This window comes from Gammaproteobacteria bacterium (assembly GCA_016705365.1).
In the GTDB taxonomy this organism is placed as follows: Bacteria; Pseudomonadota; Gammaproteobacteria; order Pseudomonadales; family UBA5518; genus UBA5518.
The window spans coordinates 2,237,353-2,294,354 of the sequence record JADIYI010000008.1 but is presented as its reverse complement, the minus strand read 5'-3'; the positions used below and the strand labels follow the sequence as shown (position 1 = coordinate 2,294,354).

The following is a 57,002-nucleotide window of genomic DNA, read 5'->3' as shown; positions in this document are numbered from 1 at the left end:
CACGCCGGTACCGTGCAACAGCTGCGCAGGCTCGGTACCGTAGACGCGCATGAAATCGGCAAGCCAGGCCACATAGCTCATCGAGACCATGATCACTCCTCCTTGATTTCCCCGCCTGCGCGAGTCTCCGGGCGCGCGATTACTTGTCGATCGCGGGGCTCATGTTTTCCAGCCACAGCACATTGTCGGAATAGGATTGCAGATCCGATGACAGGTTCTGCTCCGAACCGCAGAGCCAGACTTCCTTGTGGAGTTCGGACTTCACGTAGCGGATCGCGTCCTCGAAATCCCCGTCGCCGGCCGCCAGGATCAGGCGGTCGTAGACATTGGCGACCGCCAGCTTGATGACCAGGGTGGCAATCGCCACATCGACACCCTGCTGCACCTGGCGGTCAAAGACGTGATTGCAGTTCGGGCAGTTCACGTGCAACTCCTTCATCCGGTACAGCTGCACCCTGAACTTCGGTCCTTTGGGTGCGGCCGATTTGAGCCAGGTGTAGAACGGCCCGTTCGCTTCGAGCAGGGGATCGGCGCTGGCATTGAGAAAGTAGCTCTCGTGGATGGGGCCACCGTTGAGGCGCACGATCTCGTTTTTCAGCTTCAGGTAATCGAAGGCATGACTGCGGCCGAAGTTGAACAGGTAGGCGCCATCGATGATCCAGACGGTCTTCACGGTTACTCCACCTACTCGAGACAACAGGAAAACATGACTACCCGGTCTATTAGAGCAAGAATCACGGGGATTGTGGAATGAACGGGTTTCACTCGAAAACTCTGACAAACGCATCGAGGCGATCGATCGAAGGATCAGCCGATGTCGGAGCCGGGCGGGATCCAGGGAAAATATTGACATATTAGCTGCCTTGGCAGAGACTGCTTCCGCAGTTTTATGGAAGTCAATGATGGCCAGATTCCGTTACCGAACGAGCACATTCAATGCTCGCAAATCGGTCGGCTATTTGATTCGCCGGCTGAACAACCTGACGATACCGCACGCGCAGGCCCGTTTTGCGGATCAGGAAATCACCTTCACGCATTGGATTGCGCTGATATCCCTGCGCGACGGCATTTCGCATACCTGTTCGGATATCGCGCGCCATCTGGGCCATGACACCGGTGCCACCACCCGCCTGATCGACCAGCTCGAGGTGCGCGGCCTGATCATGCGGCGCCGCGACGAAGTCGACCGCCGCATTGTCAATCTGAGCTTGACCGATGCCGGTCACGCCGTCGCCACCGAACTCATGCCCCGTACCGTGCAGTTCTGGAACGACATGCTCGCGGAATTCACGACCGATGAAGCGAGCACTCTGATTGAACTGCTCTCACGTCTGCTGACGCGCATGGAAGCCGAACCGATGGCGACCATGAAAAACGCAGCAAAGCAAAGAGTACCCAAAACAAAATGAAACTGATCCCTGGCATGCTGCTGGTGGGCGCTGTGCTCACGGCATGCGTGTCGGCACCGACCATCACACCAGCCGAATCCCGCCTGGCATCCGGGAATCTCGGTCTGGGGGGCACAAAGACGCCCGCGATAAGTGACACGTGGTGGCACGCCTTCGGTGATGTGCAGCTCGATTCATTGATCGATCAGGCACTGCACGGCAGTCCCACGCTGGCCGCCGCGCTGGCCCGGATGCGTCAGGCCCAGGCCGAGCTGTCCATGAGCCGCGCAGTGAGCTACCCGCAGGTCTCTGTCGATGGACAGGAAACGCGCCAGCGATTCAGCGAAAACTACATCATCCCCCCGCCGTTCGGCGGCAGTACGGACTGGATCGGCACGGCTCAGGCGAAGCTCGACTGGTCGCTCGATTTCTGGGGCAAGCAATCCGCGATGGTTGCCATGGCGCAGCGGTCTGCCGAAGCGGCCGAACTCGATATGGCCGCAGCCCGGCTCGCGCTCGCCGGGGTCCTCACGCAGACGTATATCGACCTGGCGCGCAGCTGCGCGTTGCGCGATCTCGCCGCAGCGACCGTGAAGCAGCGTGCAAGCATCCTGGAGCTCACGAATACGCGTGTTCGCAATGGCCTCGAGAGCACCACGGCTCAGAAAAATGCGGAAGTGTTGCTCGCGCTGGCGCGCGCGGATCGTATCCGCGCCGACAGCAATCTCGAACTGACAAGGCATCAGATTGCGGCATTGATTGGCCGTGGCGCGGATGTGTACGCAACGATCCGTGAACCCGGACTGAATCTGGACGTGATCCCGTTGCCACCGGTCCTCCCGGCCGATCTGCTGGCGCGGCGCGCCGACATACAGGCGGCGCGGGCGCGAATCGATGCCGCGCTTTCCGGTCGCGACGTGGCCCGCAAGGCCTTCTATCCCGACATGAACATCGCGGCATTTGCGGGGTGGTCTTCAATCGGCCTTGATCAGATGTTCAGCGCCTCCGCGCGGACCTACGGCGCGGGGCCGGCGATCCATCTTCCGGTTTTCGATGCAGGTGAACTGCGCGCGCAATACGCGGGCGCAACAGCGGCTCTCGACGCAGCGGTCGCCGACTACAACGGTGCGGTCATCGATGCCGTGAAACAGACGGCGGATACGCTTACCCAATTGCGCACACTGCAGGAGCAGGCGGCCGAACAGGGTATCGCGCTGGATGCGGCCCGGGAGAGTTTCCGCCTGGCCGAGATCCGCTACCGCAACGGGATCGATGCGCAACTCAACGTACTCGACGCTGAAACCACGCTGCTGGAGGCCGAAAGACGTTCGACCTCGTTGCACGCCGACATCAAATCCCAGCGGGTAGCACTACTGATGGCATTCGGCGGGGGATTCGAATTGGCCGATCCTCTTCAGGAAAACACGCAATGAGCAAAACCGGTTCGGCACATCCAGATAGTCCCCCCGGCAACCCCGGCAATAATGGACGGGCTTCGTCGCGCCGACGCGGGTTGATCCTGCTGGCTCTCGTCGTTGTTGCAGGTGTGGTTGCCTGGAGCTTCTATTGGTTCCTGAGCGGCCGATTCCACGAGAGCACCGATGACGCCTACGTGTCTGGCGACGTGATCGCGATAACCAGTCGCGAAGCGGCATCGGTGCTCGCCGTTCACGCAGACAACACCCAGTCGGTGCAGCGCGGGCAACTGCTGGTGGAACTCGATCCGGCGCGGGCACAGGTTGCGATGCAGGCTGCGCAAGCCGATCTGGCGCGAACCGTGCGCGGCGTGCGGGCACAGTTTGCCAGGGTTGACCAATTCGATGCGGAGATCGCCGCAGCGCGCGTGCAGCTGGCGCAGGCACAGGAAGACTACCGACGCAGACAGGCGTCGGCCGAAGGCGGCGCGGTTGCCGCAGAAGAGATCCATCACGCGCGCGACGCCGTGACGACTGCACAGGCATCGTCGCGCGCCAGCGCCAGCGAGTTGCAGCAGGCGCGGGCGGCTGTCGCAGGCACGTCGGTGAATGACAACCCCGAAGTGCTGGCGGCGATCGCAAGAGTGCACGACGCCGCGATCACACTCTCGCATATGCAGCTCGTCGCTCCGGTTGACGGTGTGGTGGCGCAACGAAACGTCCAGATCGGTCAGCACGTTGCCCCGGGCACACCGCTGATGGCCGTGGTACCGCTGGCGGATGTGTGGGTCGATGCGAACTTCAAGGAAGGACAGCTCGAAGACGTGCGTGTCGGCCAACCCGCCACGATCACCGCGGATATCTACGGCGCCAAGGTGAGCTATCACGGGCGTGTCCAGGGATTGGGCGCCGGAACAGGCGCGGCGTTCGCGCTGCTGCCACCACAGAACGCATCCGGAAACTGGATCAAGATCGTGCAGCGTGTACCGGTGCGCGTGGCCCTCGATGCTGCGCAATTGCGCGAGCATCCGTTGCGCGTCGGCCTTTCGGTCAGCGTGATGATCGACATCAGCGACACCACCGGACCGCTGATGTCAGAGGAGCCGCTTGCGCCAGATACGCGCGCCGAAACCGGTGATGCGAAGCTTCAGGCCGATCGCATCGTGGCACGCATCCTGGCGCAGAACAACGCGGATGCGCCCGTTCCATGACTGCTCCCTTCGATGCGCCTTTTTTGACGAGCCCGCCGCCATGAGCGAAAGGGACGTGGCACAAGCCGCCGCGCCATTGCAGGGTGCGCCGCTTGCCATCATCGCCATCGCGCTCGCGCTGGGCACATTCATGCAGGTACTGGACACCACCATCGCCAACGTTTCGTTGCCAACCATCGCCGGCAATCTCGGTGCCAGCACGGACCAGGGCACCTGGATCATCACCTCGTTTGCGGTTTCCAATGGGGTGGCGGTGCCGCTGACCGGGTGGCTGATGCAGCGCTACGGCGCGGTGCGCACCTTCGTCACGTCGATGCTCCTGTTCACGCTCGCGTCGTTTTTATGCGGCATCGCGTGGAGTCTTCCGGTTCTGGTTCTGTTCCGGGTCCTCCAGGGTGCGGTATCGGGACCCCTGATTCCGGGATCGCAGGCACTGCTGATATCGATCTTCCCGTCCGATAAACGCACGACCGCACTCGGCATATGGTCGATCACCACACTGGTGGCGCCGATCGCCGGTCCGATTCTCGGTGGCTACATATCCGACAACCATCACTGGAGCTGGATCTTTCTGATCAATGTGCCGGTCGGCATATTGGCAGCAACGATTTGCTGGCGCGGACTTGCGAAACGTGAAACGCCGACGCGCAAACTGCCGATCGATCGCATGGGCTTGTGTCTTCTGGTGGTATGGGTGGCTGCGCTGCAGATCGTGCTGGACACCGGCAAGAACGTTGACTGGTTCGCATCGCCGCACATCGTCGTGTTTGCGGTGACCGCCGCGGTGATCTTCATCGCATGGATCATCTGGGAACTGACCGATGACCATCCGGTGGTGGATCTGTCGCTGTTTCGCGATCGCAACTTTGCGCTCGGAACGCTGGCATTTTGCCTGGGATACGCGGTTTTCTTCGCCAACGTGCTGATCCTGCCGCTGTGGTTGCAGACCCGACTCGGCTATACGGCAACCTGGGCGGGACTTGTCGCCGCACCAAGTGGCGTGATCGCGGTACTGCTGACGCCGCTTGCGACCCGGTACATGGCGCGCGCTGACGCGCGCTGGTTTGCGACTCTCGCATTGGTGGCATTCGCCGCGTCCTATTTCATGCGCGCGAATCTCACGGCCACCGCGTCGTTCCGGGATTTTGTGCTGCCGATGCTGGTGCAGGGAATTGCGTTGACCTCATTCTTCGTTTCACTGGTAACGATCTCGCTCGACAGCATCGCCCCGCAACGCATTCCATCCGCGTCGGGTATTTCCAATTTCTCACGCATCACGGCCGGCGGCTTTGCCGCGTCCATCACGACCACCTTGTGGGACCGCCGCGCCGCCCTGCACCAGAGCAGGATGGCGGAGACATCCAGCGCCTATGACCCGACGCTGCAACATGCGACGCAGACGCTGCATCAATTCGGCTTCACCGATCCGCAAAGCTACGCAATGATCGTACGGACACTCGAGAACCAGGCGTACCTGATGTCTTCGATCGATCTGTTCTGGATTTCGGCGTGGCTGAGCATCGCGATGGTCGTTGTTGTCTGGTTGGCACGGCGCTCGGCTGGTGGCGGCGCGCCCGCTGTGGCCGATTGAGGCGGATTCGCTGGCGCCATGTGTACCAGGCGCGGTAGTTGCCGCCGGATATCAGCCCGGACTCGCGCGGACCGAAAGAGCGGTTTATGCTTTCCATGCCCGCCGCTGCCCGCTCCGCGCACGGGGCAGATCGCACGGAGGCGGCCAAATGCCGTATCCTGTCGGCCGTGATCAAACACTGAGCTTCCGAGGCGTCGAATGGCCAAAGCGAATTGCAGCTTTCAAAAACGACAGCGCGATCTCGCAAAAAATGAAGAGAAAGGAAGATCTTTCATATCGCGCGCAAACTCTCGTTCACGATGATATTCGTTCTGGCATCGCTGTCCCTCGGAGCCTGCGGGTATCACAGGCTTGCAGGTCTCGGCTGGCTCGAGGCCTACCTCGATCTCAATGGCGATGAATTGTCCGCGGGCGATCCTTCCCGGTGATAACCGCATCCATGGCGCGCCTGCGCGAAGTCCACGCCTACCTGGTGCATGCCCGGCGCGCGGAACTGCTGCCGTATGCCGCTGCCGGCACGCTGCTGCTCGTGTCCATCTTCCTGCTCGGCGAGGAAGCGCATCGGCACATCGGTGCCCTGGAGGCATGGGTCACGGGCATGGGATCGTGGGGCACGCTCGTGTTCGTAATGTCTTATTCCGTGCTGTGCTCGCTGTTCGTGCCGGATGTACTGCTGGGGCTGGTCGCCGGCGCGGTATTTGGCTTGCTCCCGGGCCTGTGTGCCGTATTTGTCGGAACGCTTGCAGGATCGGCACTCCAGTATGCGCTATCGAGGCATCTGCTCAAGCCACGAATTGACCGGTTCCTGGCATCCAGGCCGGCACTCGAGTCCATTCAGCACGCGGTGCTCGGCCAGGAGTTTCGGCTACAGATCCTCATCCGTCTGACCCCTATCAACCGCGCCATGACGAGCTATGTACTCGGCGCCGCCGGCGTGGGTTTTGTGCGCTTCATGATGGCTTGCGTGGCCGCCCTGCCCTATCTGTGCATCGAGGTCTATGCGGGCTATGCAGGCAAGCACCTGGCACTGGCAAGCGGCACAACCGGGGGTGCATGGCTTCATCATGACCTGCTGACGCTTGGCGGCCTGGGTGTGGCGATCGTGCTGATGTTCTTCATTGCCAGAACCGCGCGCAGGGCAATCGAGGCGGCATCAGCAGAGGCCACCGCCGCGCTCGCCCCGACCGACGGCGAGACCACAAAGCACTGAAATGCCCGCAAACCCGCACCTGGTTTCGACCGCGGTACTGCTATCACACTGGCTGATCGTGATCGCCCTGTCCGCAAGGGTGATTGCGCGCAGACTGCCCGTGGGTGTTTCGCTGGCCTGGCTGGTGTTGTTGTGTTCGGTACCGTTTGCGGGTGCTGCCGCATACATGCTCTTTGGCGGCAAACATCTCGACCGGCTGTGGTTCGCCCGCCAAGCCAAGGCGCGGCGCGATGCCCAACCCGGTCTGGCGGCACTGATCCAGGCGAGTTCCCCGCCCAGTGGCACGCCCGGACTTGGCGTTTACCCGCAAGCGCTGCGTGTTCTCGGAGCACCCGCGCTTCACGGTAACCGCTTGCAGTTGCTCGAAGACCACCTCTCGGTGTTCGACGCACTGGTCAGGGAAATCGACAGCGCCACACGACACTGCAGGCTTGCGTTCTATATCTGGCATGACGCAGGCGAGGTCGAGCGCGTGCATCAGGCGCTGTTGCAGGCCCGCAGCCGCGGTGTGCAGTGCAAGGTGTTGCTCGACGCCATTGGCAGCAAACCGTTTCTCGGAAGCCGGCGCTGTGCGGACCTCGTGCGCGCAGGCATAGAAGTGGCTGCCGCACTGACACCGTCTCTCGGCCGCCGTGCGGATCTTCGCTATCATCGCAAGATCGCGCTGATCGACGACCGGGTCGCCTATGTGGGTAGCCAGAACCTGGTCGATCCCCGGTTTTTCAAGCTGGATTCAGGCGTCGGACAATGGGTTGACGCCGTTGCGCGGATCGAGGGGCCGGCGGTCCTGTGGCTGAGCCAGATTTTTGAAATGGACTGGTCCGCCGAATCAGGCGATGCCTTTGCCGCGCCTTCAGCGATGCCGGCACCGCTGCACGGCGATGTCCTGGTCCAGGCGGTTCCTTCGGGGCCCGCGCCCCGGCCGGAGGCAATCCACCGCCTGCTGCTCACCGCAATCTACTCGGCGCGGCATACCCTGACGCTCACGACTCCCTACTTTGTCCCCGACGAATCCGTTCTGAGCGCGCTGATTTCGGCAGCCCAGGGCGGCGTGCGGGTCACTTTGATCGTACCCGCACGCAATGACTCGTTTCTGGTGCGCCATGCCAGCGAGGCAAATTATGATGAACTGCTCGCGGCGGGCGTTCGCATCGCATTGTTCGAAGGTGGCTTGCTGCACACCAAGAGCATGCTGATCGATGACACCATGAGCATATTCGGATCGGTCAATTTCGACATGCGCAGCTTCTGGCTGAACTTCGAGATTTCCCTGCTGGTGTACAGTACGGAGTTCACATCGAGGATCAACGAACTGCAACAGGGCTATCTGGGCAAGTCGGTGCTGATCGATGCCGATCGGTGGAGCAAACGGCCGATCATCCGCCGAGCGCTCGGAAATACGCTGCGACTGCTGGGCCCGCTACTCTGAATCCACACACACATTGGCAAACCGAAACCCGATGAATCAGCTGCTCGTTACGCTGCGACATGACATGTTCGATCCCGACACCCTGACCGGTGCGGTTCTGCTCGGCATCATCTTCCTGCTCGCTGCGACGATGATTGTCCGCACGCTCAGACGTGCCACGCGGCATGTGGAATCACATCTGTCGGATGTGACCGGCGTGCATTTCGCCAGCGCGCTCGGGCAGGTTTTCGCGTATCTGATCGCCTTCGTGCTGTATGCCCATCTCGTTCCCGGTCTGAGGGCACTGGGTACCGCGCTGCTCGCGGGTGTGAGCGTTGTTTCCGTGGTACTCGGGCTCGCCGCGCAGAATACGCTGGGCAATCTGGTCTCCGGCCTCTCGCTGGTGCTCTACCGGCCGGTCAAGGTCGGCGACCGTGTCAAGATGAATACGCCAAAAGGCCTGGTGACGGCTACCGTACACCAGATATCTCTCGGCTACACAACACTGCGCGATTCCGAGATGGAAGAGATCCTGGTCCCCAACAGCGTGATGATGAGCAGTGTGTTGATCCGACCCGTTGATGGCGCACGCAAGGGTGGTCGGCAGCCATGAATTCCGTGCTTCGTCTTGTGGCGGTCCTTGCGCTCCTGTCGCCGCTGGTCCCGGCCCGGACCGCGACGATCGACGCCCGGCAAGAACGCCAATCTCGAGATCAGGCAGCGCGGAGAATCCGTTGCGGGCGCATCAGGCAATACCGGCCGCGAATTCACGCGTCAGTGCCGCTGCCGGGACTTCCCTGCAACCGCTGACGTTCTGCCCCGCCCACAGCGGCGAGAAGTCACCGCAGCCGCGCGCCTCGGCCTTCGCGCGCAGCGCTGCGATGGCGCCAACGGCCAGCGGAAACGGCGGCATTGCGGCTCCGATCGGTCCGAGCTCGCGCAACACCCGGTTCACGATTGCGCGCGCCGGGCGGCCGGTGAACCGGTTGGTGAGCGCGGTGGTGCACGCCGCATCGCTCTCGAGCGCGGCGCGATGCACCGTGCTGGTCGTCGCCTCCGGACACAGGAGATAGGCGGTGCCGATCTGCACCGCGCAGGCACCGAGCGCCATCGCGGCCGCCACGCCACGCGCATCCGCGATGCCACCGGCCGCGATCACCGGGCAGCTCACGGCCGCGACGATCTGCGGCAGCAGCGCGAAACTTCCCATTTGCGTGTTGAGGTCCGGGGACAGAAAGTTGCCGCGATGCCCACCCGCCTCCAGCCCCTGGGCGATGATGGCATCCGCGCCATGCGCCTCCAGCCAGCGTGCTTCTGCCACCGTGGTGGCCGTAGCCAGTATTTTCGCGCCCATAGCCCTGGCGCGCGCCACCAGGTCGGGCGCCGGCAGGCCGAAATGAAAGCTCAGCACCGGCGGTTTGAATTCCTCCAGCACATCGGCGGTGTCATGGCTGAACGGTGCCCGGCCCGGCCCCTCGACAATGCTCGCCGGATCGATTCCGAACTCCCCGTAATACGGTGCCAGCTCGGCGCGCCACGCGGCCTCGCGCAGGGCATCGGGGCGCGGCGCGGCATGACAAAAGAAATTCACATTGAAGGGCTTGTCGGTGTGCGCCCTGATGGCGCGCAGCTCCGCACGCAAGGCCTCGTGCGAGAGCATCGCGCAGGGCAGCGAACCCAGGCCGCCGGCATTGGACACGGCCACCGCCAGCGCGCTGCCCTGGACACCCGCCATCGGCGCCTGGATGATCAGCAGCTCGATCTGCATCCGATTCACGAATCCGTCCTCACGCCGTCATGCCCAGCCCCGCGAAGAAATCCTTCAAACCCTGCCCGCGATTCGCTTCCCAGGCACGCAGGGCCGCCGTTCCGATGATCGCGATATCCGCATGCGCGGCGATGAAGTCCATGTCCTCGCGGGTACTGACGCCAAAACCGACCGCCAGCGGCAGACGGGTGTTCGCGCGACAGCGCTCGAGGAACACGCCCACCTCGTCGTTCATGCGGGTGGCGGTGCCGGTCACCCCCTTGCGTGCGACGGCATAGACAAATCCCCGGGCCGCGGCGGCGAGCGTGCGCAGACGCGCCGCGGAACTGGTCGGCGTCATCAGGATGATCGGCGCGAGGTCTTTTGCCGTGGCCAGTGCAAAGAGTTCCGTGGCTTCCTCGAGCGGCAGATCGGGCAGGATGAATCCAACGCCGCCGGCACCGGCGAGCTTGTCGACAAACGCGGCGTGGCCGAGTTTGAAGGCGGTGTTGTAGTAACCCATCATCAGCACGCGGAACGGAAAGTGCGCCGCAACCCGTGCCATGAAGGCAAAGCACTGCTCCACCGAGGTGCCGTGTGCCAGCGATTCCTGGTTGGCCTTCACGAACAGCGGCCCGTCGGCCGAGGGCTCGGAAAACGGAAACTGCAGTTCGACGAGGTCCACGCCGTAGCTGGCCATGATCTCGAGTTCACGCCAGTTGTCCTCGAAACTCGGGTAGCCGCACACCACGTGGGTCATGACCAGCAGCTTTTTTTGCCGGCGCCGTTCGGCGATGTAGTCATTCAGCTGCATATTGCGCCGCCTTGCTTTCGATGAAGTGCTTCCATTTCGCGTCGGCGAGCGCATCCGCCACCGTGAAAATATCCTTGTCACCACGTCCCGACTGGTTGATCAGGATCACCTCGTCGCGGCGCATCGATGGCGCTTCGGCCACCGCGCGCACGAAAGCATGGGTGCTTTCCAGCGCCGGGATCAAACCCTCGGTGCGCATCACCAGGCGCAGCGTGTCCGCCACCTCGGCATCGGTGGCCGCCTCGAAGCGCACCTTGCCGCGCTCCCACAGCCACACCAGGATCGGGTTCACGCCGATGTAGTCGAGGCCGGCCGCCACCGAGTGCGTCTCGAGCATGTTGCCCTGCTCGTTCTGCAGGAAATAGGTCTTGAAACCCTGCGCCACCCCGACCGAGGCATCGTGGTAGGCGAGTCGCGCCGCATGCGTTCCCTGGCCCGGGCCGTAGCCTCCGGCTTCGCAACCCACCAGTTCCACGCCCTCGTCGTCGAGAAAACCCTGGAACACCCCGATCGCGTTCGAACCGCCGCCCACGCAGGCATACACCCGATCGGGCAGCTTGCCCGCCACCGCCAGCATCTGCTCGCGCGCCTCGAGCCCGATGATCGACTGGAAATAGCTCACCATCTCCGGAAACGGATGCGGGCCGCACGCGGTGCCCAGCACGTAGTGGGTATCGCCCATATTGGTGGCCCAGTCGCGCATCGCCTCATTGATCGCATCCTTCAGGGTGCGCTGGCCATCTTCGACAGACACCACCTCGGCGCCAAGATTTTCCATCCAGAAAACGTTCGGACGCTGGCGCGCGATATCGACCGCGCCCATATAGATACGGCATCTGAAGCCGAATTTGGCCGCCATCGTGGCGGTCGCGAAGCCATGCTGGCCGGCGCCGGTTTCGGCAATCACGCGGGTCTTGCCGAGCCGCTTGCACAGCAAGCCCTGGCCGAGCACATTGTTGATCTTGTGCGAACCGGTATGGTTGAGGTCCTCGCGCTTCACATAGATGCGCGCGCCACCGAGCTGTTGCGAGAGATTGGCCAGGAAGGTGACCGGGGTCGGGCGTCCCGAGTAATCCGCGAGCAGCGCGCGATATTCCTGCCAGAACGCGGGATCGTTCTTGCAGGCACGAAAGCCCTCGCGCAATTCCTCGATCGTCGAATGCAGGATCTCGGGCACAAACGCACCGCCGTAATCGCCATAATAGCCCTCGCGCCCGGGCGCGAAATCGAACAGGTCCATCCTCTGCAGTTCCTCCTGATAATTCATGACTTCACGCGTTGGCACGCAGCACGAACGGGTCGAGCAGTTCGCCGCGATCGTGCTGCGCCAGATACGGGCCGAAGCGACTCATGCCCCGTGCCCGTCCCCGAGCGGTGTCAGCACGATCAGCGGTATGTGCCGCCGGGCGCGCTGCTGATAACCTTTCCAGTGTGGATTGTAGCCATGGGCGAGCGGCATCAGCCGCGCTTCCTCGTCACCGATGGCGATATGCGCCTTCACATTCAGACGCCGACGCCCCACCTCGACCTGTGCCCGCGGATTGGCCTGCAGATTCAGCAACCAGGCAGGCGGGCTCTCCTGCCCGCCATTGGAACCATAGATCACGAAACGCTCGCCGTCGGCCATGTACACCAGCGGACTGGTGCGCACCTCGCCACTCTTGCGACCGGTGGCACTCAACAGCAGTATCTTGCGCCCGAGACCGACACTGCCAAGGATGATTCCGCCGCTGAGGCGATAGATCCAGGTATGGAATTTTCCGAAGGATTTGTAATTCGACATTGGCGGTCCCGGGACCGTCCCCGGTAACGGACGGTGCATGAGTGAATCCAGAGCCCGGCACGATATCGGATATCGCGTCGGGATTCATCCCGCCCGTCCGCCTCCTGCCATCTCCCGCTGCCCGGTCCGGGCGATGGGCCTTGCTTCCAGGTAGAGCCTGTGTTGCCCCAGGTAGGCGTAGAACATGAACGTCAGCGCGAACGCACCATGCCAGAAAGCGCTGCACTGAAGTCCTTGGCAGCTACTATCCGACCGTCTTGCCCTGGTCCACCATGTACACCGCCCCATGAACCCCCTTCGCATCATCGGATGCCATGAACGCAATCACCGAAGCGATATCCTCAGCCTGCGAAAACCCACGCAACCCCGCCGTACGCATGATCAGATCGATATTCGCGCCATCCGGCATACCGACTTTCTGTATCTGGGGTGTATCCGTGCCACCGGGGCAGATCGCATTGATGCGTATGCCCCTGTTCATGTACTCCAGCGCAAGCGCCCTCGTGAGACCAATCAACCCGTGCTTGGCACTGCAATAGGTGGCGGAATACGGTTGTCCCTGCACGCTCGCCAGCGACCCGATACTGACGATATTGCCCCCGCTCGCCAGCAGATGCGGCATTGCTGCCTGGGACAGAAAAAACGCTCCGCCGAGGTTGGTCGCGAGATCCTCGAACCACAACTCGTCGCTGATCTCGTGCAGCGCCCTGAACACATGGCAACCTGCGCAGTTCACCAGCACATCCAGCCGTTCAAAGTGCTCGACGCAGGCCGCGATCGCGTCCCTGCAGGCCTGGGGCCCCGTGATATCGCTGGCGAACGGCTGGAAAATTCCGCCTGCATCGACGATCGCCTTCTCGGTTTGCGCCAGCCCCTGTTCGCTGCGCCCCGTTCCAAAGACCGCTGCACCTTCACCCGCAAGGCGTTTCGCCGTGGCCGCGCCGATGCCGGAGGATGCGCCGGTCAGAAAGATCACCTTGTTGTCGAATCTGCTCATGATTTGTTCCTGTTGAATCGCCGTCGAAAGCCCGCTACGTCAGGATAGTTGGCGCGTCTCCTGATATTGTCAATCTGAAAGGGGTTTCCCCGGTGCGTCCGTGAACGTATTGCATACCCCCGAGTCGCGTTTCGCGAAATGCCGAATCGGTCCTCGACGCCTGCCGATAAGCCTGTGCTAGGATTCGCGGCGCAATGACTGCGGGTACCTGTCTGTGAGCGAACAACGAGTGGCATTGGTCACCGGCGCCAGTCGCGGCGCGGGAAAGGGAGTGGCGCTGGGGCTGGCGAGCCGCGGATACACCGTGTATGTGAGCGGGCGTTCGCAGGCGGAGGGCGATGCGGCGCTGCCCGGCAGCATCCATCAGACCGCGCGCGAGATCGACGCAGCCGGGGGCCGTGGCATCGCGGTGCGTTGCGACCATGCGCGTGATGCAGACGTCGCCGCGTTGCTGGCGCAGATCCGCCACGAGCAGGGCCGGCTCGATATCCTGTTCAACAATGCCGCGTTCATTCATGACGAACTGATCCGCCCCGGCGGATTCTGGGAAAAGAGCGCGGAGATCGCGCAGATACTGGATGTCGGTCTGCGCTCGGCTTTCGTGGCCAGCTGGCATGCCGCACCGCTGATGATCGAGGCCGGTCGCGGCCTGATCGCGATGGGCTCCTCCTTTGGCGCGAGCTGTTATATGCACAGCCCCGCCTACGGCGCGCAGAAGGCCGGCCTCGACAAGATGGCGTGGGATATGGCGGTCGATCTTCGCGAGCGCGGTGTGGCATGTGTTTCGATCTGGATGGGGCCGCTGCTGACCGAACGTACCCGCAAGGTGTTCAGCGAACATCCGCAGCAATATGCGGGTTTCATCGAACAGGTCGAGACACCGCAATTCACGGGGCTGCTGCTCGATGCCCTGTACACGGACCCGGCCCTGATGGAGCGCAGCGGACAGACCCTGATCGGCGCCGAACTCGGTGCGCACTATGCGATTCGCGACGTCAACGGAAAGCCGCCGCCATCTTACCGCGCAAGTCTCGGTAACCCGTTGACCTTCAGCAGCGCCATCGTGCAATAGACGAATTTTTCAACCCAGGAAGCGGAGCTCCATGGAACGTATTATCGAAAACCTGATGTATCGGGCGCGCTGGCTGCTGGCGCCGATCTACCTGGGGCTCAGCCTGGCACTGGTCGCGCTCGGCGTGAAATTCTTCCAGGAAGTCTGGCACCTGCTGTGGCATATCCTGAGTCTCAGCGAGGCGGACCTGGTGCTGGTGATCCTGGCGCTGGTCGACCTTGCGATGGTCGGTGGCCTGCTGGTGATGGTGATGGTGAGTGGCTACGAAAATTTCGTATCCACGCTGGATGTGGCAGAGGGTCAGGAAAAACTGAGCTGGCTCGGCACCATGGACGCCTCCTCGCTGAAGTTGAAAATCGCGGTGAGCATCGTCGCGATTTCCTCGATCCACCTGCTGAGGATCTTCATGAACGCCGAGAAAACCGCCAATGACAAGCTGATGTGGTTCACCCTGATCCACCTGACCTTCGTGGCCTCGGCCTTTGCCATGGGCTACCTGGACAAGCTGACCAAGAAATGAGCGCCTGGGATTTTCCCGATCCGTTCACGCAGACCGTGCGCGTGCTGGGCACGCATATCGATGTACTGGCACATGCCAACAACGCGGTCTACGTGAACTGGTGCCAGGACGTGGCGTGGGCTCATTCCGAACACCTCGGCGTCGCGCCTTCCGCCTACCGCGAACTCGACCGCGCTATGGCGGTGCGCACGGCGACTTACGAATATCTTGACGCCGCCCTCGAGGGCGAGGAACTCGAGATCGGCACCTGGATCACCGCCAGCGATGCGCGCCTGCAGATGAGGCGTCACTTCCAGATGCGCCGGGTGCGCGATGCGGCCACCGTGTTTCGCGGCGACTGGGAACTGGTCTGCATCCGTATCTCGAGCGGAAAGCCAGTGCGCATGCCACGGCTGTTTCTCGACAGGTACGAGCCCGCGGTGCGGCGCTGAACCAAGCGGAGGATCATTGCATGCCCCTGTCACTGTTCGATATGTCCGCCAGACACGTCATGATCACGGGTGGCGGCACTGGTCTCGGGCGCCAGTTCGCACTCACGCTGAGCGCGGCCGGCGCCCACCTGACACTCGCGGCGCGGCGCATCGACAACCTCGAGGCAACCGCTGCCGAGATACGCGCCACCGGCGGTAGCGCGGATTGCGTGGCGCTGGATGTCAGCGATGCCGCCAGCGTAACCAGGACCTTTGCCACTCTGCGCGCGCCGCTCGATGTGCTGATCAACAACGCGGGCGCGGCCGCCGACCGGATGTTGCTCGAGATCACTGAAGACGAATGGGACCGTGTCATGGACGCTAACCTGAAAGGCGCGTGGCTGGTGGCGCGCGCCGCGGCGCAGCAGATGATTGCCGGCGGCAGGGGCGGCTCGATCATCAATATCGCCTCGATTCTCGGCAGCGCGGTGCAGAAGGCAACGGCGCCCTATTCCGCCGCCAAGGCCGGCCTGATCCAGCTCACGCGCTCGATGGCGCTCGAATGGGCGCGCCACGGCATCCGCGTGAATGCGCTCGCGCCCGGCTATTACCACACCGACATGGCCAGCGACTATCTCGAATCGGAAACCGGCGCGCGCATGATCAAACGCATTCCGCAGCGTCGGCTCGGCGAGCCAGGCGAACTGGCCGGTGCGATACTGCTGCTGGCCTCTGCTGCCTCTTCCTACATGACCGGCTCGGTGCTGACGGTCGACGGCGGACTGTCACTGGCCGTGATCTGAGAAGCTGCGTACTATCCTGAACCAATAACAGTGGTCACACCCGCGCAACACAGGAGAAATCCGATGAGCATCGAAAATCCCGACTCCTCTTCCGCCCCGGCGCGCAGCTTGTCTGCGGGGCGAGGCCTCGAGTGGATAACCGAAAGCTGGGCGCTGTTCATGAAAATGCCCGGCTTGTGGATCGTGCTGACGCTGATCGTGTTCGGCATCTCGATGGTCTGCGGCGTGGTGCCGTTTCTCGGTTCCCTGCTCTCGCCATTCGTCACCACCTTGCTGATGTCGGGCATGATGCTCGCGGCGCGCAAACTCCAGACAACGGGTTCGATGGAAGTCGCGGACCTGTTCGAGATCCTCTCGCACCCGGCATTGAAGCCCCTGCTGATCCTGACCCTGATCTATGTCGCCATGCTTGCGGCGGCGGCGGTCGTGGTGTTCGGCGTGTTCGGAATCGGTGGCGGTGCGCTCGCGCTGCTCGGCGGCGCGATAAACGGCGAGAATACGGCGCTGGCGGCAGGCATCGGCAGCATGCTGCTGGCGCTGCTGATTTTTCTCGCGGTGCTGGCCCCGATCCTCGCCATGTACTGGTACGCGGTGCCACTGGTGCTGTTTCGCAACCTGGAACCCTGGAATGCAATGAAAGCCAGCCTGGCGGCGGTGCTCGTGAACATGATGCCGCTGCTGGTCTATGGCGTCGTCGCGACGCTGCTGGTCTTCGTGGCGATGATCCCGCTGATGCTCGGGCTGCTGATCGCGATGCCGGTACTCGGCATTTCGTGGCTGATCAGTTACCAGGACCTGTTCGAAGGCGCGTAGCAGGCAACCCCTCAGCCTCCGCCAAAGCCCTTGCCGGCGATAGCCAGCGAACGCAGCAACGGCGCCGGCTCCCAGTACTGCGCCCCGTGCTGCTCGCGGAATTCGCAGATGCGCTCATGCACGGCTTTCAAGCCCAGGGTCTCGGCGTAGAACATCGGGCCGCCACGCGCGACAGGGAAGCCATAGCCGTTGGTGTAGATCAGGTCGATATCCGAGGCCCGCTGCGCGATGCCTTCCTCCAGCACGCGCGCACCTTCGTTGACCAGCGCATAGACCAGCCTCTCGACGATCTCGACATCCCCGATCGTACGTGGCTCGACGCCGAGCGCAGCTGCTTCCATACGGATCAGCGCCTCCACATCCGGGTCGACCACGCGCTTGCGCCCGTCCGGATAGGCGTAAAAACCCTTGCCGCTCTTCTGACCCAGCCGGCCGCGCTCGACCAGCAGGTTGCCGATACGGAAATAACGGGGATCGTCGGGGAGATCGCTGCGCGCCTTGCGCGCCTTGTAGCCGATATCGAGCCCTGCCAGATCGCTCACCGCGCAGGGCCCCATGGCCATGCCAAACGACTCCATCGCGGAATCGACCTGCGCCGGCGTGGCGCCTTCGAGCAGCAGCATCTGCACCTCGCGCCCGTAGGGGGTCAGCATGCGGTTGCCGACAAAGCCGTAGCACACCCCCACCAGTGCCGGCACCTTGCCAAGGCCTCTGGCCAGCTCCATCACGGTCGCGACCACATCGGGGGCGGTTTCCCTGCCACGCACGACCTCGAGCAGCTTCATCACGTTGGCCGGACTGAAATAATGCATGCCAATCACATCGCCCGGGCGGCTGGTCACGGCGGCGATCGCATCGAGGTCCTGGTACGAGGTGTTGCTCGCCAGAATCGCGCCGGCACGACACACCGCATCGAGCTTGCGAAACACGTCCTGCTTGACGCCGAGATCCTCGAATACCGCCTCGACAACCAGGTCCGCAGCGGCGATATCGGCAAAATCCGTGGTGACGCGTACCCGTGCCAGGCGCTCGTTCAGCTGCGCCTCGGTGAGGCGTCCGCGCGCGCGGCTCGCTTCCCAGGAATCACGCATGCGCGCGAGTCCGCGCCCGGCCGCAGCCGCGTCCATTTCGAGCATCGTCACCGGCAAGCCGTAGTCGGCAAAATTGATCGCGATGCCCGCACCCATGGTGCCGCCACCGATCACTGCCACCGCAATGACCGGGCGCCGCGCCACCGCCCTGCAATCCGCCGGCAGCCTGGCCGCCGCACGCTCGGCAAAAAACAGGTGCCGCAGCGCGCGCGACTCGGTGGAGTTCATCAGTTGCACAAAGATTTCGCGGGTGCGCGTTGCGGCTTCCGCGGCCGCGCAGCTGACACCCAGTTCAATCGCGTCGACGATACGCTGCGGCGCCGTGGCACCGCGCGAGCTCTTCGCCGCCACCTCCCGCTGCGCCGCGAACCACGCGGCGTCGATGCCCGCGAGATCCGGCACGATCGCCCTGGTCGGGCGCGGCTTCGCAGCTGCCGCTACCAGTTCGCGCGCATAGTCCAGCGCGGCGGCACGCAGATCACCATCGACGATGCGATCGAGCAGACCCATCTCCAGCGCCACGGAGGCCGCTACCGGCTGGCCCTTGATCATGAAGTCCAGCGCGGCCTTCACTCCCATCAGCCGCGGTGCGCGCTGGGTGCCGCCGGCACCGGGCAGCAGCCCCAGTTTCACCTCCGGCAGGCCGACGCGCGCCTCGCGCAATGCAATCCGATAGTGCGCCGCCATCGCGGTTTCGAGCCCGCCGCCGAGCGCATTGCCGTGTATCGCCACGACGACCGGCTTGCCGAGCGCCTCGAGCTGATCGAGCACCTCGGGTAGCGACGGCGGCTGCGCCGGCTTGCCGAACTCGGTGATATCCGCACCGGCAATGAAGGTGCGTCCCGCGCACATCAGCACCAGCGCCCGCGAATCATCTCCCGCCGCGCGCTCGATCGCCCGCGCCAGGGCAGCGCGCACCGCGTGCGACAGCGCATTCACCGGTGGATTGTCGATCGTGATCAGGGCGATGTTGCCCTCGCGGGTATATCCGAGCACCTCGGTCATGCGTGCAACTCCGTGTGTATGCGTGGGTCAGTTGCCGAATCGCAATCCGAACGCATCGCCGGACGCGGGCATGGGTCGCTCTACCGCCTGCAGGGTCTCGATGATATAGCGCTCCGAGCCGGGCGCAAGCCGGCGATAGAGTTCAACGGCCAGTTGCCGTGCCTCGCTACCGGGCCACTTTTTTGGCAACAACTCGGCCGGCAGATCGGTATCGTGCAGCAGGATCCGGCGATACTCGTGGATCAGCAGCAGGCGCACCTTGAAACACTGCTCCGGTGCCAGCGTGCGGGCGCGCGCAATGGCGCGCGCCACCCCCCTGAAGCGGTGCAGAAACTGCTGGTAATTCGCCGCCAGATCCTCGAGATCCCAGTTTTCCCACAGCAGTTCGCGGATCAGCCGATCGGACTGCAAGGCATCGCTGCCTGCCTGCATCACCACGACCTTGTCAATCAGACCCAGCTCGGACAGCATGCCGGTGAGCGCGCTGTTGTCCGAACCCGGATGGGCGAACACGTTGGGAGCGAAGCTGCCAAAGCCCGCCCAGCGCACGCTGCGCCGGAAACGCTCGCGCGCCTCCTCCGGAACCGCGACCGGCAGCAGCAGCGTCCAGCTCCCGTCCCAGCGAGGATGCTCGAGCGCATAGATGCGACGCGCCGCACGCTCGTATTCGTGACGCCCGTAGTCGGTGAAACGATAAAAACTGCGGCGTCCACTGCGTGCCGACTGCAGCCAGCCCTCCTGCACCAGGCGAAAGGTCGAGGTACGCACCAGCCGCTCATCGACGCCGAGCAATGACAGCGCCTCGACCATGCTGCCGAGCCAGATCACGCCACCGTGTTGCGAAACCACGTCACCGAACAGGGTGACGATCAGCGAAGTGCAGCGAATGAGCCGTTGGGCGATGAATTGCGCAACGAGATTCTCGATGGCCGCGATGCGTGGCATGGACATGGTGCTGGCTGGCCTGGACTAGCTCTGGTCAAAATCCACCACGACCTGCGGCGAAATCGGATGCGCCTGACAGGTGAGAATGTAGCCGCCCGCAACCTCCTCCGCGCTCAACGCATGGTTGAGGTCCATGTCGACTTCACCGGAGAGCAATTTCGCCTTGCAGGTGGCGCACACACCGCCCTTGCACGAGAACGGCACATCGAGACCCGCCTGCATCGCCGCATCGAGTATGTTCTCGCCATCCGCGCTGAGCTCGAAGCTGCTCGAGCGCCCGTCGATGCTGACCGATACCGCGCTCACCTTGCCGCCGAACCGGGTCGCGCGCTGCTGATGCTTTTCGATGACCTGCGCGGCGTCCTCGGCATTGGCAAAAAAAAGTTCGTAGTGGATATGGCTCTCGAGTATGCCCTCGGAGCGCAATCCGCGTGATACCTCGGAGATCATCGATTCCGGCCCGCACAGGAAAAATTCGTCGAACTCGCGGATCGTGATCAGCCGCTTGCGGTTCAGCTCGCCGCCCTTGCGGTTATTGATGCGCCCGTGCAGCACGCTCGCGTCCTGCTCTTCGCGGCTCAGGATATTGATCCAGTTGAAGCGCCCGAGATAGCGGTTCTTGATGAAGCCGAGTTCCTCGCGGAACATGATGGTGCTGGCACGCTGGTTGCCGTAGAGCAGCGTTACCGTGCTCCGCGGCTCGCGTGCCAGCACGCTCTTGACGATCGACAGCACAGGGGTAATGCCACTCCCCGCGGCGATGCACAGGTAGCGTCTTGCGGCCGTTTCATCCAGCTCGGTGAAAAACCTGCCCTGTGGCGGCATCACCGCCACGGTATCGCCCTTCTTCAGGGTGGCATGCGCATGATTCGAAAACGCCCCGCCCCCGATCTTCTTGATCGCCACGCGCAGATTGCCGTCATCGACGCCCGAGCAGATCGAATAGCAGCGACGCAGCTCCTTGCCGTCAATCTCCGCCTTGAGCGTGAGGTACTGACCCTGGCGAAAGCTGAATGCCGGGCGCAGCTTTTCGGGCACCTCGAACTCGACACAGATCGCGTTCTCGGTTTCGGGGTTTATCGCGCGGATGCGCAAATCATGGAATTCACTCATCGTCCGGTTCCTCGACAGGGCGATCCGATGACTGCGGACAACGCGGAATCATCAGATACATTTGAAGTAATCAAACGGCTCCTGGCAGTCGCGGCACTGGTACAAGGCCTTGCAGGCGGTCGAGCCAAACTCGCTGATGCGCCGGGTGTGCTCCGCCCCGCAATGCGGGCAGGCCGGCGCCGGCGCATCATCCGCCGCCAGTGCCGGACAATGGCGCACCGGTGGTGCGATGCCGTAGGCACGCAAGGCTTCCCGCCCCGCTTGCGTCATCCAGTCCGTGGTCCAGGCGGGTGCCAGTTGCGTCTGCACCACCACATCGCCATGACCCGCCGCCAGCAGCACCGCCCGCACATCCTGTTCGATCACGCGCATTGCAGGGCAGCCGGAATAGGTCGGGGTGATCACCACCCGCACGCGTTCGCCGTCGCGCTCGACCGCGCGCAGGATTCCCAGGTCGCGGATCGAAAGCACCGGGATTTCGGGATCCTTGACGCTTTCCAGCAACTCGAGAATGGGGTCAGAAAAATTGGGGTCAGAGTCAATTTTCCTGAAGAAAATTGACTCTGACCCCAATTTTTCTGACCCCAATTCTCCCCTGCTCACCACTCGAGCCCCGGATACGCGCGCTGCAGGAATTGCAGCTCCGAGAGCATATGGCCGAGATGCTCGGTGTGCACGCCTTCGCGCCCGCCCACCACCGACCATTCCTGTGCCGGACGCCCGAGCGTCGCCTCCTCGAGCGTGGCATCGATCAGCGCGTTCCAGGGCGCCTGCAATGCCGCGCGATCGACCGCCACTGCGTTGGCCGCGAGGCGGGTTTCCAGCTCGCTCATCGTGAACAGCTCAGGGGTGTAGCCCCACAAATCCTTCAGCGCCCGCTGCACGCGCCGGTGACTTTCGGCAGTGCCGTCACCGAGTCGCAGCATCCAGTCACGGCTGCGGCGCCAGTGATAGCGGGTCTCCTTGAGGGATTTTGCCGCGATCGCGGCGAGGCGCTCGTCAGCGGACTTGGCCAGCGCATCGAGAAACACCAGGTTGAACGCATCGACCAGGAACTGGCGCGCAAGGCTGAATGCGAAATCTCCACGCGGCAATTCGAGGATCAGCAGGTTGCGATAGTCGCGGCAATCGCGCAGAAACGCGATCGCGTCCTCGTCGCGATCGCTTGCCTCGAGCTCGGCGGCATAACCGTAGAACATGCGCGCGCGCCCGATGAAATCCAGCGCCACGTTGGCGAGCGCGAGGTCCTCTTCCAGGAACGGTGCATTGCTGCACCACTCGGAAAGGCGCTGCCCGAGCATCAGCGCGTCATCGCCCAGGGCAATCGAATAGTCGATCAGGTCCCGATCAGCGTTCATGGTCCGTTTCTCCGCGGCGCATGGCGCCGCTCACATATTGTTGACTTCATCGGGAAGCTGGTAGTGGGTCGCGTGCCGATAGGGCTTGTCGTCCATCGGGTCATGGAAGGACGCCGCGTCCTCTTCCTGCGAAGCCACGATATCGCTTGATTTCACCACCCAGATACTCACGCCTTCGCTGCGCCGGGTATAACAGTCGCGCGCATACTCCAGCGCCTGGGTGTGATCCTCGGCATGCAGGCTGCCGACGTGCTTGTGATCCAGACCCCGCCTGGAGCGGATGAACACTTCGAACAGGGGCATGTGTGCTGCAGAACTCATTGCGGATACCTCGTTTGCTCAGGCTGCATCGCGTGCCTGGCGCGCGCGTTTCTTTTGTTCGTGGGCGTGCATCGCCTCGCGCACCCACTCTCCCTCCTCGTGCGCCTCGAGGTGATGGGCCAAACGCTGACGGTTGCACATGCCGTTGCCGGCGACCACGCGGTCGAACTCGTCCCAGTCGATCTCGCCAAAATCGTAATGTCCGCGTGCCTCGTTCCAGGCCAGCGCCGGATCGGGGATCCTCAGGCCCGCGAATTCGGCCTGCGGTACGGTCTGGTCGACGAATTTCTGCCGCAGATCATCGTTCGACTGGCGCTTGATCTTCCATTTCATCGACTGCGCGGTATGCGCGGAATCGGCATCGTGGGGCCCGAACATCATCAGCGAGGGCCACCAGAAGCGGTTCAGCGCATCCTGCGCCATCGCTTTCTGCTCGGCGCTGCCATTGGCCAGCGCAAGCATGATCTCGTAGCCCTGGCGCTGGTGAAAACTCTCTTCCTTGCAGATGCGCACCATGCCCCGGGCGTAGGGTCCGTAGGAGGTGCGCTGCAGGGAAATCTGGTTGACGATCGCGGCACCATCGACCAGCCAGCCGATCGCGCCGATATCGGCCCAGGTCAGCGTCGGGTAGTTGAATATCGAGGCGTACTTCGCGCGCCCCTCGTGCAGCGCCTCGTTGAGTTCCTCGCGGGTGATGCCGAGGGTCTCGGTCGCGCTGTAGAGATACAGTCCGTGGCCACCCTCGTCCTGCACTTTCGCGAGCAGTATCGCCTTGCGGCGCAGCGTCGGTGCGCGGGTGATCCAGTTCCCCTCCGGCTGCATGCCGATCACCTCGGAATGCGCGTGCTGGGAGATCTGCCGGATCAGGTTCTGGCGATACTTCTCGGGCATCCAGTCCTTTGGCTCGATGCGCTGCTCGGCATCGATGCGCTCCTCGAAACGGCGCAACAGTTCCTCCTCACCAATGGCTCCAAAGCTGCTCATATCCGGCTCATCTTCCTGCTATTCCTCACAAACCTTGCCGCGGTCCGCTCGCGCAAGCACTCTCAAACCCGTTCGATGATCATCGCTATGCCCTGCCCGACGCCGATACACATCGTGCAAAGTGCATAGCGCCCGCCACGATGCTCGAGTTCGTGCAGCGCCGTGGTCAGCAGTCGCGCGCCACTCATGCCGAGCGGATGACCGAGCGCAATCGCCCCGCCGTTCGGATTGACATGTGCCGCGTCATCGGGCAATCCCAGTTCGCGCAGTACCGCAAGACCCTGCGCGGCAAATGCCTCGTTCAGTTCGATCACATCCATCTGCGCCAGGCTCAGACCCGTCAGTGCCAGCACCTTGCGGCTCGCCGGCGCGGGGCCGATACCCATGATCCGCGGCTCCACACCGGCCACGCTCATGCCGACGATGCGCGCGCGCAGGCGCAGCCCAAAGCGGCTCGCCGCGTCCGCGGAGGCCAGCAGCAGCGCACAGGCGCCGTCATTGACGCCCGAGGCATTGCCTGCGGTGATGGTTCCGCCCTCGCGAAACGGCGTGCCTAGCTTGGCCAGCATCTCCATCGTGGTATCGGGACGCGGATGCTCATCGGTATCGATCAGCAACGGCTCGAGCTTGCGGCGCGTGATCGCAACCGGCACGATCTCCGCGCGCAACCTCCCGGAGGAAATTGCCGCGCCCGCGCGCTGCTGGCTGCGCAGCGCGAATGCATCCTGGTCGGCACGGCTGATGCCGTAGTCCGCCGCCACGTTTTCACCGGTCTCGGGCATCGAGTCGACACCGTATTGCGCTTTCATCAGGCGATTCACGAAGCGCCAGCCGATCGTGGTATCGAAAATCCGTGCCTCGCGGCTGAACGCGCTGTCCGCCTTCGGCATCACGAACGGGGCGCGCGACATCGACTCCACGCCGCCCGCGATCAGCAACTCGGCTTCCGCGCAGCGAATCGCGCGCGCAGCCGAGCCGACCGCATCCATGCCCGAACCGCACAGGCGGTTCACGGTCACGCCACCCACGGTGACCGGCAAACCTGCCAGCAGCGCGCTCATGCGCGCCACGTTGCGGTTGTCCTCGCCGGCCTGGTTGGCGCAGCCGTAGTACACATCATCGAGCGCGCCCCAATCGACACCCGCATTGCGCTCGATCAGCGCGCGCATCGGCAGCGCGCCGAGATCGTCGGTCCTGATGCCCGCCAATACACCGCCATAACGGCCGATCGGGGTCCGTACCGCATCGCAAATAAAGGCGTCTCGGCTCATGAATCCCGGTCTCCCGTCATGCTCTCGTCGGTAGTGAACGAATTGCCGCGAAAACACGCGATCAGTTTGCCGTCGCCGCGATGCACCTCGACGTCATACACGCCGGTTCTCCCGCCGCGACTCAGTTCGCGCGCTTCGGCGCGCAACACATCGCCGAGCCTGGCCGGGCGCACGAAATCGATGCCCGCGCCCTGCGCCACGGTCACCCGTCCGTAGGTATTGCAGGCAAACGCAAAAGCCGAATCGGCCAGGGTGAAAATATAACCGCCGTGGCACCTATCGTGACCGTTCAACATATCCTCGCGAACCGTCATCGTGATCACCGAGTGTCCGCTGCCAACGCTCTCGATACGCATCCCCAGCGCCTGCGAGGCTCGATCGCCGGCCCACCTGCGCTCGGCACAGAACTCGGCAAGACGCTGTGGATCGACTCCGTCCATGGTCTCATTCACCCTTGAATACCGGCTTGCGCTTGTCCCTGAACGCCGCGACCCCTTCCTGGTAATCGTGGCTGTAGCCCAGCTCGCGCATGAAGCCCTTCTCGAGTTCGAGTTGCTCGTGCAGGCTGTTCGAGGTCGACTGGTTGAGGGCCTGCTTGATGCGCGCAAGCCCCCGGGTCGGCTGGGTAGCCAGATGCCTCGCCATCGCCAGCGCCTCATCCCCCAGCATGTCGTCATCGACGCATTTCCAGATCAATCCCCACTGTTCGGCTTTTTCCGCCGAAAGCTTTTCACCGAGCAGCGCGAGCCCCTTGGCGCGCGGCAGCCCGATTGCGCGCGGCAGGTTCCAGGTGCCACCCGAATCCGGCACCACGCCAATCTTCGCGAATGCCTGCACGAAGTTTGCCGAACGCGCCGCGAGCACGATGTCGCAGGCCAGCGCTATGCTCGAACCCGCACCCGCCGCAACACCGTTCACGGCACAGATCACCGGCATTTCGAGCGCCACAATGGCGCGAATCAACGGATTGTAGTTCTGCTCCACCGAGTCACCGAGGTCGACCGCACCCGCGCCCGGCGCCACCGCGCGATCATTGAGATCCTGCCCGGCACAAAAGCCCCGCCCGTTACCGGTGATCAGCAGACAGCGCACCGCAGGATCCCGCCGCGCGCTTGCCAGCGCCTCACGGACCTCCCGGTGCATCTGCGCATTGAAACTGTTCAACGTCTCGGGGCGGTTGAAACGCAACACCCCGACACCCTCTTCCACGCAGTACTCGATAGCCTCAAAAGTCATCGATTGGCTTCCGCTGCAATGACAACGAACCCGACCACGCGGCGCGCAGCCGGCTCATGCATCTCTCCGTTCCACCAGCGTCAGGATGTCATACACCGCCACCGCCTTGCCGTCCTGGTTGCTGACTTCCACCTCCCACACCACCACTCCGGTCGCTTTCTCGTCCTCGCTGCGCTTGTCCTTGGCGATTTTCTGCTTCGCGGTCAGACGCGCCTGGATCGTGTCACCGATACCCACCGGCTCGACGAAGCGCAGGTTCTCCATCCCGTAGTTCGCCAGCACCGGTCCGGGCGCCGGCGACACGAACATTCCGGCAGCTGCCGAGATCACGAAATAGCCGTGCGCGACGCGTTTGCCGAACAGCGAATCCTTCGCCGCCAGCTCGTCGAAATGCGCATAGAAATGATCACCCGACAGACACCCGAAATTCACGATATCAGCCTCGGTGACGGTGCGCCGGTGAGTGATCAGGGTCTCGCCGATCTGCAGGTCCTCGAAATAGCGCCGGAAAGGATGCACATCGCCGGTGATCCGGCTGGAACCGGGATTGAACTCGCGGGTGATCGCGGTCAGCGTATCCGGCGAACCCTGGATAGCGGTGCGCTGCATATAGTGCTTGATCGCGCGCGAGCCACCGAGTTCCTCGCCGCCGCCCGCACGGCCCGGACCACCGTGTACCAGTGCCGCCAGCGGCGAGCCATGCCCGGTCGATTCCTTCGCGCAGTCGCGGTTGATCACCAGCATGCGCCCATGCCATGCCGCGCAGCCGAGAACAACCCGTGCGGCTTCCCGGTTGTCGGCGGTAAACAGCGAGCCGACCAGGCTGCCCTTGCCAAGCCGCGCGATCGCTATCGCCTGCTCCGTGTCGCGGTAAGGCATCAGCGTTGCAACCGGACCAAAAGCCTCGATTTCGTGTGCTTCGCTGCGCGTCAGCGGAGCGGCGCACAACAGCAGGGTGGCCGGAAAAAACGCGCCTTTTTCCGGGTCTGCGCCGAGCACCTCGAAATCGCGGCTGCCGCCATAAACCACTTCCGCGCCCGCCCGCAGGCGCTCCACTGTCTCCCACACATCGCTGCGCTGCGCAGTCCCGACCAGGGGCCCCATCCGCACCCCTTCCACGCCCGGATCGCCCACACGCACACTTTCGAGTCGCTTTACGAGTGCCGCCTGCACCGCTCCAAGCAGATTCTCGGGCACGATCACGCGGCGGATCGCGGTGCATTTCTGTCCCGCCTTGGTCGTCATCTCCTTGACGACTTCTTTCACGAACAGCTCGAACTCGGGCTGATCGGGCGTTACATCGGCCCCGAGGATGCTGCAGTTCAGCGAATCGGCTTCCATGTTGAACGGGATGCTGTTGGCAACGATATTGGGATGGGTCTTCAACTTGCGTCCGGTCGATGCCGAACCGGTAAAGGTCACGCAATCCTGCTCGTCCAGGTGCTCGAGCAAATCGCCCACGCCTCCGCAGATCAGTTGCAGGGCGCCCGGCGGAAGAATTTCCGCCGCAACGATCTCGCGCACCATCGCCTCGGCGAGGTAACAGGAAACGGTTGCCGGCTTCACGATCACCGGCACGCCGGCCAGCAGGCTCGGAGCGATCTTCTCCAGCATGCCCCAGCAGGGAAAATTGAACGCGTTGATATGTACCGACACACCCTCGCGCGGAACCAGTATGTGGCGGCCGATGAAACTGCCCTTCGCCGACAGCCGCTCGGCGGCGCCTTCCACCAGGAATGTCTCGTTGGCGAATTCGCGGCGCGCGATGCTCGCGTAACTGAAGACGGTACCGATGCCGCCTTCTATGTCCACCCAGCCGTCGGCGCGGGTCGCACCGGTCCAGGCCGACACGGCATAGAACTTCTCCTTCATCGCCATCAGGTGCTGGGCGAGACGCTTCAGCAGCGCCGCGCGCTCGTGAAACCTGAGCTTGCGCAACGCCGGAGCGCCATGCTCGCGCCCGAACTTCAAAACACGGGTGAAATCGATTCCACTGCTGCCGGCATGGCCGATCGGTTCGCCGGTCACAGCATTGTGCAACGCCACGCCGCGATCACTGCCCGTGACCCATTGGCCGCACACATAGCTCTGAATAGTTGCCGTTCCCAACTTTTTCTCCCCGATGGTGAATTATTATCTGTGGCAAGGCGCGCAGAGCATGATACATCGACGTTACTTCAAGTCAATTTCCTGTATTACATTTCTCAAGCCCTGGATATTCACGCGGACACAGCGAGTTCTTCGTGCGCGCGACAACGGGAAAAATAGTTCATGCGAAGCTGCGCTACCCGAGTCATTTCGCCGATGCTGGCGGACATGGAGCAGGACGCGGATGGCTCACTGACGCACTACATTCAGAAGGATTTACCGGGCAAGAACAAGGAAGCCAACCGGCGACCCGCGGTGTTGGTGGTCGCACACGTCTTGCATGACTCCGCTGGCCGCGGAGGTCGAATCACACCGATCACGCATCCGAATACCGTCTTGCGGCCTCGCGCCATTGCGTGGGGGTGATCCCGGACCAGCGGCGGAATGCGTGTGTGAACGCACTGGGATCGGCGTAGTGGAGGCTTTGTGCGATCGCAATGACCGGCATCCCGGTATCGAGCAGAAGTTGGCGCGACACTTCAAAGCGGATTTCATCGCCCAGGACCTTGAACGCGACGCCGTAGGGGCGCAGGCGGCGGTCCAGGGTGCGGCGGTGCATGCCCAGCTCGGCGGCAACGGATTGCATCGAACAGCTGCCCGCCAATAGCTGCCGGCGCACGACACGGCGCACCTGTGCGACCAGATCGCCGGTTTCGCTGGCCTCCATTGCGCGGGCTTTCGCTTCAAGGACGCGCAATCGGGCGGGGTCGGCGGTGGCCATAGGGGCTTCGAGCCACACGCGTTCGAACACCACCGCGGATTGTTCGACATCGAAGCGCAAGGGCGCCTTGAGGATCTTGATGTACGGCTGGATGTCGGTCGGACGGCTGCGCGAAAGCCAGATTTCATGCGGCCGCCACTTGCGGCCACAAAGTGCCCGAAGGACATTGCACGATGCAGCCAGGATATTGTCGCCGAGAATCTCGGCACGCTCGACGCCTGGCTCGTAGACGCTATAGCTGAAACTCGCGAATTGCGCAGTTTCCGACAACGTCAGCAGGCCGCCACCATCGGTCAGGGTCATGAAACGGCTCATCAGTTGAAGCGCGGCACGCACGTCCGCGGCGGCTTTGGCCAGTTCGGCCACGATGCCCAGCGCCTCAAACGGCGTTGCTTCGCCGATCAGCAGGCCAATGTGCGCGCATCTGGTGCGATCGGCGCAGAAGCCAAGCAGCCGGGTGCCTTCCCTGAACGGAATCAGGTTGTCCGGATGATCGAACAGGCTGATCGGCAATCCGGATTCAGCCAGCAAGCTGTCCAGGTCCACTTCAAATTGCTCCAGCAACGGGCGCAACGCCATCGTCGAGGCGACTCGGTCATAGCCACCCGGCACCACACCGGTCGCGCGAACGGTAGTGGGCCCTGGTTCGCTCCGAACCCTTACTGACATCTCAAGTACCTGTTGCTGCACGGAGAGGAGTCCCATCAGGCAAGCCCGCCTACCTCAATGTGTCACAAAAAAACAAGTGAACGCAATTGTCTTGCGTGTATACATGAACGAAGGGGATGGCTGCGCGGCTGCTTTGTCAAATCGCGCAATGCCGGTTATCGGTCGCAGTGGATGGAACCGACCGGCTTGGACTGCCCGTGCGCAATGACACTTTCAATCCCCTATGTGGACCACCGAGCCAAGGAGCAAGTCATGAAACAGATATCCAGCCTACTGACTGCTGCCGTCGCCATCGCTGTATCGACATTGGCCGCCATGCAGCCGGCGCAGGCACAGGTGTCACCCGCAACCCTGAAGGCGATCTCGATGCCGGACAAGGTCGAGACATCGATCGGCAGGCTGGAATTCTTCGATGGTGTGCCCACTGACGCCACCATAGACAAGATTTACGACAATCTCGACCGCATGCGCGGTGTCCAGGCGTATCTCGACAACCAGGGCGCGGCATCGCTGTATGCCATGCGCATGGGTAATGCAGGCATCGGTGGGACTTCGAACACCGTCACTATCACCGAGCAACTGCTCAAGCCGGAATCGCTCTATCTGACCGGCAATACCTCGACCCTGTATGCGCTGACCTATCTCGACCTGAAGGTCGACGGTCCGCTGGTGGTCGAACTGCCGCCGGGCATGCTCGGTTTCCTTGATGACGCCTGGTTCCGCTACATCGAAAACATGGGCCTGCCCGGCCCGGACCAAGGCAAGGGTGGCAAGTACCTGCTGCTGCCTCCGGGTTACGCCGGTGCCGTCCCCGATGGTTATTTCGTCGTCAAGATGCCGACGTATCACAACCTGATGTTTCTGCGCGGATCGATCGCCAAGGGTCTGGAACCAGCCGTCAAGAACATCAAGAACGGGCTCAAGATCTATTCATTGTCCACGGCTGCCAATCCTCCGGCGACCGAGTTTGTCAATATGTCCGGCAAAAGCTACAACACGATTGTGACCAGGGACTTGAGCTTCTACGAGGGCCTTGATCAGATAGTTCAGGAAGAGCCGATCGATGCGATCGGGCCGGAGTTGCGTGGCAACCTGGCCGCCATCGGCATCGTCAAGGGCAAACCGTTCAAGCCTGATACACGCATGCAGAAACTGCTTATTGAGGCCGCAACCATCGGCGCCGCTACCGCGCGAGCCATTACCTACCAACCGCGCATCGATGGCGTGGAAATCTATCCCGACACCCACAGCGCCTGGACCATGGGTTATGCCAACAAGAACCCTTCGTTCACTGACGATGGCGCGATGAATCTGGACGCGAGGGTGCTGTTCTACTACAACGCGACCGGCGTCACTCCGGCCATGGCGATGACGCGAGCGGGCGCCGGATCCGATTACGGCATTGCCTATCTGGACTCCGACAAGAAGGCGTTCGACGGCTCGAAAACCTACAAGCTGCACCTGCCACCGAATGTGCCGGTGAACAATTTCTGGGCAGTCACGATCTACGACACCCAGACGCGTTCATTGTTGCAGACGGGACAACCGTTTCCGACCCTGGGCAGCCAAAGCAAGGGCTTTGAAAAGAACGCCGACGGTTCCCACGACATCTATTTCGCGCCGAAACCACCGGCCGGCAAAGAGGGCAACTGGCTACAGACCAATCCCGGCAAGAGCTGGTTCGCCATCTTGCGCATGTACGGCCCGTTGCAACCGTGGATTGACAAGACCTGGCGGCCGAGCGAGATCGAACTGGTCAAGTAGTCGCCATTTGCATCAACACCAGTCTTTGGGGGTGAATTCGAAATGAAGAATCTGTTCTTGCGTACCGCACTGGCATCAATGTGCATGCTTCCGCTTGCTGCTCTGGCCGAGGACGCCATCGTCGTCAATGTCGACAATTTCAACAAGGCACAAACCGATCATGAGTTCGCGGGTACTCTGAAAATGACCGGCGGCATCAACAAGTTTGTTCACAACCGCGCACCGACACCGGTCGACAAGCAGAACGTCATCCGCATGAATCGCGACACGCTTTACAGCATGGCTGTCGTCGACATTTCCAACGGCGCGACGATCACCCTTCCGGATGCCGGCAAGCGCTATATGTCATTGATGCTCGTCAACAATGACGGCTACGTCAACAAGGTTTTCTACGGCGCTGGCGCGCACAAGCTGACAATGGAACAGTTCGATACGCCGTTCGTCTTCGCGGCCGTTCGCACACTCGCCAACCCCGAAGACAAGGCGGATCTGGCAGAAGCGCACAAGCTCCAGGACCAGATCAAGATCGAAGCCGGTTCCGCGCAAGCTTATGTCCTGCCCGATTACGACGAGGCCAGCTACAAGGCGACGCTCGGGGCGGTTCTCGAACTGGCGAAGGGCCTGAAACGATATACCCGCACGTTCGGCTCCAGGGACGAGGTCGACCCAGTCCATTTCATGATTGGTAGTGCTTCTGCCTGGGGCGGCCTGCCAGACAAGGACGCTCAGTACGACAACATTGAACCCAAGCTGCCAGTCGGCAATTACGAGCTGACGGTCAAGGATGTTCCGGTCAAGGGATTCTGGTCGATCAGCCTCTACAACGAGCAAGGCTATTTCCAGAAGAACGACCTGCATGCTTACAGTCTGAACAATCTGATCGCAAAGCCGAACAGCGATGGCTCCTACACGGTGCGCTTTGGCGGCTGCACGGCCAGCACCGAGAACTGCCTGCCGATCATGGCGGGCTGGAACTACAGTGTGCGCATGTATGAGCCGAGCCAGCAGATCATCGATGGCAAGTGGACGTTTCCCGGGCCGCCGACAAAACGAGACCCCTAAGCTTGCAAGCGAGCTAATCCAACTCTTGAGCACCTGAGGAGAAAATCGTGAAGCAGAATTCCAGTCCACTCAAGGCACTTGCCGTGGCAATCGTGCTGGCCCTGCCCGGCATCCAGGTCGCGCAGGCCCAGGTTTCGCCCGACACCCTGAAGTCGATTTCCATCCCCGACAAGGTCGCGACATCGATCGGCAAGCTCGAGTTCTTCGACGGCGTGCCGGCCAACGCGGCGACCGTCGAGAAGGTCTACGACAATCTCGACCGGATGCGCGGGACCGAGGTATTTCTGGACAATGTCGGCGCCGTGTCCATGTACAGCGTGCGCAAGGGCCTGGACGGTGCCGGCGCCCAGGGGGCCAACAAGATCGCTGTATTCGAAGGGCTGATGGATTCGCAGACCCTGGTGGTCACCGCCAACACCTCGACGCTCTACGCCTATACCTACACGGACCTGGCCAAAGACGGCCCGACGGTGATCGAAATTCCTCCCGGCATGCTCGGCTTCCTCAACGACGCCTGGCAGCGCTTCGCCGGCAACATGGGCGTGACCGGCCCTGACAAGGGCCAGGGCGGCAAGTACCTGGTGCTGCCGCCGGGCTATTCCGGCGCCGTGCCCGACGGATACTTCCCGCTCACGCCGGCAACGAACCGGAACTTCCTGTTCCTGCGTGGTTCGATCAAGAATGGGCTGGCACCGGCGGTCAAGAACATCACCACCGGCCTCAAGGTCTACCCGCTGAAGGACGCCGCACATCCGGCGCCGACAGAGTACGTCAACGTCTCGGGCAAGGCGTTCAACACCATCTTCCCCAGCGACTTCAGCTATTTCGAAGACCTCAACGAGGTCGTCCAGCAGGAACCGATCGACGCCATCAGCCCCGAGGTACGCGGTGAAATGGCCGCCATCGGCATCGTCAAGGGCCAGCCGTTCACGCCCGACGCGCGGCTGAAGAAACTGCTGACCGAGGCCGCCACGCTCGGCGCCGCCACCGCGCGGGTCATCACCTACCATCCGCGCATCGCCGGCGTGAATATCTATCCGGACGACTCGAACAGCATCTGGTCCACGGCGTTTGCCAACAAGAACACCAGCTTCGAGGCCGACGGCACCATGGACCTGGATGCCCGCGTGCTGTACTACTTCAATGCCGGCGGCGTAACCCCGGCCATGGCCACCACCCATGCGGGCGCGGGTTCCGACTACGCTCTGGCGGTCGTGGATGCCGGCAAGCAGCCATTCGACGGCGCCAAGACCTACAAGTTGCACTTGCCACCGAATGTGCCGGTCAATGACTTCTGGGCCGTCACCATCTACGACACCCAGACCCGCTCGCAACTGCAGACCAGTCAGAAGTTCCCGACAGTCGGCAGCCAGTCCGATGGCATCAAGAAAAATGCCGACGGCTCCTACGACCTCTATTTCGGGCCGAAGGCACCAGCAGGTGAGGAGGGCAACTGGCTGGCGACGGTGCCGGGCAAGAGCTGGTTCGTGATCCTGCGCATGTACGGACCGCTGGAGCCATGGATCAACAAGACCTGGCGGCCAGGCGAGATCGCGCTGGTCAAATGATCCTTACGTCGTGCCCCGCTCGAATGTGCGCCTCGCGTACCTTTGGGTGGGGGGCCAAGCCACTATTCAGTGGCTGTCCCGGATTAGGATCTATTCGGGCCAGCGTCAACCAAAACATGAATCAAGAGGAATCATCATGAGCAAGCTTCCCCACATCCCCCTCAGGTTGGCCGCAGCCAGTCTTCTGGCAGTCGCCCTCTTGTCCGCCGGCAACAAGCCGGCCGACGCGGCTCCCACGACGACGGTGCCGGCCGACACGACAGCGACAAAAGCCACGGCGCCAGCATCCATACTGAGCATCGACGAGTTGAAGGCCATCGCCGAGGAAGGCTTCATCTACGGCCTGCCGCTGGTCATGAACTACGCGATCATGAACGAATACGCAGTCGACCCGAGCTCAAGCCAGTTCAAGGCGCCGTTCAACCAGATCAAAAACCTAGCGCGGGTGTTCACCTACAAGGACACCGCAGTTGTTACCGCCAACAGTGATACACCCTATTCCTTCCTGTGGCTGGATCTGCGTGCCGAGCCCATGGTGATCTCGGTGCCGGCAGTGCCCAAGGATCGTTACTACTCGGTGATGCTGGCCGACGGCCACACCTACAACTACGGCTACATTGGCAGTCGTGCCACCGGTAACAAAGCCGGCAGTTACATGATCGTCGGGCCCGGCTGGACGGGTGAAAGGCCAGCGGGTATCGACAAGGTCTTCCACTCACTCACCCCGTTCAGCCTCGCGGCATTCCGTACCCAGTTGATCGATCCCGCGGACATGCCCAACGTGGAGAAGATCCAGGCCCAGTACAAGGCTGAACCACTGTCGGCATTTTTGGGCCAAGCGGCACCTGCTGCTGCGGCGGATCCCGATTTCCTGCCGGCCACCACGGCTGGAATCAAGGCGAATTTCTGGACCTATCTCGGCGCTGCGCTTGAATACATTCCCGAAGCGGATGAGGACAAGGGCATCCGCACAAAGTTGGCCACGATCGGTATCGCTCCCGGCAAGAAATTCGACTTCAAGAGCCTGTCTCCCGAGCTCCAGCAAGCGATGGTCGAGGCGATGAAAGCCGGTGACGAGAAGGTCGACACCTATCTGGCCTCCGGCATGACCGACGCCAATGGCTGGCAGCTCGGCTCGTTGCCGGGTGATCGAGACCACTACCACGGCGACTGGGTCATGCGTGCCGCCACCGCCAAGGCGGGTATCTACGGCAACGATGCCGCCGAGGCCGTTTATCCACTGGGCCGTCTGGATGTCAACGGTAAAACCATCGATACCAGCAAGCACAATTACACGCTCACCTTCGCCGCTGGCCAGATGCCACCGGTGAACGCGTTCTGGTCGGTGACGATGTACTACGGCAAGTCCCAATTGATGGTCGAGAACCCGATCAACCGCTACCTGGTCAATACGGCGATGGTGTCCGACATGAAGAAGAATGCGGACGGATCGGTGACCATCTACGTCCAGAAGGATTCGCCGGGCAAGGACAAGGAACCGAACTGGCTGCCGGCGCCGAACGAAACGGCCTACATGGTCATGCGCCTGTACTGGCCGAAGCCGGCCACCGAGGCGGTGTCGATCCTTCCGGTTGGCAAGGGCACCTGGAAGCCACCGGCTGTTGTCGTGGCGAAGTAAGCCACCGGATCAACTCAAGACACGCGGGCCGCCTGGTTACCGGAGCGGCCCGCGCATCCTTCCCACACGACCCGCGCGACGATCCAGCAAGCGACGGGAGCCAAACGTGCCGATATCACGCGCACTTTGGCCCGCGGGAGTTGTGGATGCAGATCCGGTCCACCGCCTGGGTGCTCGCGCAATTGCTCACTCTGGTCGTCGACAAAGCGTTTCCGATGCAAGCAGTTGCGCCATGGTGCAGCGCTCATGCGCTTGGCGCCGGATTGGTCGCGCTGTGGAAGCGTATCGAATCTGCCGGAATTCCGTTGTGCGACCGATTCATCGCCATGCGCTCGGTTCCGCGCCACTCAACAGATTGGCGCGGAACCGGCGCGGGTAGCCAAACTTGAGTTACATTTAACAGTTGTCGTGATCATCCATACACCGGGGAGCAACAAGGTGAAAAACAAGGCCCGGCCTGGCGCCCTTCATTCCATCGAAACCGCCAGCGTCGACGAATTGCGGGCACTCCAGTTGCAGCGCATGCGCGCGTCACTGGCGCACGCGTACCGGAACTCCCCGGTCTACCGTGCAAAATTCGAGGCCCATGGCGTGCATCCGGAGGATCTGAAGTGTCTTGCCGACCTGGCGCGCTTCCCGTTCACCACCAAATCCGATCTTCGCGACAACTATCCGTTCGGGATATTCGCGGTGCCCATGGAGCAGGTGGTGCGCATTCACGCCTCCAGTGGCACCACCGGCAAACCGACCGTGGTCGGATACAGTGCACGCGATATCGATACCTGGGCGGAAGTGGCGGCGCGCTCGATCAAGGCTGCCGGAGGGCACGCCGGCGACAAAGTCCATATCTCCTATGGTTACGGCCTGTTTACCGGCGGGCTCGGCGCGCATTACGGTGCCGAGCGGCTGGGCTGCACGGTCATACCGATGTCCGGCGGCCAGACCGAGAAGCAGGTGCAGCTGATCTGCGATTTCAACCCCGACATCATCATGGCGACGCCTTCGTACATGCTCAATATCGCCGACGAGATGGATCGCCAGAAGGTGGACACCCGCCGGCTCGCATTGCGGGTCGGGATGTTCGGCGCCGAGCCCTGGACCGAGGCAATGCGCCAGGAACTGCAATCACGCCTGGGAATCGACGCGGTCGACATCTACGGCCTGTCGGAAGTGATGGGACCGGGCGTGGCGCAGGAGTGCATCGAAACCAAGGACGGGCCGACCGTGTGGGAGGACCATTTCTACCCCGAGATAATCGATCCCGAGACTGGCGCGGTGCTGCCCGACGGAGTCGAGGGCGAACTGGTGTTCACCACGCTGAGCAAGGAGGCGATGCCGATGGTCCGCTACCGCACGCGTGACCTCTCCCGTCTGCTGCCGGGCACCGCACGCACCATGCGGCGCATGGGCAAGATCACCGGACGCTGTGACGACATGCTGATCATCCGGGGCGTGAACGTGTTCCCCTCGCAGATCGAGGAACAGTTGCTGTCGATCGATGCCCTGGCACCGCACTACTACATCGAGGTACGCAAGGAGGGGCACCTCGACGAGATCGCGATCAACGCCGAGCTCAAGCCCGAGGTGGATCCCAGCCAGCGCGAGGCAGCCGCCGCGCTGCTGCGCCACAAGATCAAATCCTACATCGGCATCTCGGCGCAGATCGCGGTGCACAAGACCGGCACCATTCCCCGCTCGGAGGGCAAGGCAAAACGCGTCATCGACCATCGCAAGTCTTGAGTCGCAACCCTGCACCCTTCACAAAACGTGCGGGCCACCGCACGACGGTCTACTATGCAATTCCGAATGAAGGCAGGGATGACAGGAGGCGCATTGCTGCAGCACGGCAAGCTGTCGGGCACAAACGATCTGACCGAGGGCTGGATCCGCAGGACTCCGCCACTGGTCGGCGGAGTGTCGCTCGGCTTGCTGTTCCTTTCCCTGATGTGGCTGCTGCTCGGGATGATCTATCACTTCGGCATTCTGCAGCATACCGAGATCGCCGAAGACCGCCTGAAACGACTCACGGTTGCCGCCGCGGCCATCGTTGATGGCGATGCTCACGAGCGCCTGGTTGCCGCGGAACAAACCGGATCGAAAGAATATCTCCGCCTGATCGACCCGCTGGTGAATTTCCACAACCAGGTCGATGACATCTACTGGCTGTACACCATGCGCGTGGTCGACGGCAAACTGCGCTACGTGCTGGACACCGCCCAGTCGCCGCGTTCGCGCTATACCCGCGATCCCGCGCTGATTTCCTCGATCATGGACCCGGTGACCGACTACTCCCTGGAAGCGGAACCCGGGATGCTGCCGCACATCATGAGCGGCGCGGCGCATCTGAACGCACGCGCCTACGGCTATGGAACGCTGATGCTGCGTACCGCCGAAGCACCGATACACGACAGCCAGGGCCGGGTGGTGGCGATGCTCGGCGCCGATCTCGAGGTTGGCACCTTTCTGGCCGAGCAGCGCCGGTTCAAGATCCTGATCCTGGTTGCCGCCTTTGCCAGCCTGCTCATCGCCATCGCGATCGCCCTGCTCACGATGCTGTTGCACGCGCGCCTGCGCGCCGCCATGGTGCGCCTCGAACAGGAAAGCATCACCGACACGCTCACCGGCTTGTACAACCGCGCCTATTTCAACCGCAGCCTCGCAACCCAGGTCGCACTCGCGCGACGCAACCGCCAGCAGCTGACGCTGCTGACCTTCGATATCGACAATTTCAAGCGAATCAACGACACCTTCGGTCACGGGGGCGGCGACGAGGTTCTGCGCAGTATCGGCAAGCGCCTGACGGCGGTCCTGCGCAGCAGCGATACCTGTTGCCGTATCGGCGGGGAGGAATTCGCGTTGCTGATGCCGGGAGTCGACAGCGAGGTCGGCACCCGGGTGTTCGGGCGTCTGAACAACGCGATCCGTGAACCGCTGCCGCTCGATGGCGTCGCCCACGTCACCACCATCAGCGGCGGAATCGCCGAACTCGACGACGATCCCGATGCGGAAAACAGCCTGCTGTTGCGCGCCGACAAGGCGCTCTACGAAGCCAAGCGCACCGGACGCGACCGGGTGATCGTTGACCACAACGAGGCGGGCTAGATCGCGATCCTTCAGCGCGACATCGCGGCAATGAACTCATCGCGCAACTGGCGCTTGAACAGCTTGCCGCTGGCATTCTGCGGCAGCGGCTCCGCTACCAGCTCGATATGGCGCGGAACCTTGTAATGCGCCAGGCGGTCCTCGAGATAGCCCCGCAGCCGTTCAGGTGTCAGCGCGGTCCCGGCCGGCACGTATGCCACCATTGCCAGTTCCTCGCCCATGTGGGTGTCGGGAACGCCGAACACCACGACCTCCCGCACCTCCTCGAGTTCGTAGGCAGCCTGCTCGATCTCGCCCGGATAGATGTTCTCCCCGCCGCGAATCACGATCTCCTTGATGCGACCGACGATGTGCAGGAAGCCCGCTTCATCGATGCGCGCGAGGTCACCGGTGCGCATCCATTCGCCGTCGCGAATCGCGGCGCTGGCTTGCGGATGGTTCCAGTAGCCGGCACAGACCGTGATTCCACGCACCTGCAATTCACCGGTCTCGCCTTCGGGCAACACCTGCCCTGCGGAATCCACGAAGCGCATCTCGACCAGCGGCGAGCACAACCCCGCCGAACCGGGATCGAGATCGTAGATGCCGCCGCTCATGGTCGCGCCAACCGAGAGCGTTTCCGTCATGCCCCAGCCGGTGGAGCGACTGGGGCCCTGGATCCGCGTTTCGATGAGTTCGGGCAGCCCGGTGGGTGTCGCAGCGCCGGCCAGCGATACCCGAAACAGCGAACGGGTATCGAATTCCCCGAACCGCGGATGCGCCAGCAGGGATTGCACGATGGTCGGCACGCTGGTCAGCCCGGTGACTTTCTCGTCCTGGATCAGGCGCAGGGCCTCGACGGCATCCCAGCGCGGCATCATCACCACCTTGTGCCCGAGTTGCAGCGGCATCAGCAGGCCCGCCACCAGGCCGGTGGCATGGAACAGCGGCACCGTGAGCAGCGCGGCCTCGCGCTCGGCCCCGGCGCGCAATTCGCGTGGCCCCTCGACCGACACCGTGAGGAAACCGAGATAGAACATGTTCATCAGCGCCTGGGCTGCACCGACGTGGCGATGCGCCGTGCCCTTGGGAAAGCCGGTGCTGCCGGAGGTATAGAGGATCATCGCGATATCCTGGGGGTCCACGGCGGCCGCCTCGAAGACGCTTGCTGCGCCTTGCTCCACCAGTGAGGAGAGAGTCGTGACACCCGCCAGCGCAACCTCGGCGGGGCCGCTGGCCAGGATCAGATCGCAGGGCGCGGCGCCATCGAGCAGCGCATGGCGCGCACTGTCGCAGACCAGCACGCGCGCGCCGCTGTCGTGCAGCCCGTGCAGGAGTTCCTGGCTCTTTCCCCAGCTGTTGAGCGGCACCAGGATCGCGCCGCACAATGCGCCGGCAACAAAGGCGATCATCCACTCGGGCGAATTGCGCATGGCGATCGCAATGCGATCGCCACGCCCGATCCCGTAACGGCTGCCTAGCTCGCAGGCGAGCGCGTCGGCCTGCGCGAAGAACTCGCGGTAGCTCAGGCGTCGTCCGGCGTAAACCAGGAACGTCGCCTCACCGTGCGCCCGCCCCGCCTGCAGCAACTGCACAAGGTTCGCGGGTGCATTGGCGAATCCCCTGAAGCGATCCCCATCGACGCTGAATTCGCGCAGCGCGAACGGCGCGCCCTCCGCGGTCAGCTCGGCAGCCTTGCGGTGCACATCCTGCGTCGTGATAGTCATTGCTCAAACCTCCATTCTCATTCGAGCGCGCGGGCAAGGCCCGACCGTTTGCAGCCATCGCGGCGCTTCCTCCAGATAACCGGGCATGCTCCGGCACGGGAGCGGGCGGCGCTGGTGTCCGCGCCGAACAAAGCCGTCTGCCACGGCTTCACGCGGCACGCCGCCGCCATCACGCCTCACAGGTATTCGACCAGGAAATCGCGCATCGCGGTCGAAGACCGGACAAAACCCAACCCATCGTAGGGGACGAAATGATCGCCCTCGATCAGTTCCAGGCGCTTGGGTTCGCCGGCGCGTTCGAAGCTCAGCAGCGCGCCATCGGTCGGTGCCAACTGGTCCTCGCTCGCCACCACCATCAGCAACGGCACCGGCGCGATATGACTCGCACAAACACCCGGGTCGAACGGTGGCGGGCCGCTCGGGAGATTGCGCAGCGTCACGCGATTCTGCCAGGTCCTGCTGGCGCGTGCACCGTGCTCGAGAAACCATTGCGTCGCTTCCGGGAACGACAGGAACACCGGCAGATCGAGCCCTTCCTGCGCCACCACGGCCAGCGGCCCGATCGGATCGCCGCCGGCATCGGCCGGACCACCGCCGCTTTCATCGAGCAACGCCGCGCGAATCGTTTCGAATACACCCGGAGTGGCAAGACGGTCTTCCGTGTCCGGCAGGCTCGCGAACGGAACATTCGCGATGACCGCGGCGACGCGCCTGTCACACGCCGCGACCACCATCACCTCGCCACCGCTGAAGCTCGATCCCCAGATTCCTACCCGCTGCGCATCGACCTCGGGGCGCGCCGACAGCCAGTCGATCGCACGAAAGTAATCACGCGCCTGCGCCCAGATATTGATTTCCTGGCGTGGTTCACCGTCGCTCACGCCGAAATTGCGCTGATCGTAGGCCAGCACCGTGATTCCGGCGTCACAGAAGACCCGCGCGAAGGCATCGAGCCCCATGTCGATCGTCGCCGAGAATCCGTGCGCCATGATCAGCGCGGGGCCGTTGCTCGACCCTGCCGGCGTGTAGAGCCAGCCGCGCAGCGTGACACCACCATGACCGGGAAAGGAAATATCGCTTCGCATGTTCACCCCTCATCTCTGGTACCGATGCCGATCATCGGACCGCAGGCAATTATCACCGCCGTTGACGCCTCGCGTCACGTCGATGCTTGCGGATGGACTCAGGCGGGTAGCGTCCGCAGCCTCATGCGTGCTTGCGCCCGGGGCCGTTACGGCATACCTCGAGCCGATGCGCGAGCGCCCTTGCGTTCGCGCCGCTCGCGGTTTCGCTGTTGATCACCATCAGTCGTTCCAAACGGCCCGCGTGTCAAGCTGAGCGGATCCACCGGCACTGCTGTTCCCGGTACTGCCATCGGCGCGGCTTCAGCCGGTGGTTTGGTCCGGTCCGGTACCCTCCGACAGGAATACTGGCCAGCGCCAGTCGCGAATCTCGGGTTTGTCCACACCGTACTCGTGCGCGTAGTTGACACATTCGCTCTGCAAATTACGCAGCCGCTGTTTGACGTGGGCGCCGGCAACCAGCAACCCCGGAACCCGGTTGATGACATCGATCGCCAAGCTGAAACGATCGGCCTCGTTCTGGATCGCCAGATCCAGCGGCGTGTTTATACTGCCCTTCTCCTTGTAACCACGTACATGCAGGTTCTCGTGATTCGCACGCCGGTAGGCAAGCCGGTGAATCAGCCATGGATAGCCGTGAAAGTTGAAGATGATGGGCCGGTCCCGGGTAAACAGACTGTCGAAGTCACGGTAGGAAAGACCGTGAGGATGCTCCGAGTCCGAAGTCATGGTGTACAGATCAACCACGTTGATGAATCGAATTTTCAACGCCGGAAAATATTCTCGCAGCAATGCCACTGCAGCCAGTGCCTCCTGCGTTGCGATATCGCCGCAACCGACCATGACCACATCGGGTTCGCCGCCCTGATCGTTGCTCGCCCAGCTCCAGATCCCCACGCCGCTGGTGCAGTGCTGGATGGCGGAGTCCATATCCAGATACTGCAGGTGCATCTGTTTGTCGCAGACGATGACGTTCACATCGTTGGTGCTGCGCAGACAGTGGTTGGCAACCGACAACAGCGTGTTGACGTCCGGCGGCAAGTAGATGCGCGTCACGGACGGGCTCTTGTTGACGACCAGATCGAGGAAGCCCGGATCCTGGTGTGTGAACCCGTTGTGATCCTGCCGCCAGACCGTCGACGTGATCAACAGATTGAGGGACGCGACCGGAGCACGCCACGGGATATCGTCGGCGATATCGAGCCATTTGGCATGCTGGTTGAACATTGAATCGATAATGTGGACAAATGCTTCGTAGGTCGAGAAGAAACCATGCCGCCCGGTGAGCAGATAGCCCTCCAGCCAGCCTTCCAGGGTATGCTCCGACAGCAGTTCCATCACCCGGCCGTCCACCGCCAGTTCCCCACCGTCGGCATCCTCCGGCAGGTAGTCGGCCAACCACATCTTCCGGCTGACCTCATACACTGCATTCAGTTTGTTCGACGTCGTCTCGTCCGGACCGAAAACGCGGAAGTTGTGCATATTCCGCTGCATGATATCGCGCAGAAATTCCCCCAGCGGCCGCGTGTTCTCGACCTCCAGCTGTCCGGGCTCATCCAGCTTGACACGGTAATTGCGGAAATCCGGCAGTCGCAGCGCCTTGCGCAGCAGCCCGCCATTGGCGTGCGGGTTTGCGCCCATCCTGCGATTACCCTGCGGCGCAAGTGCGCGTAAGGCCTCGATCAATCTGCCGTCGTCGTCAAACAATTCTTCGGGTTTATAACTGCGCAGCCAGGCTTCGAGCTGCTTGAGGTGCTCCGGGTTGCCGCGTACACCGCTCAGTGGCACCTGGTGTGCCCGCCAGAAGCCCTCCACCTTGCGACCGTCGACTTCCCTGGGGCCGGTCCAGCCTTTCGGGCTGCGCAGCACGATCATGGGCCAGCGCGGCCGGGTCGCCGTGCCACTGCGGCGTGCCTCTTCCTGGACACGCCGGATCTCCAGCACGCAGCGTTCAAGGGTGCTCGCCATCAACTGGTGCATGACGAGCGGATCATCGCCCTCGACAAAGTACGGCGTCCAGCCATAGCCTTCGAACAGCTTGTGCAACTCGTCATGGGAAATTCGCGCCAGCACGGCAGGATTGTTGATTTTGTAGCCGTTCAGATGCAGGACCGGCAACACGGCGCCATCACGCTTGGGATTGAGAAACTTGTTTGAGTGCCAGGCTGCGGCCAGCGGCCCTGTCTCGGCCTCGCCGTCACCGACCACGACACTCACCAGCAGGTCGGGGTTATCGAATGCAGCGCCAAAGGCGTGCGACAGACTGTAACCCAGCTCTCCGCCCTCATTGATCGAACCCGGTGTTTCCGGCGTGCAATGGCTGCCGATGCCGCCGGGAAATGAAAACTCCTTGAAGAACGACTGCATCCCCTCCTCGTTCTCGCCCTTGCCCGGATAAATTTCGGAATAGGAGCCCTCGAGATAAACCGGCGCCAGCACCCCCGGTGCGCCATGCCCCGGACCGGCAAGAAAGATTGCATTCAGCTCATACTTGTTGATAAGCCGGTTCATGTGTACGTAGGTGAAGCTCAGACCCGGGCTGGCGCCCCAGTGGCCGAGCAGTCGCTGTTTTATGTGATCGACCTCGAGTGGCCGGCGCAGCAGAGGATTGTCCTGCAGGTAGATCATGCCGGCCGCCAGATAGTTGCACGCCCGCCAGTAGGCATGAATACGCCCCAGATCGTCTTCACTCAAAACGAAGCCGGTGTTCTGTATACGGGGGGTACTGCTCATGATGCTCTCCTTGATAGTCCTATCCAATCCAGAGATGAGCCTGAAGGAGCCGGATTGAGCGCGCGATCAGGCGGCGGGTTCCCGGGCGCTGTTGATTACGCGAAACAACTCGGCGCGCGCCTTGTTCAGGAGGCGCGCGGCGTCATTGTCGCTGTGTTGCATGGCGATGTCATGCAGATGCTGGAAGTTGAAGCTGATGCCGGGCTCGAGGTATTGCAGGGCATCGGGCAGCGATTCTTCCCTTGGAATCACGTCCGTGCTTCAGGCCCATGTTCCATTGGAAAATGGCTGGGTTAGCACCGATCACGCAGACACTGATATGATCGGTTCAACAGTGCTGGCACATGACTCGGAAGGCAAGACACATGTCGGATCAGGTCGTTGCCGGTCTGCAAGCAAGCAACCCGACCACAAACAATGCGGGTCTTGCGCCAGGCAGCGATGCAGCGTGCGTCGGACGAATCATCGGCATTCGCGGCGGTGTGGTGGACGTTCTGTTCCCGAGACCATCTCCGCGTATCCAGGATCTGGTCCATGCCGGCGACCTGGCCCTGGAAGTCGCATCTCTGCTCGACAACGGCGCCGTTCGCTGCATGGCCCTGGCCCCGGTGCGTGGGCTCGGACTCGGCATGCCGGTACAGACAACCGGCGCGCCCATTCAGGTTCCGGTGGGTAATGCGGTACTGGGGCGCATGCTGAATGTGTTTGGTCACCCGATTGACGGCAAGCCCGCCCCTGCCACTACTATCCGGCGCTCCATTCACCAGGCGCCACCGAGGCTTGAAGATCGCGTGGTTCACAGCGACATCCTGGAAACCGGTATCAAAGCCATCGACCTGTTGTCGCCCATAGAGCGTGGCGGCAAAACTGGTCTGTTTGGCGGAGCCGGAGTGGGCAAAACGGTGCTGATCACCGAATTGATCAACAACACGGTGCAGCATTATCAGGGGGTTAGCCTGTTCTGTGGTATCGGCGAGCGCTCCCGCGAAGCGGAAGAGCTCTATCGCGAGATGGGCGACGCCGGCGTGCGGGACAAGACCGTGATGCTGTTCGGTCAGATGAACGAAGCGCCCGGTGTGCGTTTTCTGGTGGGCAGGACAGCGCTTACCATGGCGGAGTATTTCCGTGATGACCTGCAGCAGGACGTGCTGCTGCTGATCGACAATATTTTCCGCTTCGTGCAGGCCGGCTCGGAGGTCTCCGGCCTGATGGGACGCATGCCGTCGCGGGTGGGCTATCAGCCCACGCTGGCGACGGAACTGGCCTCGCTTCAGGAGCGCATTACCTCTACCCGCAAAGGCGCGATTACCTCGATTCAGGCCGTTTACGTGCCCGCCGATGATTTTACCGACCCGGCCGCGGCCCATATTTTCTCCCACCTTTCGGCGTCTGTGGTGCTGTCGCGCAAGCGGGCCAGTGAGGGGCTCTACCCGGCCGTCGATCCACTGGCTTCAAGCTCGGTCATGCTCACACCCGCCGTGGTCGGCCAGCGCCATTACGATATTGCCCGGGCGGTGCGGCGCACCCTGGCTGAATACGAAGATCTGCGGGATATTATCGCGATGCTGGGCATGGAAGAGCTCTCCGCGGCCGACCGTGCCACGGTAGCGCGGGCGCGCCGGCTCGAGCGTTTTCTTACCCAACCGTTTTTTACCACCGGCTCCTTTACCGGCAGCGACGGCAAGCGGGTGGCGATTGCCGACACCCTGGATGGCTGCGAAACGATTCTGAGCCAGACCCAGTTTGAAGATAACGAAACCGACTATTACATGATCGGCTCTCTGAAAGATCTGGAGCCAAGCTCATGAGTCTCGCGGACAGCATGCAGATAACGCTGCGTCTGCCTACGCGCACCCTGTTCGAAGGCACCGCACAACGGTTGTTCGCCGTCGCTGCGAATGGCGCTTTTGGCATGCTGCCCAACCATATCGATTTTGTCACGGCACTGGTACCGTCGGTGCTGGTCCTGAGCAGTACAGACGGTAGGGAGCAGTTTTTCGGCATCGATGAGGGTGTGCTCGTCAAGCAAGGCCATCAGGTGGATATTGCAATCCGTCGCGGTGTTCAGGGCGAGAATCTGGATTCCCTGCATGACACAATACGGGCCATCTTTATTGAAATTGACGAGGAAGAACGGGTAGCCCGATCTGCGCTGTCACGCCTTGAGGCGGGCATCGTGCGCCGTTTCGGTGACTTGCGGAAGCCACTGGCATGAACCCGAAAAACGATCACTCGGCTGACGCCATCCGCCGCCGTGCCGAGCGCATGCAGCGTGCCCGGAATGAGCCGGGCTTCAGTCCCTTGCGGGGATTGGGTGCTTTCGGGATGATCGGCTGGGCCATCGCGGTGCCAACAGTGGGCGGCGCGTTTCTGGGATTGTGGCTGAACCGGGTGGCGCCGCAGAACTTTTCCTGGCCCATTGTCTTGATTCTGGGTGGCGCAGCGATCGGTGGCATGATCGCCTGGAACTGGGTCGACAAGGAAAGCTCGAATAAGCCGCGGAGTAAATAAGTGCAAAACAAGGGCTCAAAGCGCAAGGGAGACGAGCGGTGATGGTTATAGACTGGGGGGCCGTGTTGCTGGGGTTTTCCATCGGAGTCCCCGTCAGCCTGGTGTTTTTTGCCGGCCTGGCCTGGGGTATGCGGCGGACCCTGCGCTCCACCCGCCCCGGAGTCTTGCTGATATTCAGCTCGGCATGCCGGATTGCGATGCTGCTGGCCGTCAGCTTCTGGGTAACGACATCTGGAGCCAACGCTTGGCCGCTGGCCGGCTACGCACTGGCGTTTTTTCTTGTGCGCCTGGCTGCCGTGCTCTGGGCCAACGCAAGCCGGGCACCCGGCTTGCCCGAACAAGTGGGCGCATAATGCAGTTTTCACCGGATGCGATCATTGTGTTTACGCTGGGGAGCTGGAAGGTAAACGCCACCATCGTCAATACCTGGATTGTGATGGCGTTGCTGGTGGGAATCTCCAGGGTGATTACCCGCAATCTGCGCGCCGATGTGCCACCTGATCGCTGGCGCACAACACTGGAGGTGATCGTACAGACGATTCAGGGCCAGATTGAAGAAATCACCCGGAATTCGGCGCGGCATGTAATGTATTTTGCCGGCACCCTGTTTTTGTTCATTGCGTTATCCAACCTGTTACTGGTAATTCCCGGATTCTCGCCACCCACCGCCTCGTTGTCCACGACAGCGGCGCTGGCGCTGTCGGTGCTGGTGGCGGTACCTTTGTTCAGCATTGCCAGCAGCGGTGTGAAGCGCTACCTTCGAACTTTTATTGAACCCTCGATGGTGATGCTGCCTTTCAACATTATCGGTGAGTTCTCGCGGGGTATCTCGCTGGCAATCCGGCTTTACGGCAACGTCATGAGTGGTGCAGTCATCGCAGCCATCCTGCTGACGGTCGCGCCGTTCTTTTTCCCGGTGGTGATGGATATGCTGGGATTGTTGACCGGCCTGATCCAGGCCTACATTTTTGCCATTCTGGCGACCGTCTATATTTCATCCGCGACGGCAGAGCCGGAGTCTTCAGCGCAGCAACCAGAGCCATCAGTACCTAAAGGGGATAAATCATGACGGATCTCTCGATTATCGCGGCCATTTCCATTTTCACCGCCGGCCTTACGATAGCGATCGGTTCAATCGGCCCCGCCTTGGGCGAAGGACGGGCAGCAGCCGCCGCGATTGCGGCGATTGCCCAGCAACCGGATGCCGCACCGACTTTGTCCCGAACCCTGTTCGTCAGCCTGGCGATGATCGAATCGACTGCTATTTACTGTTTTGTGGTGGCCATGATTCTCATCTTCGCCAATCCCTTCTGGGACGCAATGCAGGTTGCGGCAGGCGGCTAGCATCGTGCATCAGAAACAGGAGAACAAAATACTGCGGATGGACTTTTTCGCACTTTCTGATTCATGACACCAGTACCCACATCCACACCTGGCACGATGCCAGGGCGGATTAGCCAAACGGGGCGCAGGCCATGTCCATCGACTGGATTACCGTTGTCGCGCAGATCGCCAATTTCCTGGTGCTGGTCTGGCTGCTGAAGCGCTTTCTCTACCGCCCGATCCTCGACGGCATCGACGCCCGCGAGGCCGAAATTACCCGACGCATGGCGGAGGCCGGAGAGGCACAGAAAAAGGCGCAGGCGGCAGAAGCGGAATACCGGAAACAGCAAATGCAGTTGCTATCGGACCAGGATGCGAGGGTCGAACAGGCGCTCAGGGCCTCGGAAAGCCAGCGCGATACGCTGCTGGCAGACGCCCGCGCCACGCTCGAGCAGGAGCAGAAGGACTGGCACAGGTATCTGGACCGGGAACGCCACAAGTTCACCGCCCAACTGCACCGGGCCGGGGAAGAAGCCCTGCTGGAGCTGACCCGCAAAGCGCTGCGCGACCTGGCTGACGAAACGCTGGAAGCTGCCATCGTCCGTCATGTGAGCGCGCGGCTGCAGCCGATTGCCCATGAACTGTCACAGGCCGCCGGCGACAGCACCGAGGCGGTGGCCACCACTCGTGACACGCTGCCCGAGGCAGCCCATGCGCAGATGCAGGCGGATATGGAGAATCTGCTGCCCGGCATGGCGCTGCGGTTTGAAACCGATCCGCAGCAGGCACCCGGACTGGTCCTGCGCGTCGGTGGGGCCCAGGTCGCCTGGACCATCGACAGCTACACCGATGAGTTTGGCGCCCTGTTGAATGAGCGTCTGGCCGCCGGCGCTTCCGGCCGGATGCAACCCGATGGTGGATGAGAACACCATAACCAGTGCCGATGGCAGCCTGGCAGAAGGCCGATCTGACGGTCGGTCTGACAAGCACTTTCACGCGTGGCGGACAGCACTGCTGGCGACCCCCTCACCCGCACCGGTGCTTACCGAAGTCGGCACCGTGACCGAAGTAGGCGACGGCGTTGCCGTCGTCTCCGGCCTGGCCCGTGCCCTGGCGGACGAGTTGCTGGTATTTGCATCCGGCGTGCGCGGCATCGTGCTGGACCTTGAGCCAGGCCGGTTGGGCGTTATCCTGCTGGGGCCTTCCGAACTCATCACTCTGGGCGAGGATGTGCGCCGCACCCGCAAAGTAGTGAGTGTGCCGGTTGGCCCCGCATTGCTGGGCCGGGTGATGGACGCCATGGGTCGCCCCCGGGATGGCCTGGGCCCGATCACGGCGGTGGCCGAGCACCCCATTGAAGCCGAGGCCCCGGGCATCCTCAGCCGATCTGCCATTTCCCGGCCACTGGCCACCGGCATCAAGGCGATCGACGCTGCGGTACCGGTGGGTCTGGGTCAGCGTGAACTGATCATCGGTGATCGCCAGACCGGCAAAACCTCGATTGCGGTGGATACCATACTGAACCAGACCCGTTCACAGCTCACGTGCATCTATTGCGCCATTGGTCAGCGTGGCGACGCGGTATCCCGGGTGATCAGAGCCCTGAAAAAAGGCAACATGATGGCCCGCAGCCTGGTTATCTCCGCCGGTGACGAGGAGACTCCGGGCCTGGCCTACGTGGCACCCTATGCAGCCATGGCCATGGCCGAATATTTTTCCGACCAGGGGCAGGATGTACTGGTGGTGTTTGACGACCTGACTCACCATGCCCGCTCTTACCGGGAGCTGTCATTACTGTTACGCCGACCACCGGGGCGGGAGGCTTTTCCCGGTGATATTTTCTATGTTCATGCCCGCCTGCTGGAACGTGCCGGCCAGTTCACCCAGGAGGCCGGCGGTGGCTCGATCACCGCGTTGCCGGTGGTGGAAACCCAGGCCGAGAACCTGTCGGCCTACATCCCGACCAACCTGATATCGATTACCGATGGCCAGATCTACCTGTCGCCGCGACTGGTCCGCAAAAATCAGTTTCCCGCCGTCGATCTGGGGCTGTCGGTTTCCCGCGTGGGCGGCAAGGCACAGAGCCGCGCACTGCGCGAAGTAGCCGGTAACCTGCGGGTTACGCTGTCGCAGTTTGAGGAACTGGAAGACTTTGCCCGCTTTGGCACGCGGCTGGATGATGTCACCCGGGCACGCCTGACCCGGGGTGCGGCGGTTCGAGCAGCCCTGCGCCAGGCCGAGCGCGACCCGATGCCGGCCGTTGAGCAACTGACGGTGCTGGTGGCGGCGATGGAAGGCCTGTTTGACGGGCTGTCTGAGCAAAAGGTGACGGATGCCATGGCCCGTGTCCGAGCCGCCGCACAAAGGCAATTGCAGGCGATTGACGAGCGCATCACCGAAAACCGGGCCCTGCATCCGGAAGATCGCGCGCTGATTATCGAGACGGCTCGCAGCGCCCTGTCGGCCAGCGGCCAGTCAATCGCAGACGAGGTCGGCGATGGCGCAGACGCTTGAAATCCTTTCCCGCCACAGCGATACGCTGACCAGCATTCGCGGCATCGTCCATACGATGAAAACGCTGTCGGCCATTAACGCCGCCCCCTATGAGCATGCCGCTCGCTCGATCGAAGCCTACCACCAGACCATCCTCCAGGGATTTTCAGCCTTCGCACACCGGACCGGCGCGATTGCGCTGCAGTCGAAGGATGCTGCCGAACATTTGCTGGTGGTTTTTGGTTCCGACCACGGGCTTTGTGGTAACTACAACGAAATTCTCGCGGAGCTGGTGAAACACCACTGCCAGGCGCAAACGATCGGGAAACCGCGTTTACTCTGTATCGGTGCACAGATGAACGACGCACTGGCCGATCAGGATTTGTCACCTGAGGCCGTTCTGCTGCCGCCGGCTTCCTCCGAAGGCATTGGCCGCCTGGCGGGAGATATTGTCAGCCGGATCGATGTCATCAGCCGGGGCCAGCCGTTGTACCGTATCGCCGTTAGCCTGGCGTTTACCCGGCGTGGCGAGCATGGCCTGCGGGAGCCGGTCACACAACGTCTGCTGCCACTGGAGCCGAACCTGCTGCGGCGCGGCAGTCGCTGGCATTCGCGTTCCCTGCCCGACTACAGCATGGCCCCGGACACCCTGCTGGCCTCACTGATCCGCAGTCATATCTTCGCCAGCGTATTCCACGCCTCGGCAGAAGCCATGGTCACCGAAAATTCGGCACGGCTGGCGCTGATGCAACAGGCTGAACAGTCGGTCGATGATCGCCTGGAGCAGGTACGGGGGGAGCTGAGATCCGTCCGCCAAACCGAAATCACCAACGAACTGATGGATGTCATCATTGGTTTTGAAGCGCTGAAAAAAAAGCCCGGACGTGGTGAGCGTGGATGATTGCAACCTTGTTATTGATGACACGCTCCTTGAGCGTGTGTCCAGCGTGACTATACGCTCCAGCCAATGGTGTAACGCAGCCGCGGCGCAACGCTGCGCTTCGCCGTGCTGCGCTCCCTGTTCCTCATTTGTTCCATTCCGGGCATGGATCGTGAGTGCCAACAAAGGGCAGCCTGGGGGCCCCACTTCTTTCACGGCACAGAACGATCAGGCCTTTTTATAGGTGTCCAGATCGATGCCCGAGCGAACGACACCGGTCGCAAACCTATCCCGACAGACCCGGCGCACCCTGCCACCGCACCAGCTAACAGTAGGGGCTATGATGGACCTGACGCAATCAAGGGAGTGGGTGCAATGAATCAGACAGGAAATGTCCTCGCTGCCGTGGGACAGTTTCCGCAGAATGATGCGGTGCTGGCGCGTGCTGCGGAAATTGCCCGTGCGCATCGGGCGAAACTCACCATTGTTCATGTCATCGACAGCTTGACCGGGTTTGGTCCTGCGCCCGCGGACCTGGCCCTGATCCAGCATCAAATACGGCTCATCGCCCGCGAAAACATCGAGGCCGCCATTGCAAGACAGGAAATCGACGTTCCCGGGATCGACATTCGTATTGAGACCGGGTCGCCGTCCCTGCGCCTGATCGAGCAGACCCATGAGACCGGCGCCGATCTGGTCGTGATGATGGCGCACGAGGGCGAATCGATACTTGCGAAAGTGATAGGCTCGACGACCGACCGCGTGATCCGTGCAGCCTGCTCGCCAGTGTTGGTAGTCAAACGGCCGGTTACACAAGCCTATGAACGCGTGGTGGTGGCCACGGATGCATCCGATGAATCCGGTGCGCTCGTGGCGTTCGTGGCCGCGCTGTTTCCGTTGGCAGGGCTGCGTCTGGTCCATGTCGTGCGGATTCCGCCACCGTTCGAAGAAGCGATGCGGCGCGCGGGCCACGGACAGGCAAGTGTGGCGGCTCATCGCGATGCCCTTGTCCGCAAGGCGAAGGCCTGCATGCACGCCATCTCGGAGCAGCTGGCCCATCGCCCGACACAAAGCACGACGCGGGTGATCGCCAGCGATCCGGCGAAATCCCTTGTCCGGGCGACGCGGGATCCGCACGTGGGCCTGATCGCGCTGGGTCCCGGCAGCACTAGTCTGATCCGGCGGGCGCTGCTGGGCAGCGTCACACGCCGGGTACTGGAAGCTGCGAGTTGCGACGTCCTGATCTGCAACCCGCACGGTGTCAGGGAATAGCCCTGCACACCCGTGATTGCCCCACAGGTATCGAGCAGAATGGACGGTCTCTCCCAAGGTCCGGCCCCGGAAAAAAACATGCTCGGCGATCCATCGGGCTTGACCGACACGATTTGGGATATGGTCGTCAATGCGCTGGGTGCCCTGGCAATCAGCACCCTTGGCAGTGGCAAGTCGTGTTCTTGTCATATATTGCGTGGTGCACGCAAGCACGCACCGGGTCAACTGTCCGGTTGCTTTCGGCAATGCATCCATACCCGGGACAAGGCGCCCGCCCAGGAAATTTCTTCATGACAGCAGCACCTGCTCCGCTCCCGGTATTTGACCTGCGTCAGCTCGACGACGACTACTATGCCAATCCCTTTCCGGTATATGCCGCACTGCGCGAACATGCGCCGGTGTACCGTTGTCCCGACGGCAGCTTTTTCCTCAGCCGTCACGACGACATCAACAGCGTGTACCGCAACGCGAAGTTGTTCAGTTCCGACAAGCGAACCCAGTTCGAGCCTGTATTCGGCGCGGATGCGCCACTGTACCGGCATCATACCGCCAGCCTGGTGTTCAATGATCCGCCGTTGCATACCCATGTGCGCAAGGCCTTCGGCAACGCGCTGTCGCCAAAGATGATAGTGGCGATGGAACCTGGACTCATGCGCCTGGTGGACGATCTGCTGGATGGCATCGCGCAACGGCGCGAGTTCGATCTGATCGCCGATTATGCCGCCGCAATACCGGTGGAAATCATCGGCAACCTGCTGCGCATTCCGCCCGATGAGCGCGCCCCGCTGCGGCGCTGGTCATTGGCGATTCTCGGTGCGCTCGAAGTCGGGCTGTCGGCGCAGCAGATTGCGCTCGGCAACCGCTGCGTCGAGGAGATGCTGGAATTTCTCGCCGAATTCGTCGAGCGCCGCCGCCATCACCTCAGCAACGATGAAGACGATATTCTGGCCCGCCTCATCCGCTGGGAATCGGATGGCTACCGTCTCTCGGAAACCGAGCTGTATCACCAGTGCATCTTCCTGCTGAACGCCGGCCACGAGACCACCAGCAACCTGATCGGCAACGGCATCCACCTGTTGCTCACCCACCCGCGGGAACTCGCCCGCCTGCGGGCTGAACCCGCGCTGATCGAATCCGCGGTGGAGGAAATCCTGCGCTACGAAAGTTCCAACCAGCTCGGCAACCGGACCGCACGCGAGGATACCGCGATCCGCGGCGTGGCAATTCCCAAGGGCTCGATTCTGACCCTGTGCATCGGCGCGGCAAACCGCGACCCGCAGGTATTCAGCGACCCCGATCGCTTCGACATCGCGCGCGACCCGAACCCGCATCTTGCCTTCGGCGCCGGTATACACACCTGCGCCGGACTCAACGTGGCGCGCCTCGAGGGTCGCGTGGCGATCGCACGGATCTTCGAACGCTTTCCTGAATTAAGGCTAAGCGGCGAGCCGGTGCGTTCGCGCCGCGCGCGCTTTCGCGGTTTCGACTCCCTGCCTCTCGCCATTTCCTGATGCGCCCCGCCACCCTGACCCGAATCCTGAGCTCCCTGCGGCTGCTCGCGCTGCTCGCGAGTGCTGCTGTCGGATGTGCCGACATCCAGCACGCCCGGCGCCATCGGCAGCCAACCCGCGCAACCCCCAACCAGCCGACGCGCAGACCACGCAGCTCGCTGTCGAGCGGCACGGCAAAGCCCGCATTGGTGCATCGGCACACGCAGCGGGCGATAACCGACCGGTACCCCGCAGATGCAGATCTGGTGACGCGTTCGGCCGCGCCGATACCATGGACCGGCAATTGACTAGCCATGACGCATGCCCGTACTGTTCCCGGCGCAACAATGGAGAAAACGGATGAAATTCGACAACCGCATCGCCCGGATGCGGGGAATGGAGATACCGTTGATCCCGGCCCCGATGGGCTGGATCGCGTGCTCGCAACTGGCCAGCGCGGTATCCAATGCCGGCGGCGGGGGGACCATCAAGACATCCTCCGGGAAACTGGAGGTGATTCGCGAGGAGAGCCGGCGGAGGTTGACGCTGGCTGATCGCCCGTTCGGAGCGAATTTCACCCGGGCCTTCGTGAAGGATTCCGGCATCGAGCCGGTCGTTCGGATACTCGCAGGGTTCCGCCGCGAGTTTTTCGCCACGCTGCATGGATTCGCCGCGTGCTGCGCCCGCGAGCCCTGAGCGGGACCGCTCCATGAGCTACCTGGTGCTGATCGCCGACGACCATCCGCTGTATCGCGATGCGCTGAAGATCGTCGTGGCGGGTGCTTTTGCCGATGTCGAGTGCCGCGAGAGCCGCGATATTGCCTCCACTCTGGAAATGCTGGCGTGCTGTCCCGTCGACCTCGTCCTGCTCGACCTGTCGATGCCCGATGCCACCGGGCTCGATGGCCTGCGTCGCCTGCGCGAATACCACCCCACGGTGCCGGTCGTGATCTGCTCGGCACACGACGATCCGCACACCGTGCGCGAGGCGTTTCGCGAGGGGGCGGCAGGCTATCTGCCGAAGTCCTCTGGTTCCTCGCTGACCCAGCACGCATTGCAGATCGTGCGCGCCGGCGGCAGCTATGTGCCGTCGGAAGCGCTGCGTGAATTGGCTGCGGACTCACCCGCAAAGTCTCCCGCGGATCCTTCCGTGCAGGGCGCCGGGCAACTCACGCCGCGTCAGTTGCGCGTGCTCGAACTGATGGAAAAAGGGCATTCCAACAAGGCGATCGGACGCGAACTCGGGATCGGCGAGATCACCGTGAAGGCGCATGTATCGGCGGTGCTGCGCAAGCTCGGGGTCGAGAACCGGGTCCAGGCGGTACTCGCTGCCCGCACCCGTCATAAGCCAACAGATTGATACTGTTAATTTTGTTATATAACAATGCGTTATAAATATCAGTTAAGGTGATTTATTGTTTTTAATGCAAACTTGGATGGTACCTGCAGCCAGGATGCACCGCAGTGGCGAGGAAAGCTCGAGGCGGCGCAGCCGCTCGGGGCTGAGTTCATTCTTGCGAGCCCATATCCACAATTCGGCCAGCGCGGGCTAGTTGCGGCGATTCACCCAGTCGCGTCGCGCCGCGCGCGCATCCTGAAAAAGGCGCAGCAGCTGCTCATCATCTTGCACGATATGCTGCCGGTACTGTTGCAATGTGCCAACAAAGCGATCGATCGATGCGACGATTGCCGCTTTGTTGGTGCGGCAAATCGAGTGTCGTACTTCCGAGCTGCCCGCGGCACTGCGGGTCATTTCCCGAAAGCCGAGGGCAGCCAGTCGGGACATGACGTCCCAGTCCTCGTGCGTGGACACGGACGTGACCAGCGCGGACGCCAGCAACATGGGCAAGTGACTGACATGCGCCACATAATCGTCATGTTGCTGCGCAGTCATCAGCAGTGGTGTGGCGCCGATCCACTGCACCAGCTGCAGCAGCGCTTCACTGGCCGCCTTTGGTGTATCAGCTTCGCCCACAACGCAAAACACGGTGTTCCTGAACACCTCCCCGTTGGCACCCGCAAGTCCGCTGCCGGCACTACCAGCCATGGGATGACCACCGATAAAGACGGCAGGGTGTCCGATCAATTGTCGGCCCCAGGCATTGACTTCGACCTTGGTGCTACCGACATCGGTGACCACTGCGCCCTTGGCCAAATAGGGATTGATATGCCGCATGACAGACTCCATTGCCGAAACCGGGGTCGCCAGCACTACCAGATCCGCATCGTGCACCGCATCCGCCAGATCAAAACTTAGCCGATCGACCACATCCAGGCGCAAAGCCTCGCGTCCAGCTTCCTCATTGCGCACATAGCCCACAACCTCGACGTCC

At 62.4% G+C, this 57,002-nt stretch carries 56 protein-coding genes (2 of these 56 only partly in view); 32 read left to right on the top strand and 24 right to left on the bottom strand.

What is annotated here, in order from left to right; translation table 11 throughout:
• On the bottom strand, nt 1-90 hold the start of the coding sequence (locus IPF49_18095) for an AraC family transcriptional regulator (GenBank protein ID MBK6289511.1). 927 nt of this gene lie to the left of the window's left edge; the window shows 90 of its 1,017 coding nt (coding positions 1-90); its start codon is at nt 88-90; the stop codon falls past the left edge of the window.
• A 49-nt stretch (nt 91-139) separates the two neighbouring features.
• Nucleotides 140-673, bottom strand: coding sequence for an NYN domain-containing protein (locus IPF49_18090; protein ID MBK6289510.1), 534 nt, complete (start codon nt 671-673; stop codon nt 140-142).
• 226 nt (nt 674-899) lie between these two features.
• Between IPF49_18090 and IPF49_18085 the strand changes: the two genes are divergently transcribed.
• From IPF49_18085 to IPF49_18055, 7 genes are all read left to right on the top strand, one after another.
• The gene (locus tag IPF49_18085) at nt 900-1,409 is read left to right on the top strand and encodes a MarR family transcriptional regulator (protein ID MBK6289509.1); all 510 of its coding nucleotides are present in this window, start codon (nt 900-902) and stop codon (nt 1,407-1,409) included.
• Nucleotides 1,406-2,821: an efflux transporter outer membrane subunit gene (locus IPF49_18080; GenBank protein ID MBK6289508.1), complete on the top strand. Its 1,416-nt coding sequence runs from the start codon at nt 1,406-1,408 to the stop codon at nt 2,819-2,821. Before IPF49_18085 ends, IPF49_18080 begins: the two co-directional genes overlap by 4 nt.
• On the top strand, nt 2,818-4,014 hold the full coding sequence (locus tag IPF49_18075) for an HlyD family efflux transporter periplasmic adaptor subunit (protein ID MBK6289507.1): 1,197 nt from the start codon (nt 2,818-2,820) through the stop codon (nt 4,012-4,014). Before IPF49_18080 ends, IPF49_18075 begins: the two co-directional genes overlap by 4 nt.
• Before the next feature lie 40 nt (nt 4,015-4,054).
• The gene (locus IPF49_18070; protein MBK6289506.1) at nt 4,055-5,605 is read left to right on the top strand and encodes a DHA2 family efflux MFS transporter permease subunit; all 1,551 of its coding nucleotides are present in this window, start codon (nt 4,055-4,057) and stop codon (nt 5,603-5,605) included.
• A gap of 424 nt (nt 5,606-6,029) precedes the next feature.
• Complete coding sequence (locus IPF49_18065; GenBank protein MBK6289505.1) at nt 6,030-6,815, top strand: VTT domain-containing protein; 786 nt, start codon at nt 6,030-6,032, stop codon at nt 6,813-6,815.
• Between the two features lies 1 nt (nt 6,816).
• Nucleotides 6,817-8,244 carry a cardiolipin synthase gene (gene cls, locus IPF49_18060; GenBank protein ID MBK6289504.1) on the top strand — a complete coding sequence of 476 codons (1,428 nt, stop codon included), beginning with the start codon at nt 6,817-6,819 and terminating at the stop codon, nt 8,242-8,244.
• A gap of 31 nt (nt 8,245-8,275) precedes the next feature.
• Nucleotides 8,276-8,836 (top strand): mechanosensitive ion channel family protein, encoded by a 561-nt coding sequence (locus IPF49_18055; GenBank protein MBK6289503.1) that lies wholly within the window; start codon nt 8,276-8,278, stop codon nt 8,834-8,836.
• A 132-nt stretch (nt 8,837-8,968) separates the two neighbouring features.
• Here IPF49_18055 and IPF49_18050 read toward each other — a convergent pair whose 3' ends face one another.
• From IPF49_18050 to IPF49_18030, 5 genes are all read right to left on the bottom strand, one after another.
• Nucleotides 8,969-9,991, bottom strand: coding sequence for a nitronate monooxygenase (locus tag IPF49_18050; protein MBK6289502.1), 1,023 nt, complete (start codon nt 9,989-9,991; stop codon nt 8,969-8,971).
• A gap of 19 nt (nt 9,992-10,010) precedes the next feature.
• Nucleotides 10,011-10,784: a tryptophan synthase subunit alpha gene (locus tag IPF49_18045; protein ID MBK6289501.1), complete on the bottom strand. Its 774-nt coding sequence runs from the start codon at nt 10,782-10,784 to the stop codon at nt 10,011-10,013.
• On the bottom strand, nt 10,771-12,024 hold the full coding sequence (gene trpB, locus IPF49_18040; protein MBK6289500.1) for a tryptophan synthase subunit beta: 1,254 nt from the start codon (nt 12,022-12,024) through the stop codon (nt 10,771-10,773). Before trpB ends, IPF49_18045 begins: the two co-directional genes overlap by 14 nt.
• 108 nt (nt 12,025-12,132) lie before the next feature.
• Nucleotides 12,133-12,567, bottom strand: a complete 435-nt coding sequence (locus tag IPF49_18035) for a nitroreductase family deazaflavin-dependent oxidoreductase (protein MBK6289499.1) — start codon at nt 12,565-12,567, stop codon at nt 12,133-12,135.
• 244 nt (nt 12,568-12,811) lie between these two features.
• Nucleotides 12,812-13,564, bottom strand: coding sequence for an SDR family oxidoreductase (locus IPF49_18030; GenBank protein MBK6289498.1), 753 nt, complete (start codon nt 13,562-13,564; stop codon nt 12,812-12,814).
• A 208-nt stretch (nt 13,565-13,772) separates the two neighbouring features.
• Here IPF49_18030 and IPF49_18025 point away from each other — a divergent pair, with 208 nt between their 5' ends.
• From IPF49_18025 to IPF49_18005, 5 genes are all read left to right on the top strand, one after another.
• Entirely contained in the window at nt 13,773-14,636 is an 864-nt protein-coding gene (locus IPF49_18025) for an SDR family NAD(P)-dependent oxidoreductase (protein ID MBK6289497.1), read from the top strand.
• Between the two features lie 31 nt (nt 14,637-14,667).
• Complete coding sequence (locus IPF49_18020; GenBank protein MBK6289496.1) at nt 14,668-15,156, top strand: TIGR00645 family protein; 489 nt, start codon at nt 14,668-14,670, stop codon at nt 15,154-15,156.
• Nucleotides 15,153-15,587, top strand: coding sequence for an acyl-CoA thioesterase (locus IPF49_18015; protein ID MBK6289495.1), 435 nt, complete (start codon nt 15,153-15,155; stop codon nt 15,585-15,587). Before IPF49_18020 ends, IPF49_18015 begins: the two co-directional genes overlap by 4 nt.
• A gap of 20 nt (nt 15,588-15,607) precedes the next feature.
• A complete protein-coding gene (locus IPF49_18010) occupies nt 15,608-16,369 on the top strand; it encodes an SDR family oxidoreductase (protein MBK6289494.1) in 762 nt (253 codons plus the stop codon).
• A 63-nt stretch (nt 16,370-16,432) separates the two neighbouring features.
• Nucleotides 16,433-17,182: a hypothetical protein gene (locus IPF49_18005; protein ID MBK6289493.1), complete on the top strand. Its 750-nt coding sequence runs from the start codon at nt 16,433-16,435 to the stop codon at nt 17,180-17,182.
• Nucleotides 17,183-17,193: 11 nt separating this feature from the next.
• Here the strand turns inward: IPF49_18005 and IPF49_18000 are convergent, their stop codons facing one another.
• The 12 genes from IPF49_18000 to IPF49_17945 all read right to left on the bottom strand — a co-directional run bounded on the left by IPF49_18000 (nt 17,194) and on the right by IPF49_17945 (nt 29,954).
• Nucleotides 17,194-19,278: an enoyl-CoA hydratase/isomerase family protein gene (locus IPF49_18000; GenBank protein MBK6289492.1), complete on the bottom strand. Its 2,085-nt coding sequence runs from the start codon at nt 19,276-19,278 to the stop codon at nt 17,194-17,196.
• Nucleotides 19,279-19,305: 27 nt separating this feature from the next.
• A complete protein-coding gene (gene paaX / locus IPF49_17995; GenBank protein MBK6289491.1) occupies nt 19,306-20,229 on the bottom strand; it encodes a phenylacetic acid degradation operon negative regulatory protein PaaX in 924 nt (307 codons plus the stop codon).
• Between the two features lie 18 nt (nt 20,230-20,247).
• A complete protein-coding gene (gene paaK, locus IPF49_17990) occupies nt 20,248-21,336 on the bottom strand; it encodes a phenylacetate-CoA oxygenase/reductase subunit PaaK (GenBank protein MBK6289490.1) in 1,089 nt (362 codons plus the stop codon).
• Between the two features lie 51 nt (nt 21,337-21,387).
• Nucleotides 21,388-22,041: a phenylacetate-CoA oxygenase subunit PaaJ gene (gene paaJ / locus IPF49_17985; protein ID MBK6289489.1), complete on the bottom strand. Its 654-nt coding sequence runs from the start codon at nt 22,039-22,041 to the stop codon at nt 21,388-21,390.
• Nucleotides 21,936-22,694, bottom strand: coding sequence for a phenylacetate-CoA oxygenase subunit PaaC (gene paaC / locus IPF49_17980; GenBank protein MBK6289488.1), 759 nt, complete (start codon nt 22,692-22,694; stop codon nt 21,936-21,938). Before paaC ends, paaJ begins: the two co-directional genes overlap by 106 nt.
• A gap of 30 nt (nt 22,695-22,724) precedes the next feature.
• A complete protein-coding gene (paaB, locus tag IPF49_17975; protein ID MBK6289487.1) occupies nt 22,725-23,015 on the bottom strand; it encodes a 1,2-phenylacetyl-CoA epoxidase subunit B in 291 nt (96 codons plus the stop codon).
• Between the two features lie 18 nt (nt 23,016-23,033).
• Nucleotides 23,034-23,999, bottom strand: coding sequence for a 1,2-phenylacetyl-CoA epoxidase subunit A (paaA, locus tag IPF49_17970; protein MBK6289486.1), 966 nt, complete (start codon nt 23,997-23,999; stop codon nt 23,034-23,036).
• Between the two features lie 62 nt (nt 24,000-24,061).
• Nucleotides 24,062-25,270 (bottom strand): 3-oxoadipyl-CoA thiolase, encoded by a 1,209-nt coding sequence (gene pcaF, locus IPF49_17965; protein MBK6289485.1) that lies wholly within the window; start codon nt 25,268-25,270, stop codon nt 24,062-24,064.
• Nucleotides 25,267-25,710 (bottom strand): hydroxyphenylacetyl-CoA thioesterase PaaI, encoded by a 444-nt coding sequence (gene paaI, locus IPF49_17960; GenBank protein ID MBK6289484.1) that lies wholly within the window; start codon nt 25,708-25,710, stop codon nt 25,267-25,269. The genes pcaF and paaI overlap by 4 nt, the downstream gene beginning before the upstream one ends.
• Before the next feature lie 4 nt (nt 25,711-25,714).
• Nucleotides 25,715-26,506 (bottom strand): 2-(1,2-epoxy-1,2-dihydrophenyl)acetyl-CoA isomerase, encoded by a 792-nt coding sequence (locus IPF49_17955; GenBank protein ID MBK6289483.1) that lies wholly within the window; start codon nt 26,504-26,506, stop codon nt 25,715-25,717.
• Between the two features lie 54 nt (nt 26,507-26,560).
• Nucleotides 26,561-28,600: a phenylacetic acid degradation bifunctional protein PaaZ gene (gene paaZ / locus IPF49_17950; protein ID MBK6289482.1), complete on the bottom strand. Its 2,040-nt coding sequence runs from the start codon at nt 28,598-28,600 to the stop codon at nt 26,561-26,563.
• Between the two features lie 370 nt (nt 28,601-28,970).
• Entirely contained in the window at nt 28,971-29,954 is a 984-nt protein-coding gene (locus IPF49_17945) for an AraC family transcriptional regulator ligand-binding domain-containing protein (GenBank protein MBK6289481.1), read from the bottom strand.
• Nucleotides 29,955-30,296: 342 nt separating this feature from the next.
• Between IPF49_17945 and IPF49_17940 the strand changes: the two genes are divergently transcribed.
• The 6 genes from IPF49_17940 (at nt 30,297) to IPF49_17915 (ending at nt 39,179) form a co-directional block, all read left to right on the top strand.
• Nucleotides 30,297-31,808, top strand: a complete 1,512-nt coding sequence (locus IPF49_17940) for a DUF1254 domain-containing protein (protein ID MBK6289480.1) — start codon at nt 30,297-30,299, stop codon at nt 31,806-31,808.
• Nucleotides 31,809-31,886: 78 nt separating this feature from the next.
• Complete coding sequence (locus IPF49_17935) at nt 31,887-32,870, top strand: DUF1254 domain-containing protein (protein ID MBK6289479.1); 984 nt, start codon at nt 31,887-31,889, stop codon at nt 32,868-32,870.
• An 83-nt stretch (nt 32,871-32,953) separates the two neighbouring features.
• Entirely contained in the window at nt 32,954-34,438 is a 1,485-nt protein-coding gene (locus IPF49_17930) for a DUF1254 domain-containing protein (GenBank protein MBK6289478.1), read from the top strand.
• 136 nt (nt 34,439-34,574) lie between these two features.
• Nucleotides 34,575-36,077: a DUF1254 domain-containing protein gene (locus IPF49_17925; GenBank protein MBK6289477.1), complete on the top strand. Its 1,503-nt coding sequence runs from the start codon at nt 34,575-34,577 to the stop codon at nt 36,075-36,077.
• Between the two features lie 246 nt (nt 36,078-36,323).
• A complete protein-coding gene (gene paaF / locus IPF49_17920; GenBank protein ID MBK6289476.1) occupies nt 36,324-37,817 on the top strand; it encodes a phenylacetate--CoA ligase in 1,494 nt (497 codons plus the stop codon).
• A 78-nt stretch (nt 37,818-37,895) separates the two neighbouring features.
• Nucleotides 37,896-39,179, top strand: coding sequence for a GGDEF domain-containing protein (locus IPF49_17915; protein ID MBK6289475.1), 1,284 nt, complete (start codon nt 37,896-37,898; stop codon nt 39,177-39,179).
• Between the two features lie 11 nt (nt 39,180-39,190).
• Here the strand turns inward: IPF49_17915 and IPF49_17910 are convergent, their stop codons facing one another.
• The 4 genes from IPF49_17910 to IPF49_17895 form a co-directional block, all read right to left on the bottom strand.
• Nucleotides 39,191-40,885, bottom strand: coding sequence for an acyl--CoA ligase (locus tag IPF49_17910; protein ID MBK6289474.1), 1,695 nt, complete (start codon nt 40,883-40,885; stop codon nt 39,191-39,193).
• A gap of 176 nt (nt 40,886-41,061) precedes the next feature.
• On the bottom strand, nt 41,062-41,970 hold the full coding sequence (locus tag IPF49_17905) for an alpha/beta fold hydrolase (GenBank protein ID MBK6289473.1): 909 nt from the start codon (nt 41,968-41,970) through the stop codon (nt 41,062-41,064).
• A gap of 300 nt (nt 41,971-42,270) precedes the next feature.
• Entirely contained in the window at nt 42,271-44,700 is a 2,430-nt protein-coding gene (locus IPF49_17900) for a phosphoketolase family protein (protein MBK6289472.1), read from the bottom strand.
• Nucleotides 44,701-44,766: 66 nt separating this feature from the next.
• Nucleotides 44,767-44,952: a hypothetical protein gene (locus tag IPF49_17895; protein ID MBK6289471.1), complete on the bottom strand. Its 186-nt coding sequence runs from the start codon at nt 44,950-44,952 to the stop codon at nt 44,767-44,769.
• Between the two features lie 113 nt (nt 44,953-45,065).
• Between IPF49_17895 and IPF49_17890 the strand changes: the two genes are divergently transcribed.
• From IPF49_17890 to IPF49_17825, 14 genes are all read left to right on the top strand, one after another.
• Nucleotides 45,066-46,508, top strand: coding sequence for a F0F1 ATP synthase subunit beta (locus IPF49_17890; protein MBK6289470.1), 1,443 nt, complete (start codon nt 45,066-45,068; stop codon nt 46,506-46,508).
• Nucleotides 46,505-46,915 carry an ATPase gene (locus IPF49_17885; GenBank protein MBK6289469.1) on the top strand — a complete coding sequence of 137 codons (411 nt, stop codon included), beginning with the start codon at nt 46,505-46,507 and terminating at the stop codon, nt 46,913-46,915. The genes IPF49_17890 and IPF49_17885 overlap by 4 nt, the downstream gene beginning before the upstream one ends.
• Nucleotides 46,912-47,211: an AtpZ/AtpI family protein gene (locus IPF49_17880; GenBank protein MBK6289468.1), complete on the top strand. Its 300-nt coding sequence runs from the start codon at nt 46,912-46,914 to the stop codon at nt 47,209-47,211. The genes IPF49_17885 and IPF49_17880 overlap by 4 nt, the downstream gene beginning before the upstream one ends.
• A gap of 41 nt (nt 47,212-47,252) precedes the next feature.
• Complete coding sequence (locus IPF49_17875) at nt 47,253-47,564, top strand: ATP synthase subunit AtpR (protein ID MBK6289467.1); 312 nt, start codon at nt 47,253-47,255, stop codon at nt 47,562-47,564.
• Nucleotides 47,564-48,280 carry a F0F1 ATP synthase subunit A gene (locus IPF49_17870; GenBank protein ID MBK6289466.1) on the top strand — a complete coding sequence of 239 codons (717 nt, stop codon included), beginning with the start codon at nt 47,564-47,566 and terminating at the stop codon, nt 48,278-48,280. Before IPF49_17875 ends, IPF49_17870 begins: the two co-directional genes overlap by 1 nt.
• Nucleotides 48,277-48,555 (top strand): F0F1 ATP synthase subunit C, encoded by a 279-nt coding sequence (locus tag IPF49_17865; GenBank protein ID MBK6289465.1) that lies wholly within the window; start codon nt 48,277-48,279, stop codon nt 48,553-48,555. The genes IPF49_17870 and IPF49_17865 overlap by 4 nt, the downstream gene beginning before the upstream one ends.
• Nucleotides 48,556-48,686: 131 nt before the next feature.
• Nucleotides 48,687-49,457 (top strand): F0F1 ATP synthase subunit B, encoded by a 771-nt coding sequence (locus IPF49_17860; GenBank protein MBK6289464.1) that lies wholly within the window; start codon nt 48,687-48,689, stop codon nt 49,455-49,457.
• Nucleotides 49,447-51,048, top strand: coding sequence for a F0F1 ATP synthase subunit alpha (locus IPF49_17855; protein MBK6289463.1), 1,602 nt, complete (start codon nt 49,447-49,449; stop codon nt 51,046-51,048). Before IPF49_17860 ends, IPF49_17855 begins: the two co-directional genes overlap by 11 nt.
• Nucleotides 51,032-51,928: a F0F1 ATP synthase subunit gamma gene (locus IPF49_17850; GenBank protein ID MBK6289462.1), complete on the top strand. Its 897-nt coding sequence runs from the start codon at nt 51,032-51,034 to the stop codon at nt 51,926-51,928. The genes IPF49_17855 and IPF49_17850 overlap by 17 nt, the downstream gene beginning before the upstream one ends.
• Nucleotides 51,929-52,312: 384 nt before the next feature.
• Nucleotides 52,313-53,179: a universal stress protein gene (locus IPF49_17845; protein ID MBK6289461.1), complete on the top strand. Its 867-nt coding sequence runs from the start codon at nt 52,313-52,315 to the stop codon at nt 53,177-53,179.
• A 39-nt stretch (nt 53,180-53,218) separates the two neighbouring features.
• Entirely contained in the window at nt 53,219-53,473 is a 255-nt protein-coding gene (locus IPF49_17840; protein ID MBK6289460.1) for a hypothetical protein, read from the top strand.
• The gene (locus tag IPF49_17835; GenBank protein MBK6289459.1) at nt 53,470-54,690 is read left to right on the top strand and encodes a cytochrome P450; all 1,221 of its coding nucleotides are present in this window, start codon (nt 53,470-53,472) and stop codon (nt 54,688-54,690) included. Before IPF49_17840 ends, IPF49_17835 begins: the two co-directional genes overlap by 4 nt.
• Nucleotides 54,691-55,029: 339 nt before the next feature.
• Entirely contained in the window at nt 55,030-55,365 is a 336-nt protein-coding gene (locus IPF49_17830; GenBank protein MBK6289458.1) for a nitronate monooxygenase, read from the top strand.
• 13 nt (nt 55,366-55,378) lie between these two features.
• The gene (locus IPF49_17825) at nt 55,379-56,029 is read left to right on the top strand and encodes a response regulator transcription factor (protein MBK6289457.1); all 651 of its coding nucleotides are present in this window, start codon (nt 55,379-55,381) and stop codon (nt 56,027-56,029) included.
• Nucleotides 56,030-56,218: 189 nt separating this feature from the next.
• Here IPF49_17825 and IPF49_17820 read toward each other — a convergent pair whose 3' ends face one another.
• On the bottom strand, nt 56,219-57,002 hold the 3' portion of the coding sequence (locus IPF49_17820; GenBank protein MBK6289456.1) for a prephenate dehydrogenase/arogenate dehydrogenase family protein. It continues 83 nt past the right edge of the window; only the last 784 of its 867 coding nucleotides appear in the window; the start codon falls outside the window, past its right edge; its stop codon occupies nt 56,219-56,221.

Excerpts from the sequence above, each read along its gene's own strand:
- IPF49_18070 (MBK6289506.1), top strand. The coding sequence starts at position 4,055 with ATGAGCGAAAGGGACGTGGCACAAGCCGCCGCGCCATTGCAGGGTGCG.
- IPF49_18010 (MBK6289494.1), top strand. The coding sequence starts at position 15,608 with ATGCCCCTGTCACTGTTCGATATGTCCGCCAGACACGTCATGATCACG.
- paaK (MBK6289490.1), bottom strand. The coding sequence starts at position 21,336 with ATGAGTGAATTCCATGATTTGCGCATCCGCGCGATAAACCCCGAAACC.
- IPF49_18020 (MBK6289496.1), top strand. The coding sequence starts at position 14,668 with ATGGAACGTATTATCGAAAACCTGATGTATCGGGCGCGCTGGCTGCTG.
- IPF49_17940 (MBK6289480.1), top strand. The coding sequence starts at position 30,297 with ATGAAACAGATATCCAGCCTACTGACTGCTGCCGTCGCCATCGCTGTA.
- IPF49_17850 (MBK6289462.1), top strand. The coding sequence starts at position 51,032 with ATGGCGCAGACGCTTGAAATCCTTTCCCGCCACAGCGATACGCTGACC.
- IPF49_18080 (MBK6289508.1), top strand. The coding sequence starts at position 1,406 with ATGAAACTGATCCCTGGCATGCTGCTGGTGGGCGCTGTGCTCACGGCA.
- cls (MBK6289504.1), top strand. The coding sequence starts at position 6,817 with ATGCCCGCAAACCCGCACCTGGTTTCGACCGCGGTACTGCTATCACAC.
- IPF49_17905 (MBK6289473.1), bottom strand. The coding sequence starts at position 41,970 with ATGCGAAGCGATATTTCCTTTCCCGGTCATGGTGGTGTCACGCTGCGC.
- IPF49_17870 (MBK6289466.1), top strand. The coding sequence starts at position 47,564 with ATGCAGTTTTCACCGGATGCGATCATTGTGTTTACGCTGGGGAGCTGG.
- IPF49_17825 (MBK6289457.1), top strand. The coding sequence starts at position 55,379 with ATGAGCTACCTGGTGCTGATCGCCGACGACCATCCGCTGTATCGCGAT.
- IPF49_18055 (MBK6289503.1), top strand. The coding sequence starts at position 8,276 with ATGAATCAGCTGCTCGTTACGCTGCGACATGACATGTTCGATCCCGAC.
- paaJ (MBK6289489.1), bottom strand. The coding sequence starts at position 22,041 with ATGGTCGGTGGTGGGCGGGCGCGAAGGCGTGCACACCGAGCATCTCGG.
- paaC (MBK6289488.1), bottom strand. The coding sequence starts at position 22,694 with ATGAACGCTGATCGGGACCTGATCGACTATTCGATTGCCCTGGGCGAT.
- IPF49_17925 (MBK6289477.1), top strand. The coding sequence starts at position 34,575 with ATGAGCAAGCTTCCCCACATCCCCCTCAGGTTGGCCGCAGCCAGTCTT.
- paaB (MBK6289487.1), bottom strand. The coding sequence starts at position 23,015 with ATGAGTTCTGCAGCACACATGCCCCTGTTCGAAGTGTTCATCCGCTCC.
- IPF49_17865 (MBK6289465.1), top strand. The coding sequence starts at position 48,277 with ATGACGGATCTCTCGATTATCGCGGCCATTTCCATTTTCACCGCCGGC.
- IPF49_18035 (MBK6289499.1), bottom strand. The coding sequence starts at position 12,567 with ATGTCGAATTACAAATCCTTCGGAAAATTCCATACCTGGATCTATCGC.
- paaX (MBK6289491.1), bottom strand. The coding sequence starts at position 20,229 with ATGTCCATGCCACGCATCGCGGCCATCGAGAATCTCGTTGCGCAATTC.
- IPF49_18075 (MBK6289507.1), top strand. The coding sequence starts at position 2,818 with ATGAGCAAAACCGGTTCGGCACATCCAGATAGTCCCCCCGGCAACCCC.
- IPF49_17935 (MBK6289479.1), top strand. The coding sequence starts at position 31,887 with ATGTGCATGCTTCCGCTTGCTGCTCTGGCCGAGGACGCCATCGTCGTC.
- IPF49_17855 (MBK6289463.1), top strand. The coding sequence starts at position 49,447 with ATGGTGGATGAGAACACCATAACCAGTGCCGATGGCAGCCTGGCAGAA.
- IPF49_17830 (MBK6289458.1), top strand. The coding sequence starts at position 55,030 with ATGAAATTCGACAACCGCATCGCCCGGATGCGGGGAATGGAGATACCG.
- pcaF (MBK6289485.1), bottom strand. The coding sequence starts at position 25,270 with ATGAGCCGAGACGCCTTTATTTGCGATGCGGTACGGACCCCGATCGGC.
- IPF49_18005 (MBK6289493.1), top strand. The coding sequence starts at position 16,433 with ATGAGCATCGAAAATCCCGACTCCTCTTCCGCCCCGGCGCGCAGCTTG.
- IPF49_17885 (MBK6289469.1), top strand. The coding sequence starts at position 46,505 with ATGAGTCTCGCGGACAGCATGCAGATAACGCTGCGTCTGCCTACGCGC.
- IPF49_18030 (MBK6289498.1), bottom strand. The coding sequence starts at position 13,564 with ATGAGCAGATTCGACAACAAGGTGATCTTTCTGACCGGCGCATCCTCC.
- IPF49_17915 (MBK6289475.1), top strand. The coding sequence starts at position 37,896 with ATGACAGGAGGCGCATTGCTGCAGCACGGCAAGCTGTCGGGCACAAAC.
- IPF49_17860 (MBK6289464.1), top strand. The coding sequence starts at position 48,687 with ATGTCCATCGACTGGATTACCGTTGTCGCGCAGATCGCCAATTTCCTG.
- paaA (MBK6289486.1), bottom strand. The coding sequence starts at position 23,999 with ATGAGCAGCTTTGGAGCCATTGGTGAGGAGGAACTGTTGCGCCGTTTC.
- IPF49_17875 (MBK6289467.1), top strand. The coding sequence starts at position 47,253 with ATGGTTATAGACTGGGGGGCCGTGTTGCTGGGGTTTTCCATCGGAGTC.
- paaI (MBK6289484.1), bottom strand. The coding sequence starts at position 25,710 with ATGGACGGAGTCGATCCACAGCGTCTTGCCGAGTTCTGTGCCGAGCGC.
- IPF49_17890 (MBK6289470.1), top strand. The coding sequence starts at position 45,066 with ATGTCGGATCAGGTCGTTGCCGGTCTGCAAGCAAGCAACCCGACCACA.
- IPF49_17955 (MBK6289483.1), bottom strand. The coding sequence starts at position 26,506 with ATGACTTTTGAGGCTATCGAGTACTGCGTGGAAGAGGGTGTCGGGGTG.
- IPF49_17880 (MBK6289468.1), top strand. The coding sequence starts at position 46,912 with ATGAACCCGAAAAACGATCACTCGGCTGACGCCATCCGCCGCCGTGCC.
- IPF49_18045 (MBK6289501.1), bottom strand. The coding sequence starts at position 10,784 with ATGCAGCTGAATGACTACATCGCCGAACGGCGCCGGCAAAAAAAGCTG.
- IPF49_17900 (MBK6289472.1), bottom strand. The coding sequence starts at position 44,700 with ATGAGCAGTACCCCCCGTATACAGAACACCGGCTTCGTTTTGAGTGAA.
- IPF49_18085 (MBK6289509.1), top strand. The coding sequence starts at position 900 with ATGATGGCCAGATTCCGTTACCGAACGAGCACATTCAATGCTCGCAAA.
- trpB (MBK6289500.1), bottom strand. The coding sequence starts at position 12,024 with ATGGACCTGTTCGATTTCGCGCCCGGGCGCGAGGGCTATTATGGCGAT.
- IPF49_18015 (MBK6289495.1), top strand. The coding sequence starts at position 15,153 with ATGAGCGCCTGGGATTTTCCCGATCCGTTCACGCAGACCGTGCGCGTG.
- IPF49_18000 (MBK6289492.1), bottom strand. The coding sequence starts at position 19,278 with ATGACCGAGGTGCTCGGATATACCCGCGAGGGCAACATCGCCCTGATC.
- IPF49_18050 (MBK6289502.1), bottom strand. The coding sequence starts at position 9,991 with ATGCAGATCGAGCTGCTGATCATCCAGGCGCCGATGGCGGGTGTCCAG.
- paaF (MBK6289476.1), top strand. The coding sequence starts at position 36,324 with ATGCGCTTGGCGCCGGATTGGTCGCGCTGTGGAAGCGTATCGAATCTG.
- IPF49_17910 (MBK6289474.1), bottom strand. The coding sequence starts at position 40,885 with ATGACTATCACGACGCAGGATGTGCACCGCAAGGCTGCCGAGCTGACC.
- IPF49_17840 (MBK6289460.1), top strand. The coding sequence starts at position 53,219 with ATGGACGGTCTCTCCCAAGGTCCGGCCCCGGAAAAAAACATGCTCGGC.
- IPF49_17945 (MBK6289481.1), bottom strand. The coding sequence starts at position 29,954 with ATGGCGTTGCGCCCGTTGCTGGAGCAATTTGAAGTGGACCTGGACAGC.
- IPF49_17835 (MBK6289459.1), top strand. The coding sequence starts at position 53,470 with ATGACAGCAGCACCTGCTCCGCTCCCGGTATTTGACCTGCGTCAGCTC.